Here is a 42489-nt window from a genome sequence, read left to right on the forward strand (position 1 = left end):
GCGCTCACCCGCAACCTCGCCGGCAAACCCGGCCAGACCCTCACCTGGGACAACGAAGGCCACCTCGCCACCGTCACCGACAGCGCGGGCGTCAGTAGCTACATCTACGACGCCGACGGCACCCGCCTCGTGTCGAAGGACCCCGCCGGGGCAACGGTGTACCTGTCCGGCTATGAATTGCGCAAGGTCAGCAGCACTGTCACCTGCACCCGCAACTACGGCGTCGCCAGCCGCACCCCAACCGGACTGACCTGGCTCGCGGCGGACCATCACGGTAGCGGACAACTCGCCGTAGACGCGGTCACCCAGACCGTCACCCGGCGTAAAACCGACCCGTTCGGCAACCCCCGGGGCGCCGACCCGACCTGGCCCAACACCAAGGGTTTCGTCGGCGGCACCCGCGACACCACCGGACTCACCCACCTCGGCGCCCGTGAGTACGATGCAACCATCGGCCGCTTCATCTCCGACGACCCGATTACCGACACCCAAGATCTCCAGCAGATGAATGGCTACTTCTACGCCAACAACAACCCCATCACCTTCACCGACAGTGAAGGTCTGCAGACGTGTCGAGGCGAGGAAGACTGCAAGGGTGACCCGTGCGAGGGTAACCCTGCCTGCCACAGTGATCCGGACAAGCATCCGCCGAAGAAGAAGCCATCTGTTACACCACAGTGTGTCAAGAGTTGTGAAGAGCGCGACGCGTGTGCGCTCGTCGAAACCTGCGTCTGGGAGTACTACATTCCCTATATTGTGCAGGTCTCGGCTGAAGTGGGAATGGACCCTAGGGACCTCATGGCCATCTTCATGCAGGAGGCAACCGACCCGGCGGGTGGCTATGCTGTCTGGAAGCTCCAGCGCCTATGGGCGGCCATCAAGGGTGGTGAGGACGGGGGCTCCTACGGACCTGCCAACATTAAGGAGAATGTGTTCAACGAAATTGTAGCCGCCAACCCGGAAGCCTTTAAAGGCGCTGAATTCAGTGATCTGTACTCGGATCCGAAGCTGGGCATCAAGGTGTTGGCCTACCGCTTGTCGGCCATGCGGAATTGGATCGCCGAGAATGAGGTTCGACAGTCGGAATTCCATATCCTCGCTGTCACGCATTTCCGGGGTGAGCCGGAGGCCAGGGCGTTCGCTACCCAGCCGGAGAAGTCCGGTGATTGGGCATTGCACCTGTCAAGATTGGATGATCGCTGGAACGACGCCGATCGTTTCATCTGCCACAGTGGGCTTTGGAAATGTTAACGCGTAGGGTTGCCATCGCTGGATTCGCACTTACGGTGGTGGCGGCAGTATGTGTCAGTCTCGTGTGGCTGCGATTCCACGAGACGGTTCCGGACATTGTTCGCGATGCGGAGCAGGTATCGGTGGGCGGTTACGAGCGGATTTCAACCCGTTTGGACAACGATTCCTCGTTTCGTACGTATTGGCTCGGTCCGGAAAGCGTCGATGTGACATCGAACATTCACGCACCGTCGCTCATCCTGGGGCCTCCGACGGTGACTGGCCTGCCTGGATTTACAGCGCTTGCGGAAGGAAAGTCGACTGTGGACGGCAAGACGTATGCCGTCTACATCGAGGAGTTGGACCTGGCGTACTGGAATTCAGGTGGTCGCACGGTACCGATCGGCAAGCCGTTCGGGCTCGACTCAAGTCAGAGTGCCGATGTAAACAGCAGGCAACTCCGATTCGTCAGTGTCATCATGCTGGCTTGATCAAGCCGCGCATCAGTCCTGGCAGTGTCACACCGCCTGGCTGGCGAGCCTGTGCATCGCACCGGAACAGCCAGGGTGGCGCACAGGCAGCCCGACATCGAGACGGTAACCGGGTCCGCACGCTGTATCGCGCGCAGGCCACGCCGCCCGCGGCGACCAGTCCCACAGGGTCACCGAGCAATGAGGGTGTCGAGTTCCGCTGCCCTGTCCGTGTTGCCGAGCGATGTGTAGAGATCGCGCGCTTCCGTCCAGGCCTGCCGGCTCGCCGTCGGGTCGGTCTCCCGCGTCGCCGTCCCCAACCGTTCCAGCGCGCCGGCCAGGTACGACGGCCAGCCGCGGGTGCGCCACAGCTGCACCGACTCCGCGAGGTGGGCGGTCGCCTCGGCGGTGTGCCCCTCCCGCAGGGCGATGTCGCCGAGGACGCCCAGGGCGTCGGCGATGTGGTGCGGCAGGTTGTACTCCCGGCCCAGCGCCAGCGACGCCTCCGCCGCCTCTCGGCCGCCCGGTTCGGCACGGGCGTGGTGCAGCTGGGCCAGGACCAGCATCGTCAGCGCCTCGGCGTAGTGGTCCCGGTAGCGGCGGGAGATCGCCAGCGAGTCGTCGACGGCGTGCCGGCTGGCGTCGAGCTCGCCGGCCTCGAGGTGGGCCACCCCGATGAACTGCAGCACGGTCGCCTCGTAGCGGGGGTTGCCCAGCTTCCTCGCCTGGATTAGCGCGCTGCGCAGGTGGCCCAGCGCCAGGTCGACCCGGCGTTGCTCGCGCCAGGCCAGCGCCAGCGCCACGTTCGCCCGGGCCTGACCGCCCACGTGTCCGGTGGCGTCGGCCAGCCGTAGGGCGTCGTTGCCGGTGTCGACTGCCTCGGCGTACGCGCCGCGGGCGGTCAACCCCCAGGAGGCGATGACCGCGGCGTCGGCGATCCCCCGCTGGTCGCCGGCCTTCTGGAACAGCGTCCGCAGGCGCAGCCCGGCGTCGTAGAGCAGGGCCATCGCCTGGTCGTCGTCGTTGTGGCTGGTGTTCCACGCCATCACGTCGATCAGGCCACGCAGCATGACCGCCTCACCGAGCAGGTTGCCGTGCCGCTGGCAGACCTCCATGACCCGCTCGTTGGTCGCGCCCCACTCGGTGTACATGCCGCGCAGGTCGAAGTACTTCTCCAGGCTGCCGGCCAGGTCGAAGGCGAGCTCGTGCCGGTCGAGGTCGCAGGCCTGCCGCACCGCCGACAGCAATGCCGCCCGCTCGGCGTCGAACCAGGCGAGCGCCGCGTCGCCGCCGTCGCCGGGCGGGTAGATCGCCTCGAGGTCGACCACCGGGCGGAACGCAGCGCCGTTGATCGTCGCGTAGCAGGGCCCGGGGACCCGGCTCGCGGCGTCCGCGGCGACCGCGAGCCAGCCGCCGAGCCCCCGGTCCAGTGCCCTCTCCCGGTCGGCGTCGCTGTCCTCGGCCTCGGCCCGCTGCCGTGCGAACAGCCGGACCAGGTCGTGGAAGCGGTACTGGTCGTGGCCCCGCTGATCGACCCCGGCGATGCTGAGCAGTTGCGCGTCGACCAGCGCGTCGAGGTGCGGCAGGACCCCGTCGGTGTCCGACTCCAGCAGGCAGGCGGCGAACCAGGCCGGAAACCTGGCCAGGTCGAACAGCCCGAGCAGCCGGAACAGCCGGCACGTCATCGGGTCGAGCCCCTCGTAGCTGAACGCGAGCGAGGCCCGGACCTCCAGGTCACCCAGCGACAGGTGATCGAGCCGGCGCCGTTCGTCGCGCAGCATCCCGGTCAGGTGCGCCAGCCGCCAGGACGGCCGGGCCGCCAGCCGGGCGCCGGCGACCCGCACGGCGAGCGGCAGCTGACCGCACAGCCGGACCAGCTCCGCGGCCTCGTCCGGCTCGTCTGCGACACGCTGCCGGCCGGCCAGGTTCGCCAGCAGCCGGAGCGCGTCCTCGGGCTCGAAGACATCCAGGTCGACCCACTGCGCGCCCTCGACGCCGGTCAACCTGGTGCGGCTGGTCAGCAGGACCGCGCAGGGTGGTGCACCGGGCAGCAGCGGCCGGACCTGCTCGGCCGACGCGGCGTTGTCCAGCACGACGAGCATCCGCAGGCCGGCGAGCCGGTTGCGGTACAGCGCGGCCCGCTCCCCGACGTCGTCCGGGATGGCGCGGCTGTCGACCCCGAGGAACCGCAGGAACCGGCTGAGCGCGTCGCCCGAGGCGACCGGGTCCGGCTCGGCACCGCGGAGGTTGACGTAGAGCTGCCCGTCGGGGAACGCGCCGGCCAACCGGTGGGCGACGTGCAGCGCGAGTGCGGTCTTGCCGATCCCGCCCATGCCGGAGATCGCGGCGACCGGCAGCGCGGTCCGCCGCTGGCCCGATCGGGACACGGTGGCCTCGATCCGGTTCGACTCAGCGGCGCGGCCGGAGAAGTCGGCGATGTCCGGCGGCAGCAACGACGGGGTGCCGGACCCGTCCTGCTGCGCGATCGTGACCGTGGCCCGCGGGGTGCCGGCCGTCTCGTCGCGCAGCACGCGCAGGTAGGCGTCCTGCATCTCGCGGGCCGGTTCGACGCCGAGCTCGTCGACCAGCCGGCGCCGAAACTCGGCGAAGGTGCGCAGCGCGGTGGCCCGGTCGCCGGAGCCCGCCTGGGCCAGCAGCAGGCGGGCGTGCAACGCCTCGTGATAGGGCTCGTCGCCGGCGATGCTGCGCAGGTGCCGGACGACCGTCGGGTACCGCTGCGCGGCGGCTGTTTCGCCGGCCGTCGCATTGACCAGGTCGGCGAAGCGCAGGGCGACGGCGATCCGCTGCTGGTTGAGCGCCTGCGCGTCGGGATGGTCACGCAGGCGGGTGCCGGCGTCGACGAGCACCGCTCCGCGCCACCCGCTCAGTGCCTCGTCGAGCAGGTCCAGCTGCTCGGCGCTGCGCGCTTGCGCCCGCGCGATCAGGGCCTCGAACCGGACCTGGTCACACTGCTCGGCGTCCAGGCGGAGCAGGTAGGCGTCGCGGACGCGTTCGATGGGACCACCCGGCTGCCGCAGCGGGCGGTCCGGGTCGAGCACGGTCCGCAGGTGCGCGACCGCCATGTGGATCTGGGTGGCGAAGGTCTTCGGCGGCGACGGACCCCAGAGCACGTCGACGATCTCGTCCCGGCCCACCGGCTGACCGACCCGCAGGGTGAGCAGCGCGAGCAGCCCCCGCTGCGCGGCGACCGGCAGTGGCACCCGACCGGCGCCACGGGTCACGACCAGCGGGCCGAGCAGGTTGACGCGGACGGTGTCGACGCCGGAGTGCGCGGGGTGCACGGTCTGGATCCGGACGCGGTCGGCCGCGGTGAGGTGCAACGCGTCGGCCAGCCGGCGCAACGACTCCGGTTGCGGTTGGCGGACCCGGCCGCGCTCGATGTCGCGGATCGCCCGGGCGCTGACCCCGCTGCGTCGGGCCAGCTCGTCCTGGGTCAGCCCGGCCCGGACGCGGAACTGCTGCAGGAGCGCGCCGAACCGGTCACCGCTGTCGGATGGGTCCACCACGTGATTCCCGTCTGCGTTCTGCCGAGCCGATTCTGCCGGTTCCGGGCCCGGTGGTCAACGATGCGCGAGGCCAGGTAACGGGCCGGCCGGCATAGTCGCGGCTTAGTCGCTGATTCGATGTGATCAATAGGCTCATCTCACGGGATCGGGTACGTCACCAGCCGATGCCGCTGTCCACTTTGGACGCGCTCGTACGTTTCACCAATCACGGAGGGAGCACCACCATGCGTACGTCCGTCTCCGCCCGTTCGCGGCGGAACCTTGCGAGGGCCACTGGAGCCCTTGCCACCGCCGCGGTTCTCGTCCTGGCCATGGGCGGCAATGCCTGGGCCAGCCCCAAGTCGGATGCCTTCAACCGCCTGCTGGCCCTCAACCCCGGGCTGAGCGCGACTGAGCTCAAGCGCAGCATGATCGATGCCGCGGCCGCCACCGGCCTGACCTACGACCAGGCCGTGACGACCGCTCTGGGTGAGGCCGAGAGCCACCTGTCGGTCTCCTCCGCCAACGGGGTCATCGCCAGCAGCGGCGGCGGTTCGTGCACCACCGTCAACATCCAGCCGGCCACGTGGAAGGGGGACATCTACTACACCGCGTCCTCCACCTACGGAATCTCCCACGGACACGTCGGCATCTACTCCGAGAAGGACTACCTCACCGAGGCCCGCGGCTCGGGCCAGAACAGCGGCGAGTGGTACTACTACGGCCGGAAATACTGCAAGAACATCGAGATCATGACGACGCCGTACAGCACCGCCACCCAGACCAGCGCGGCCGACTACGCGTCCGCGTACCTGGTCAACAAGCCCTACAACAGCAACTTCGCGTGGAACAAGGGTGGCAACATCGACACTCTCAACTGCTCGGAGCTGGTGTACAAGGCGTACAAGCGCTCGGTGAACATCGACCTCGACGGCGACGGCGGCCTGGGCGTGTACCCGAACGACATCAAGAACGACTCTGAGACGACCATCTACCGGACCATCAGCGCATAACAGCAGTCGCCCGTGCTGGTGCAGCGGGGGCGGGCGAAAGTCACGCGGAGGACTTGGGCATCGCGTTCGGTCCAAGCCCTCCGCGCTCGACGGGAAGCGAAATCCGCGGGGGAGAAGAAATGGTGAAGCGAACGGGACGCGGGGTTGTCACCGCAACGGCGGTGGCACTGGCTCTGGCCCTGGCGGGCTGCACCAACGCGGCCGACACGTCCGCCGCGCAGCAACTGTACGACCGGGCGGCGGTGTCCGAGAGCGATGTCCGGCTCGACAACGCGGTCATGGCGTTCTTCGTGGGACCCCAGAACAGCGAGATGTACACGGTGGTCGGCGAAGTGCACCGGCCGGGGTACCTGGTGCTCGTCAACGCGGACGGCTCCTTCAGGACCGTGAAGACCAAGCGCATGGACATGATGAACCCGACCTGGTCCTCACATGGCCTGTACTTCACGGACGAGAGTGACGACTATCAGCTGACGGCAACAGGGCTGACGAAGACCGCCAACACCAAAATCAACGCGCAGAACCAGATGTTCGCGTTGCCGGACGGCGGTGCCGTCGGGGTGTACAACGCCGGGTTCGTCGACGGCGGCGGCTACAAGAACCAGGTCAGTGTCACCAGGGCCGGCACGGCCCGGCTGTACGACGTGCAAGGCAACTACTTCACCGGTGCCATCTGCGGCAGTGAGATCTTCGGGCTCACCAACCGGCCGGGCACCCATGACCGCGAGGCCGCGCAGCTGCCGAACATGACCTCCTCGACGGACCAGAGCTCGCGACCGCAGATGCTGGCGCGCCTGTACCCGGCCGACGGTGGCGAGAAGGTCGTCGCCTGGCGGCCCCACTTCGGTGGAGGTACCCCCGCCGGGCGGGTGCCGTGCCACGAGCACGTGATCACCTTTCTGTCGTGGGACCGCGACAGCAAAGGCGGCGAACAGCCCAACGTCGTCTCGTGGGACACCAGAACCGGGGAGTATCAGACCCATCCGCTGACCTTCGCCGACGGCACCCGCCTGACCTTCGAAAACTTCGGGGGCATCGTGCAGGACGTCCAGGCAGGCAACCTGCAGTGGATCTACGGCGACGGCCGGGTCTTCTCCACCGACCCCCGCACGGGCAAGACCACCACCGAGTTCGACACCAACCTCGGCGCCGGTGCCCGGGTCCCCTCGCAAACCACCTTCGTGTTCTCCGGCGCCCAGCTGCACGCCCTCAGCACGATTCCCGGCGGCGAAGGCGAGATGGTCTACACGGTCCTGAGCCGCACCGACGGGAAGGTGCTGAGCAGGGTTCCGGTCCACATTCCCAACACCTCCGTCAACGTCTCCTACCTCAACCTGTCACACATGGCCGTGCGTCCCGCGCCGTGACCGGCGGAGCACCGCCGTCGACGTGCAGGGCGACGGCCGGATGTCGATCGATGGCTTCGGGCGCTGGGTGGAAGACTGGGCTGATGCAGCCGACGACCGGGCTCTTCGACGAGATCCACGCCCTCATCGACGGGTTGCAGCCCTTTGATGACGTTGAGGCTCGCCACCGTGCGGAGTGCCTTGCCTGGCTGGGCGGGACCGACGACGTGTTCCGCCGTGCGAAGCCGCGGACCCCTTCACCGCACCTGGTCAGCTACTTTCTCCTGCGCGACGACCAGGATGGAAGTGTCCTGCTGGTCGACCACATCAAGGCCGGTCTGTGGCTACCCACCGGTGGTCACGTCGAGCCCGGCGAGCACCCGGCACAGACCGTACGGCGCGAAATACTGGAGGAACTTGGCGTCCCGGCCGTGTTCCTCCCCGAACTTGGTGAACGTCCCCTCTTCCTGACCGTCACGGACACTGTCGGCACGTTGGAGCAACGACACACCGATGTGAGCCTGTGGTTCGTCCTGACCGGCAGCCGCGATCAGGTGTTCATTCCCGACCCGGACGAGTTCCGTGGGATCCGATGGTGGACTCCTCAGGAAGTCAGCGACGGCGATCCGAAGACGTTCGATCCCCACATGGGGCGCATGATCGCCAAGCTCGCCACACTGTGATCTGGGTGTGCAACGATCTTGACCGTGGGCATTGTCGACGATGCGGGGCAGGCCGCTGCGTGGGTGGCGGTGGCGTTGACGGGATCCGGGTACCGGGCTGACTTCTCGCCCGGCTCGCTGTGGCAGCTTGAGCGGTTCTTCGAGGTTGAGGCGCCGGACGGTCGGCCTCGCCCGACCCGCCAAACCGCGCCGCCGCTGGTTCCGCTGACGGCAACGCGCCCGATCGGCGGCCACGAGAGTATGGCTGGCTTATTTCGAGCGGGGTTGTCGGATTCGGGCCGTGCTGTTCGTAGGTTGAGTGAGAGGCCGCCCACGAGGGGGCTGTCACGGAGCACAGGAGTTACCGACGATGCCACACCCGCAGGCCAAGATCCACCGCATGTTCGAGCTCGTCGAGCCGATCGCCACCGTCACGTTCTCCGAGGTGCCGAACGAGGCGTTCCTGGCCCTCGGCATGCGCAACTACTGGGACGGATACTTCGCGGGCCGGGCCGCGCCGCTGGGGCTGGCACCGGCCGAGGTGGTGCACGCGGTCTTCTACAACTTCGCCGACGGTGAGGTGGCGCGCCACATCCCGTGGGTCTGGGGGAAGATCACCCCGCAGGAGGCGATCGCCGCGCGCGAGCGGAGCAGCGCCACCGCGCTGCGGCAGATGATCGGGGAGCTCGCCGACTCCCCGGGCCTGGTGCGGGTCGGCGACCTCGCCACCCGAGCGGCGCTCAGCGCCCCGACCGAGGGCCGGGTGCTGTACGCCGGGCTTCGGGCGCTCGCCGTGCCGCAGGAGCCGGTGGCCCGGCTCTGGCACGCGGCGACGCTGCTGCGGGAGCACCGCGGGGACGGCCACAACGCCGCCCTCGTCGCCCACGGCATCGGCGGCATCGAGGCCCACGCCCTGTTCGCCGTCTCCCTCGGCATGAGGGCGGAGGAGTTCGGCCGGATCCACCACCTGCCCAAGGCACGGCTGGCCGCGGTCGTCGATGGGCTACGCGACCGCGGCCTGGTGGACGCCGCCGGCGGGATCACCGACGTCGGCCGAGCGATCAGGGAGCGGATCGAGACGCTCACCGACGAGCTGGCGGCGCCGGCGTACGACCTGCTCAGCGCGGACGAGCTCGACGAGCTGACCGCGGGACTCGAACCGTTCGCCGCTGCGGTAGCGGCCGTCGACGCCTGAGCGGGTGCATGAGCGCGTGCCCCGCGGCCGATCCGGATGCGCGGCTGGCACCTTGATCGTGCGATCACGTATGGTGTCGCGCCATGACGACCGAGGACATGCCGGGCGCTGCGATCGAGCGGGCGGTGGAGGAGGCGTACGCGGCGTTCGAGTCTGAGCGCTACGACCGCGCCGGTGAGCTGCTGGCGGCTGTCGCTGCCGTGGTGGCGCCCGAGTTCGCCAAGCCGTTCTGGTTTGATGCCGCGTTGTGCGCCCTTGACGGCTGGGCCCGGGACCGCCCGGACGCACGCTCCTGGACGGATCTGCATCCAGCCTGACGCCGAGTGTCTGTGGCGGGCGGACCGTAGGGTGGCGCGATGGGAATGTACCCGGAGTACAAGGAGATACCTGCGGCCCTGCTCGCCCGGCTGCTCGAACACCCCGATGACGAGGAGTGGGTCGACGGGCTCCTGTTCGAGACCGGCGGTTCGGACTCGACCACCGCGCCGGGCTGGAGCGCGGCGGCGAGTCGCTCAACCCTGACCGACGAGGAGCTTCGCGCGCGCTTCACCTGGCCCCACCTGACCTTCTCGGCCGCGCAGCGGCGCCGGCTCGGCGTCCTCGACCTCGGCAAGTATCCGGATCCGGACTGGTTCAGCCACTTCCTGTTCGCGGCCGATACCCCGGAACGGATCGATCTGACCGGCGTGCTCAGCGACGACTGGGACGAGAGGACCGCCGCCTGGGCGACGATCGTGGAGGTGCCGGTCGACGTCGCGCACCACAGCGCCTACCGCGAAGGGGACATCGAGTACGGCTTCCACACGAACGTGCCCTGCTACGGCATCGGCGAGTTCCGCACGGCCGAGGTTCTGGCCTCCGTGTGGGACAAGATCGAACGCGTCCTCGCCGCCTACCCCGAGCTCGCCGACCGCATCATCGAGCAATTCGAAGTGCAGATCAGGTACTACTACGGCTGCGTTGCCCGGGGGAGCGTCGACCTGAGCGCGTGCTGGTAGCGCCATAACGCTGGCGCGGCAGGCGTCCTAACCGAAGTACTTGCTGTAGAAGTTGTGGGTGGGCCAGCTGCTCACCTTGCCGGCGGCGGTCCACAGCATCGAGTCGATGTCGCCGTAGCTCAGGCCCGACGCGTCGTCGCGCTGGTTGAACAACGCCGCCCAGCTCATGCCGTTGTATGTGCGCACCAGCAGCGAGTGCGTGCCGGGCATGCTGCCGACGTGCCAGGTGTTCCGGCCGGTGCCACCGGTCGTGACCGGCCGGACCTGCCAGCCGAGCCCGTAGTACCAGCCGCTGTCATTGACGCCTATGCCGTCGCCGGGCGCCGCCCAGACGCGGCCCAGGGTCGTGCTGTTGAACACCGTGCCGGGCGCGTCGAACGCCGACGCCCACCGCACCAGGTCGACCGCGGAGGCGATCCAGCGGCCGTTGCCTTCCTGCAGGCGCATGCTGAACGTGCCGTACGGCGCCGGCACGGTCGCACCGGACATGTTCAGCACGGTCGTGCCGGTGTACTGCGAGCGGTACGAGACCTCGTCCGGGAACGGCGCGATGCTCCCGCCCAGCTTCATGCGCGTGATGCCGAGCGGCGCCAGCAGCTGCTGATTGACGTAGTCGCCGTACGTCTGGCCACTGACCGCCTCGACCACCTTGGCCGCCAGCAGGTAGCCGTAGTTGCTGTACGCCACCCGGGTCGCCGGGGTGAAGTCGAGCGGGCGGCCGGCCATGTACCGGATGACGTCGTCGGCGGTCAGCTCCATCGGGACGCCGAGCGCGGCGGAGATCTTCTGGTCGCTCCACAGTGGATCGAGACTGGCCGCACGGTCCCATCCGCCGGTGTGCTGCAACAGCCGCCACAGGGTGGTCTTCTGCAGCCGCACGTCGACGGACTGGCCGGTCGGCGGGATGAAATCGAGCAGCGCCGTGACCGGGGTGCCGAGCGTGACCTTGCCGTCCTGGGCGAGTTTGGCGACCGCGGCGGCGGTGACGGACTTCGACAGGCTCGCGACCCGGAACGTCGACGTCGGCTGGACCGGCACCGGCGTCAGCCGGTCACAGCTGTAACCGCGCGCCAGGACCAGCCGGCCCTTGTAGGTGACGGCGAGCTGCCCGCCGGCGATGTACCTGGCCTTCATGAACGTGAGCATGGCGTCGTCGAAGGACGCCAGGGCAGACACGGACGTGCCGGTCGTGGTCCAGGTGGCCGGCAGCGACGGAGGCGGCGGCGGGTAGGGCGCGGCCCGGCCCGCCTCGCCGAGCAGAACACCGCCGGTCAGCGAGCCCAACCCAGTGGCGCCGACAAGCTTGCCCACCGTTCGCCGGCTTACCTGAGCGTCACGCATGCGTCCTCCAGACCCCATCATGATCAACTGGGACAGTGTACGCATCGGGTCATGGGCGTCAATACCGCCGAATTCTCAAGAAAGCCGCAAACTTCCGGCCACCCGGTCAATGCCCGGAGAGCGCTCGGGGCCACCTGCATCGGCTCGCTTCCACTATCGGTATTCAGAGCTGGTTCACATATGGGAACTCTATAGTTTTTGGTTCGAGTATATAGACGCAGTTCTCTCATTTGTGTTAAGAAGTGTTTCACGTTCAATCCTTCCGGTGGTGGTATCCGCCATGCCGAACCCCAAAGGATGTCTCATGAAGGTGCCTCGCTGGTCCTCCCCGCTTCCCCTCTCCGCACATGCCGATCGATGGCGGGGGCGAGTGTTCACCCCGCTGCGTGCGGCGTTCGTCGCGTTGGCCATGCTCGCCGGATCGGCCGCGTTCGCTGCCACCGGCACCGGCGCTCTAGCGGCTCCGGGCGATGACGGCCGGCTCACCGTGCTGCTGTTCTACAAGACCAACTTCCACGCCTCCAACGTGCAGGCCCGGCAGGCCGTGCGTGACCTGGCCACCCAGCTCGGCACGCAGTACAACCAGCCGGTCGACATCCAGGAGACCGACGACCCCGCGGCCTTCACCACCGCGAACCTCGCCACCAAGGACACCGTCGTCTTCGCGCAGACCGGTGGCGTGCTGTTCGACGCGGCCCAGCGCAGCGCGCTCGAGGCGTACATCCGCGGTGGCGGCGGCTACATGGGCATGCACTACGCCGGATGGTCGGTCGGCACGAGCGAGCACGACGTCAACCCGTTCTACTACCGCCTCGTCGGCGCCGTCTCCGAGGGACACCCGGAGAACCCGGGCGTCCGGCCCGGCCGCGTGTTCGTGTCGAACGCCAGCCACCCGCTGGTCCAGGGCGTGACCGCCTCGATCACCCGCAGCGACGAATGGTACGACTGGGTGGTCAACCCCGCACCCAACGTCCGCACCCTGATCGAGGCCGACGAGTCGTCCTACGGCGGCGGCGCCAACGGCTCCCCGCACCCGGTCACCTGGTGCCAGAAGATCGACTCCGGCCGGTCCTGGTACACCTCGATGGGGCACGAGGGCACGGCCTACGCCGAGCCGTACATGCTGGCCCAGATGAAGAACGGCCTCGCCTACGCGGCCGGTCTGCTGAGCGCCGACTGCTCACCGCCCGCACCGCCGGCCGGCGTCCCGGTCCGCTACGAGTTCGAGGAAGGCACGGGTACCACCGCCGCCAACACCGGCAGCGTCGGTGGCGTGGGTGCGGCCGTCCTGACCGGCACCACCGGCTGGTCCACCAACGGCATCCTCGGCAAGGCGATCAACCTGCCCGGCGGCAGCACCGCCAACGCGGTCGACCTGCCGGACAACCTGCTGCAGAACGCGGCGAACTTCACCACCGGGTTCTGGGTGCGCCCCGATGTCAAGAACAACTGGACCAGCATGTTCCACATCGGCGACGGGCTCGGCTCCGCCGGGAGCTACTTCCACATCCAGATGCAGACCCAGGCAAACGGCAACACCGGGCTCGCCGCCACCTTCAAGGCGAAGACCGGCCCCGAGGAGCGGGTCTACGCCACGCCGGTCCGGGACGTGGTCGCCGGCCAGTGGAACCACGTGGCCTTCACCCGGCAGGGCTCGACCGGCACGCTGTACCTCAACGGCGTGGCGATCGCGAGCCGCAACGACCTGACCGTCACCATGACCGGCATCGGCCCGACAGCCAACAACTGGCTGGGCCGCAACGGCTACGGCGACGCCGCGTTCGACGGTCTGATCGACGATGTGCGGGTGTACCCGTCCACGCTGAGCGGTGCGGAGGTGACGGCGATGTACAACGAAGGCAGCGCCGTCCGCTACACCTTCAACGAGAACACCGGCACCACCGCCGCGAACTCGGGCACGAAGACGTCCATCGGTGCGGCCACGCTGCAGGGCACGACGTCCTGGAACGCGGCCGGCAAGTCCGGTGCGGCAGTCAACCTGCCGGGTGGCGCCGCCAACTCGGGCAACCAGGTCAAGCTGCCCGACAACATCCAGGCCGGACTGACCAACCAGTTCGCGGTGTCCTTCTGGGCCCGTCCGGACACCCTTCCGAACTGGGTGCCGCTGCTGCAGATCGGCAGCAGCACGGACACGTTCTTCCTGCTCCAGTCGGGCACGAACAGCGGAACCACCGGCTTCGGGGCCACCTTCAAGGCGGCGGGAAACTCAGCACAGGAGCGCCTCACGCTCGGCTCCGGCCGGGACCTGCCGCTCAACCAGTGGACCCACGTGGTGTTCACGATGAACGGCTCGACCGGCAAGATCTACTTCAATGGCGTGCTCCAGGGCACCCGGACCAACTTCCCCATCGGTATCGGCAATGTGGGCGTGGGCGGCACCACCACGGCCAACTTCATCGGCGGGACGAGCTGGGGCGACCCCCGGTTCGACGGTCTGATCGACGACTTCCGTCTGTACGGCTACGAGCTCACCGCCGACCACGTGGCGCAGCTGTACTCGGGTCGCCGGTGACCGCGCTGTTCTAGTGGCAGCATCCACGCCCGTGTGTACATGACGACGTGGGCCCCGGGATCTCTCCCGGGGCCCACGTTCGTGCTGACGCTGCAGGTAGGCCTGGGTCGCGCGATTGGAAGCCGGCGTTGGCCGGTCGTGGTTACTGCTGGATTCCCAGCGCGGCCGCGAGCCGCGGGCCGATCGCCGCCGCTGCGCCGTGCCCGGGCAACCAGCTGCAGGCGAGGCCAACGGCCGCGACCCGTCCGGTGCTCAGCAGCAGCCGCAGCGCGTCGGCGACCTGCTCGGCGGACGGGCCGCCTGGTGTCGGGAAGCGCAGGCCCGGCAGGTCGGCCGGCCTGATGACGTCCATGTCGAGGTGGACGTACAGCGGCCGGTCCGGCAGTTCCGCGGTGGTGAGGTCCGCGACTCCGCACCGGCGGATCCGCGCCCCGTCCAGGTAGGCGGCCTCGGGCGGGTCCAGATCCCGCGCGCCGGCCAGCACCATCTGATGCTCTGGGACAGCGTGCAGGCCGAGCCGGTCGGCGATCAGTTCAGGCCGGTAGCCCGTCAGCATCCGCAGCGACATGCCGGCCAGATAGCCGGACGTCGTCGTCTCCGGCGTCTGCACGTCGCCGTGGGCGTCGAACCACACGATGCCCGGATCCGTGCCCGCGCGCTGAAGCCCAGCCACAATCCCCAGCGCGGTGAGACAGTCGCCCGTCACGACCACCAGCGGGGTGTCGCCGCCGCCCGCGGGGGCCGCCGCCGCCACCGCGCCGGCGACCGCCGAGTACAGCGGGGCGAGCCGCGCCCACAGGTCACCGGCGGCCAGCTCCGCGGTCACGATCTCGCCGGGCCGCAGCGCGAAGTCCAGGTCCGGCAGGTGTTCGTCGAGGTGATACGGAACGCCGATGACTGACACGCCCACACCATAACGAGGACAACCCCGGCCAGGGTGCCCGTCCGCCGACTCAGCGGGCTGGCACTGCCTCGCACGGTGGCTGCCACTCCCGCCTGATCAGCCCGTACACCCACGAGTCCGAGACCTCGCCGTTCACGACGCAGTCTTCACGCAACGTCCCTTCACGCACGAATCCGAGCTTCTCCAGGACGCGGGCAGACGCAGCGTTGCGCGTATCGGTCTCGGCCTGGACCCGATTCAGGTCCAACGTGTCGAATGCCCACCGCAGCAGAGCGTGCGCGGCCTCGGTCGCGTAACCGTGGCCCCATGCCGCATCGTCGAGGCAGTAGCCCATCGACGCGCTGCGGTAGTCCGGGTTCCACCGGGTCAGGCTGCACCAGCCGATGAACGCCCCGTCGGAAACACGGTCCATGGCCAGCCGCGTCCCGGTGCCGTCCTCTGTCATCCGCCGGCAGGCCGCGATGAACCGCTCGGCGCGCACCCGCTCGCTCCAGGGCGGCGCGTCCCAGTAACGCAGCACGTAGGCGCTGCTGTGCAGCGCGAAGAGGGCGTTCGCGTCGGCGTCGTTGAACGGACGCAGTCGCAGGCGAACGGTCTGCAGCGTGGGAGCAGGTAGGGACATGGGTCCATGTTGCCTCCCATGACGTGGTGACCGCGCACCCGCACACGCACTTCTCGGCAACGTTGGAGACGGCGGCATGAGTGGCGCCGTGCCCAGGCGTAAGACGGCCGGCCGGGACCTTTCGGTCCCGTCCGGCCGTCCGGCGTCGATCAGCCGCGGTAGCAGATCCCGCTGATCGGCCTCGACGTGAGGGTGACGACCTGCAGGGCGCCGGTGTCGCGGGCGATCAGCTCGATGGTCACCGGACCGCTCTCGAACGGGTCGCCCTTGCTCGCGGTGAGGTGCACCAGGAGTACCCCGGCCGGGTGGAAGCCCAGAAGAACACGGTTGTCCATCGGGCCGTACTCGACGCCGCCGTTGAGGGGGCGCTGGGCGCCGGGAATCCGGTCGGGGAGTGGGTACCGTTGCGTGAGCCGGCCGGTGTCCAGGTCGAACCCGGCGAGGACGACGTTGCGGTCATGCCCGGCCGGGGCCGACGCGGGGGTGTCGTCCGGCCCGGCCGAGTCGTGGACCGGGATGAACACGGTGTGATCGTCGATGTCCAGGCGTGGAATGCCGCGCCCCGCTGCCATGGTCTCGGTGGGCGCCAAGCCCAGGGCGGCCACGGTGATCTCGCGGACGACCGCGCCGGTCGTGCCGTCCGCCAGACGCAGCCCGGAGAACGGCACCTCCTCCGAGGAGCACAGCACCAGCTGGCCCGAGTTGCGGACCGCGCACACCCGGCCGGCCCGCGCCGGGTCGAGCGGCACCGTGCTGCGGGCCCCGGTGGTGAGGTCGACCAGGTACGTCACACCTGACCTCCGCGACGTCTGGACCACCAGCCGCCGGCTGTCCGGGGACCAGCTGGCGCTGAAGGTCGTGTCGCCCTCGAACTCCTGCCGCCCGGTGCCGGTCAGGTCCCGCAGCACCCATGGCCCCTGGGAGCTCCGCAGGACCAGCAGCCACCGCCCGTCCGGCGAGATGCCCTGCACGCTCAAGGCGTTCACGCGGTACTGCCGGCCGTCCGCGGTCAGCAGCACCACGTCGTCGCCGGACACGAAGGCCAGCTCGGCCGAGCCGACGCCGCGGTCCTCGGGCAGCGCCGGCGGGGACTTCTCCGGGACGAGACGCTGCGGCAGGCCTGCCGCGGACGCTGAGGGCTCCTGACCGCCGCCGTCACCACCGAACGGCCTGGTGACGCCGACCAGCCCGGCGACCACGAGCAGGGCCGCCGCGACCGGGACCAGGCGGGCCATCGCGCGGCGGCGCCTGATCACCCGTACCGCCTGGTCGGTCACGTCGTAGACACGTGCGTCCTGCGCCGCGTCGTCCAGCATGTCTTTGAGCATCGTCATGCCGGGACCTCCGCGTCCTCGATGAGTTCCGCCAGCTCGGGAGCCACGACACGGAGCCGGCCGAGGGCATGATGGGTCTGGCTCTTGACCGAGCCCACGGTGCAGCCGAGCGCGTCGGCGGTGTCGGCCTCGGAAAGGTCCTCGAAGTAGCGCAGCACGATCACCGCGCGCTGCCCCGGTGCCAGCCTCGCGAGCGCGTCGCGCAGCACGATCCGGCGCACCGCGTCCACGGACTCGTTCCGTCCGGCCTGCCGCTCCGGCGGGTCGGCGGCCAGCACCTCCCGATGCCGCCGGCTGCGCCAGGACGATACGTGCTCGTGGTACAGCGCCCGCCGCACGTAGGCGTCCGGATTGCCGCCGCGGATCACCCGACGCCAGTGCCGGGCCACCTTGATGAGCGTCACCTGCACCAGGTCCTCGGCCGCGTGATGCTCGCCCGTCAACAGGAACGCGATACGCGACAGCCGCCCGATCCGTGCGGACACGAACTCACGAAAACTTTCCTCATCGTCCACCGGCCCCCCAAAATCTCTGTGTCGCCTCGGTACACGACAGCAACAGGGTCCGAGGTTGGCTTCGACGACAGGTGTTTCCGTCTGCCGTCCAGCGCGAACAGGTCGTCGCGGATGACGGCGTCCGCGCCGATCCCGATCGCGAGCCGCGGCGCACCATCTGCGTGACCCGATTCGACCACGTCGGCTGGTTGCGGACCGCTACCGGGCAGCTCGGACGTCCTTCAGCACAGCGTCGCCGCCGGGATCGCTGGACCAGAACGCCTCGCGCAGGTTTGACAACGCCATCAGGTGGGGGACGCAGTCGGCAAGCGCGTCATGGTCCGCGCCCGACAACCACCAGTCGCATTGGTGCAACCCTGACCACAACATGAGCCGCACGTTTGGCCCTTCGAAGCGGTACTGCGTGTGTCCGGGCCATCCCGCGGTCGCGGCAACCTCGCCGAATCCGGCCCGCAACACCGCGAGTACGTCGGCATCGAGCACGTCGGCCTGGGCCTGGACCAGCGGCTGCCCGGCCAGGCACGACTGATCCCATCGCCGAGCGCTGACGAACGCGTCGACACTCGGCGCGTACACCTGTGTCCCCATCCGGTCCGGCGTGGGATCGCCCAGGTTACCGCCCACAAGCACCGGCGGGGATGGATCGCCGAGCGGTACACCCCAGCTGACCACTCCCTGGTTCTCGCGTGCGATGACGAGCACCGGTGCCGGCCACCCAGGAAAGAGCCGCTGCCCGTCACGGGGATCGTCCACGACGACCTGAGCGGGAAACACGACCTGGTCGCCGTAGACCGCCGCGACTTCATCGGCGATGCCCGCGGTGAGCGTTTCGGCGAGCGTTGCGGGAACCGTTGCCGGCCGAACCATCAGGCCCTCCAGCTGCTCGTGGCCAACGGGCGCAGCATGACACAACAACAGCCAGCGGCGATGCGGGACCACCGATCGCGCCACTCGCCGGCGACCACCACGACAGCGGAGGCGCTCCAGCGGCACGCCGGCTCGTGCGCGTAGTGTCCGTGCCGCTGGTGAGCGGGCCGCGATCATCGCGTTCACCGATCTCGTGGCCGCTACGGCCCGAAACGGCCCCATGCGACGAGGGCGGCCAGGGCGATGTAGGTCAGGTTCACGATGATGACGGTCCGTTCGTGACGGCGGAGGTGAACGATGATCGCTCCGACCATCAGGACGATGATGCCGACCGCGGCCAGCGGCACGAGTATCGGCGCTACGCCGCTCGCGGCGGGCAGCACGAGGCCCGCCGCAGCGACGACTTCCAGCGCACCGATGGCCTTGACCACGCCCCCGCCGACATCCTGGACCCATCCACCGCCGGGGGCGGCGGCGAGCTTCTGCTTCGGCTGGGTCAGCTTGATGAGACCGCCGGCCAGGAAGGCGGCGGCCAGCAGTCCGGCGACGATCCACAGGGTCACATGCATTGCGGCTCCTTGTACGGCTGAGGAAGTGGTGTGCGACGGCCGGGCTGATGTCAGACGTGGTAGATGACGGCCACTGTGAATGTGGCGACATCTACGGCAAAGAACAGCGACCAGTTGGCCAGGTCGCGGGAACCCACGCGCAGGTGGGCGACGAGCGCGCCGACGAAATAGAGCACCAGGCCCCCGGCGGCGAACAGGCCGAGCACCGGCCAGACGAATCCGGCGAGGAGCCCGGCCGTACCCGCTGCGAGCAAGCCGCCCAGCACCGGTCCCCACCACTGCGGCAACCCTTTCATCCGCAGCTGGGCCTTCGGAAAGGGGTGGCCGATCAGATAGACGACGGCGGCGGAGCCGGAGAACAGTGCGGCGAGGATGGTGAGCGCGACGTACGCGACGAACATCGGTGGCCTTTCGGGGCGGCAGGTGAGGCCTGGCCAGGCTGGCCATGGCGCTCCCGAAGCCTCGGCCACCGGACCGAGTTGATCAACAGCGATGTCGGCAACGACCGTTCACGTTGACTTACCGATAGGTGTCGGCGACAACGTGCGCGAAGTCGCGGATCAGGCTGGTTTCCGTCGCCGTACGCCAGACCAGCGCCCACCGCGACAATGGAGCATCGGCAATCGGGACGTAGACGATTTCTGGCCACTGGTAGTAGTCGGCCGCCTCCGCCTGCGTCAATGCCACCGAGGCGCCGCTCGCGACCGCGGTGAGCACCTCCTGGAAGGTGCTGACCAGCGGCCCCCGAGGGATGGGGCGTCCGCTGGGGGTGAAGAACGGAACGAGGCTGTCTTCCATGTACCGCGGTATCGGCCCCCGCGGCCCAACCACGGCGTGTTCGGCGAGGTCTTCGAGGCTGATCGACGTCCGAGTGGCGAGCGGGTGTCCGCGGGCCATCATGGCGCGAACCGGGACGCTGCGTATCACTGGGCCGACGGTGAGGTCCGGCTCGTGGACCGGCAGCCACAGCACCCCGACGTCGACCTCTCCCGCGCGCAGCAAGCCAAACGGGTCGGGCGGGTGGATCTCCGTGAACCGCAGTTCGACACCCGGGTGCCGCACGTGGAAGGCTTCGGTGGCGGCGCTGAGCGTCTGCGCGATCGCTCCCATCGTGCCCAACGTGAGTCTGCGCCGAGTGCCCTGCGCCAGGGCGGTCACCGCCGCGATACCCTCAGCCAGCTGCTCGTACGCGGGCCGCAGACGGTCGCGCAGTTCGACACCGATCGGCGACAGCTGGACCGTGCGGCTCGTGCGATCGAACAGGGCGGCACCAATGCGCCGCTCCTGGGCTTTGATGGACTGACTCACGCGAGCTCGCGAGATGTGCAACCGCTCGGCGGTACGACCGAAATGCAGTTCTTCTGCGAGCGTCAAGAAGATCTCAATGTCGCGTAGCTCCACCCCGCCTCCCGCCCGTTCGACCTGCTGTCAGACGGGCAGTTTATCGTCGGCGCCCAGGTCGGCTCTCCAGCGGGGCGCGGCCGCTCATCGACAGATCCGCTTACCGGAACAGGACTTCTGTATCCGCGAGTGAGTGCAGGTTGGGTTTCTCCTCGGTCCAAGCCTCGCCAAACCGCGAGTACGCCGGCATCGAGCACGAGCACCGGTGCCGGCCACCCAGGAAAGAGCCGCTGCCCGTCACGGGGATCGTCCACGACGACCTGAGCGGGAAACACGACCTGGTCGCCGTAGACCGCCGCGACTTCATCGGCGATGCCCGCGGTGAGCGTTTCGGCGAGCGTTGCGGGAACCGTTGCCGGCCGAACCATCAGGCCCTCCAGCTGCTCGTGGCCAACGGGCGCAGCATGACACAACAACAGCCAGCGGCGATGCGGGACCACCGATCGCGCCACTCGCCGGCGACCACCACGACAGCGGAGGCGCTCCAATGGCACGCCGGCTCGTAGCGTGGGAGGGTGACATTCGGAACCCACGCCCGGAAGGCCGGCGATCCCGTAGCGGAATCGGCTGATGGCCCGGCCCGCGTTCCTGCGGTCTCCGGTGTCAGGTGTGGGGAGAGACCGGCAGGTAATGGGCCAGGTAGGTCAGCGCCTCTGGGGTGAGTTCAGCGGCCGGCTGCCGCTCGCGGATCGCCCGGATGAGCGTCCCTTCGATCAGGAACCGGTAGGCGAAGCTCTCCACGCTCGGCGCGCACCAGTACAGCTCGGCAGATCCCACCGGGCCATCGGCGACGCGCAGACGTCACAACGCATGCCGGGATTCTGCCACGGGGGTGTGTCAGGAATTCGGGATCAGCGAGCACCCTCCGCGGCGACTTGCCAACCACGGTGAAGAACACCTTCAGGTCATACGCGACCGCCGCGACCGTGTTCGGTCGGGACCGCACCGCCAGAAACTCCAGATACGCGTCCAGCAACGCCACCCCGAACCGGACAACAAGATCGCCGGCCGCGTCCCGCGACCGAAACAGCCGCAGAGCACCCCACGACATACAGGAACCCCTCTCTGCCCGACCTACCAGCGTCAACACACTGAAGGTGAACCAGGATTACCTGCATATCAAGCAGAAGCGGACGCCGTCTACAGTCCTGTGATCTGGTCGTCGCCGCCGACGGAGGGTGGGGCATGGGCTATTGGGGCACGCTCATCGCGGTTCGCGGCAGTCGGACGCCGACGGCGCTGCAGGATCTCGACGCGGCTGTCCGCACGCATGAAGGCGCTGCTCGCGGTGACGGTTGGCGGGTCTACGACGTGCCTGACAACGTGCTCGGACGAGGGCTTGATGTTCTGCTGGACCTGGTCGCCGCTTCGTCGAGCCCGGTGATCGCCGCGTACATCGCCGACAGCGACTACGGTCAAGTGGTCGCGGCAAGTCCGTCCGGTGACCGGTGGGGCGTCTGGCTTGATCGAGGCACCGCGCATGCGTTTGAACGCGAACACCACGTGATGAACGGGATGCCTCACGCGGCTGCGCGGCGCCGGGCCGACGAAACGATCGCCGCGTTCGGCTGTCCGCCCGCCGAGGCCGTGCGGCATGCGATCGGCTGGGCGGCTGAAGCGGGGTACACGGTCCAGGCCGGGGCAATCGGACAGATCCTGCGCACGGCACGCCGGCCGGGGCTCGCGGCACGACTGAGCCTTCCAGGGACGCGATATGTCTTCGCCGAGGACGCGTACTTCGGTCTTCTCGACAGCTTGGGTCTGCCTCGTGCGAGCGTCAGCAACCCTGCGCGACATTTGGATGAGGCGTGAGCCCGCCGTCCACCAGCCTGCACACTCGCGCACCTCGCGGCTACACGAGCGGAAGCCAAGATCGACCAACCGGATGACGCCGCTGCAGCGGATCGCGGCTCGATCTGGACGCCATGATCACGGCGACGTTCGCTCGCGGATCGATGCGCGCACGTCACTTTGCTCGCGTCGGTGACCGAGCGCAGACCGTCCCGGTGCGGGTCAAGCGGTGGCGGCGCCCATGCCCCGGCTAACCTCAGCAACCCGGATAGAACGCTGAGGCGACCGAGACGGCGGCGAGAACGACCCACCCACCACCGAGCGCCGCCCAGTACGCGTCGGCCGGCCGCGTGATCGCGGACAACCCAGCGGCGAGGCCGCCGAGCACGACGTGCGCGGCCAGATAGGTCAGCACCATCGCGAACAGCACCGTACCCCGCCCGCCGGTGTCAAGGTCGACATCGCACCCTCGCCCGCCGCCTGCCATTCGCACCGCCGCGAAGGTAGCGCCGTCCACCAGCCCGTTCCCGATCGCAGCGATGAAGAGACCTAGGCACACCAGCAGAACCCTGGATCGCATGGCGGTGAACCTACAGCACCTGACGCCGGCCGGATTGCGGCTATGAGCGGAAAAGCGATCAAGGTCGTCGACGGTTGTGCGGACGCCCTACCTGGCGTCGCGGGCAGGCGTTGAGGGCTCCTATGCTTCGGGACGTGACGAAGATCGTGACGCTGGGAGCGATCACCTGCCCGTCGGGTGAGTTGGTCCTTATGGACGGCGGGTACCTGGGTTTGTGGTCCGGCGACCGTGCGCCCGAGCAACAGCGTCCCGACGACATTCCGCCGGGGGTCGACTTCGAGATCGTCGGGGCCGACGCGGAGACGGCCGCGCGATCGTTCGATCGGCAGGTCGGCCGCACCCTGTACGACATTCCGGAGCGCAGCGCCGCGGATTTCACCGCACTGTTCGATGAGCACTGTCGCGAGCATCGCTACTCGGCTGCGTTACGGCGCTTCGAGGGCCAGGTCCCGCACCGCGAACGGGTACGGCGGGCTGTCGCTGGTGGCGAGCCGAGCTTTCTGGTCAGTGGCGTGCCGGTGATCGTGATCGGTGGGGTGCCGACCGACCGGCCGGTGCGGGTCACCGCATCGCCTGAGGAGGACTGGGGTTGGCGACACATCCGCCTCGAGGTCAGCGCCGGCCCAGCGGCGCAGCGGCGCGAACTTGGTCGAATCGGTGTCGACAACGCCCGGCTCGTCTTCGCCGATGCTGATGCGTTGAACGCATGGGTGCACGAGGACGCGATGGACGGCATGGCGGATGTCGTCTTCTGGGGCCGGGACGAGGAAGCGGTGGCAGCCGAGTTCGGCGCGAGCCGGGTCGGCGCTGACGGCTTCGGCTGGCTCGACGTTCCGATCCGCGAGGCGTACAGCAGGGCAGTCGCCCTGGACGCGCATCGCAACAGCTCAGCGGGTCGACGCTTCGCCTTCGACTTCCGGCCGCACTCCCACCACTGGCAGGTGATGGCGGGCGTGCGTGCGGCCGAGCACGAAGCCGCCACCATCCAGGTCGGCGGCGCGGACATCATGTTCGCGATGACCTCTGCCGGCGACGGCTTCTTCCCGGCCCATGCCGAGATCGGCAGCGACGGCGAACTCGTGGCGATCCAGATCACGATCAGAACCGAATAATGATCAGGGCCGGATGAACTTGGTATCCGCGAGTGCGTGCAGGTTGGGTTTCTACTCGGTCCAAGCCTCGCCGAACAGCGTCCACAGCCGGGGGTACCAGCGGGCGATACCCGTGAGCCTAGATCCGTTCAACACCCAGAATTCGACACCCGCCAGTCCCAGCAGGATGGCGATCGGAGAGCGGCGAATCAGGATGTTGTCGGACCGGAGGGGATTCGAACCCCCGGTGGGGCATGGCACGCCAGCGGCCCCACGCACCTTCGAGCCGCCCGTACGTGCCCGGCCTTCGACTCTGAGCGCTGCAATAACCCGGCTCTGCCACCGGTCCAGACGCAGTATGGTTCGATCTCGCCGCCCACGCAGACAGGTTTCTCGACGGCGTCGAGCGCTGTCGGCGGCGGATCCGGACGGTCGATCTTTGCCGCCGCGTGCTCCGTCGAGTCCGTCGGACGGAGCACGCGGTTGGGCGTTACGTCACCATCAGAGCCAATGGGCACTGCGGCGATGCTGCCGGATGGTGGGGATCGTCCTCGGCTCAGCCGGGCCGGTCACCCGTAGAACCGTCCTCGGTCGCCGCCAGCCGAATTTCAACGGCCCGCACCATACATCCCACGAGCACCACCCGGCCTGGAAATTGTCGTAACGAGGCCTCGGCATGGCCGGCCGCTCACGCCATCGGCACGTTGCTACAGCCGGTGACGGACCGCAGGTGGACGTCCGCGCCGTGACAGCGGCCGAAGAGGATGGCCTCCAGCGCGGTATGCGTGGCCGGACGCGGCCCAGCGCCGACGGTGAGCAGAGTTCCGGTCGGCCGTAGGCCGCGATTATTCCGCCTTGTCGTGCAACACGGGTGGCGCCCAGCTTCGTGTTAGGGGCGAGCAGGGAGGCGAGTTGACATTCGAGGAGTACGTGGCGGCGCGGTTGCCGGCGCTGCTGCGGCAGGCGACGGTGCTGGCCGGCGATCCGCACGTGGCTGAGGATGTCGTCCAGGACGTCCTCATCAAGGCGCAGCCGAAGTGGGCGCGGATCTGCGAGTTGGACGCACCGGACGCGTACCTGCGCAAGATGATCGTGAATGAGCTGCTGTCCGCCCGGCGGCGGGTAGCTGCCGCCCTCCGCCGGGAACGGGCCCAATGGCCGGCACCGGCCCGGAATGACGTCGACGTGATCGTGCTGCGTGAGGCGATCCTGCAGGTGATCCGTACCCTCCCGGTCCGTCAGCGCCTCGTGATCGCGCTGCGCTTCTACGAGGACATGTCCGACGCCGACATTGCCGCGTTACTGGACTGCACCGAGGGGACGGTGCGGAGTCAAGCGTCGCGTGCGCTGGCCAAACTGCGTGAGATGGCGGCGACGCAACCAGTACTGGAGGACAAATGATCGACGCCGATGCCATCCGTAGCGCCTTCGCCGCCCTCGCCGACGAGGCCCCGCCACCGGAGCGGATCCACGCTTCGCTGGCCGTTCGTGCGCGCCGGCACCGCCAGCGCCGGCTGGTCCTGCGGCTCGCCGGCGCCGGCACGGTCGCGGCCGCCACCGGCGTCGCGGCGGCTGGAGTGTGGCGCTTCACCCGGCCGCCGGAGTCGAGGTTCCCGGTGCTGCACGCCGGTCCCGGCGGCGGCTGGCTGGAGGTTCCCCTGCGCTTCCGTCCGACATGGCTGCCCCGTGGGTACGGCGAAGGGCAACGTGGCGTCGTCGTGGAGGGGACGCAGGCGCCCGTGGTCTCGCGGGGCTGGCAGACAGGCGACATGAGCCAGGGGATCTCGTTGATGGTCGGCTGGCATTCATCGCTCGATCCCGATCGGCCGAACGGTCCACTGACAACGATCGACGTCAATGGGGTGCCGGGCGAGCTCGTCCAGGTCGGCGATCAGGCTCTCGGCACGTTCCTCACCTGGCAGCCGCCTGGCCAGCCGCAGCTGTTGATCAGCGTACACACCGATGATGGCGCGGACGCCCAACAGCACCTGGCCGTCCGGGTCGCGCGCTCAGTGCGGCCGGATCCGGGGGTCACCTCGGTCGGCCCGCGCTTCGGCTGGCTGCCGCTTGACCTTGCTGCCGCGCCCTGGCGGCTGGCACACGGATTTGCCGGCACCGACTGGGTCCAGGATGTGAGGGTGAGCGGCACCGGCGGACGGCAGCTCATCATCAGCATGGGGACCAGCGCTGAGATGCGCCTGGCGAACACGTTCACCAGCGAACCGGTCCGCATCCGCGACTGGAGCGGCTGGCAGGTGCCGGCGATGAGACAGCTCTTCCTGACCCTGCCCGACGGCGTCGAGGTGTCCGCCCAACTCGTCGATGGACCCGGCGACGAACAGGTCATGCCCACCCTGATCCGGATCATCGAGGAGTTTGAGTTCGGACCATGGCCGGACATGAGCTGGATCGGTGGACGTTGAGGTTCAGGCCCGACCACCCGGCGGGCACGTGGCCCTACCGGAAACACGTCCTCGTCACGACATAGGCCGAGGCACGCACATCGGCTCCTTATCTACTGATGGTACGACCGCAGCCCGGCCCAGGCTGGGTCGAGGTGACCGGCGGGGTGGCTCTCACAGATGGGCGAGGACTGATCTGGCGACAGACTCGGCAAGGTCGTGAGCCGTAGTTATGTGCCCGAGGCCGAGTACGCGGCGAGGATGTAGTTCGGTTTCTCAAGGCGTGCGGTGTCGTGTGTGCGGGATGCGGGGCGGCCCTACGGTGATGATGCCGACGGGTCAGCCACCCCCGGCGGCGTGGACGAAGGCGCGGACCAGTGTGGTCTCTGCGGCGCTGCGCCACACCGGGGCGTACCGCAGGACCGGGCCGTCGGTGATGGGCACGAATGCGAGGTCGTGACGCTGCCGGGAGGCGGCCGCGTAGGACCCGACGGGGGACACGACGCTGCCGGCGCCGATCGCCGTGAGGGCCTCCTCGAGGGTGGCCGCGGTGGTGCCGCGCCGGATGGGCCGCCCGGACGGGGTCACGGCCGGGGTGTGCGAGTGCCACACATAGTCCGGGACGGGGCCCTCCAGGTCCACCACCGGATGATCGCCGAGGTCCTCCATCTCGACCCGGTCCCGGCCGGCCAGCGGATGAGCGGCGGAGACGGCCAGCACCAGCCGCTCGGTGTACAGCTGCGGCCCGACGGTGAGGTCGGGCTCGCGGACGGGCAGCCAGAGCAGGCCGATGTCGACCCGGCCCGCGCGCAGCCCACCGAACGGGTCGGAGGGGAGGATCTCACGCATGCGCAGCTCGCACTGCGGATGCCGCTGCCGGAACAGGTCGAGGACGGCGGCGATCTCCCGGTGGTGGGTGTCGTAGGTGCCGATGGTCAGGGTGCCGACCTGTCCGCGGGCGGCGGCGGTGGCCTCGTCGATGCCGGCCATGATCTCGCGGTAGCCCGCGCCGAGCCGGTCGTGCAGCCGCTCGCCGAGCGGGGTGAGCCGGACGGTGCGGCTGGTCCGCTCGAACAGGGCACCGCCGATCCGGCGCTCCTGCTGTTTGATCGACTGGCTGACCCGCGCCGGGGACACGCGGAGGCGTTCGGCCGTACGCCCGAAATGCAGCTCCTCGGCCAGAGTCAGGAAGATCTCGATGTCGCGCAGCTCCACCAGGCCGCCTCCCCTCCGGTCACCCGCGCGTCCGGATCGTGCCCCTGAACTGCGTGATCGGGGAAGTTTACGGCGTCGATGCCGAACGATAACCGGTGGCTTAAGCGGCGGTTCGATCTTTTGCGTTGTTCCGCGCCGGTGGCGGGGCGATGGTGCGTCCATGAGCGAAACCTTGATCGAGCATCCGATGCATGACGTGGCGAAGTTGCCCACCGGGTTCGGGCGGCTGTGGACCGCGCAGACGGTGTCCTCGCTCGGTGACGGGGTGACGCATGCCGCGCTGCCGCTGCTGGCATTGACCCTGACCCGGGATCCGATGGCCCTCGCGGTCGTCACGGCGGCCGGGACGCTGCCCTGGCTGCTGTTCGGAGTGCTCGGCGGCGCGCTGGTGGACCGGTGGGACCGCCGGCGCACGATGTGGGTCGCGGACACGATGCGTGCGGTGCTGCTCGCGGTGCCGGTGGCCGCGGCGGCGCTCGACGTCCTGAGCATTCCACTGCTCGCGGCCGTCGCGTTCCTGCTCGCCCTCGGCGGGCTCTTCTTCGACACGGCCGCGACGGCCTACCTGCCGGATCTGCTCCGCCGCGACCCCGCACTCCTGGAACGCGCCAACGCCCGCCTGCGTAGCACCCAGACCGCCGCGTCCGGCTTCGCCGGGCCACCTGCGGGCAGCGCGCTGCTCACGCTCGGACGGGCGGTTCCGCTGCTCGCCGACATGGTGTCGTTCGTGCTTTCCGCACTGCTCGTGCGGTCGCTGCCCGCGGTGCCGCGGCCGGCAGCGGTCGCCCGCGAGTCACTGCTGCGCCAAGCGCGGGCCGGAGCCTCGTACGTCTTGCGGGACCGGCTGCTGCTCGGGCTCGCGCTGCGTCCGGCGGTCGGCAACGTCGCCTTCCTTGCCGTGGAGACCGTCCTCGCCCTCTTCACCCATGAGCGCCTCGGCATGGGCGCTTTCGGCTTCGGGCTGCTCCTCACCGCGGAGGCCGCCGGAGGTCTGCTCGGCGCGGGCGTCGCCTCGTTCCTCGGCCGGCGGCTCGGCACCGGCACCGCACTGACCTGCACGGCCGCGGTCGAGGGTCTGGCCATCCTGGGACTGGCCGCCGCCCCGAACCCGTACGTGGCCGGGCTCGCACTCGCCGTCTGCGGGGCGGGGATGGGCGCCACGATGGTGCTCGCGCCCTCCCTCCGGCAGGCGATCGTCCCGGCACACCTGATGGGCCGGGTCGCCTCCACCTCCCGCATGCTCGCCATGTGCGCCGCCCCGTTCGGCGCGTTCCTCGGCGGCTGGCTGGCCACCGCCTACGACCTGCGCACCCCGCTCTACGCCGCCGCCGGCCTGCTCCTGGCCATGACCGCCGTCACGGCCACCATGACCAGCAACCGCCGGGTCGAGACGGCACTGCGCAACGCCGCCACGTCTCCCTGAGGATCCAGCAGCTCGCCTCAGCGATCGGCTCGGCCGCGGTCACGTCGATCTTCTTCCAGGCCGCGACCTCCGGACTGGCCCATGCGATGACGGTCAGCCTTGTGTCATCCTGGCCGTCGCCCTGATGCCCCGCACGGCACCGGCAGAGCCCGACCAGTGAACCGCCGGTCGAGCCGCCGGTTGAGCCGCCGGTCGAACCCAGCGACAGCTGGCCGCCGGCGGCTATGACCACGGCGCGGTAGGGACTTCGGCTATGTCGGGTGTCGCGGGGTTGCCGTGGTACACCCGGCACCGCGGCGGCTGTTCGCAGCCGTGGACCAGGTCGTGCAAGGCGCGTTCCTGACCCATGCAGGTGTCCTCGACGTAGTCGAGTCCGGCCTCGCCGGCGATCTGCCGGGCTTCGCGACTGACCAGGCCGAGTTGCAGCCAGACCGCGCCCGCACCGACCGCCGCGGCCATGCGGACGATCTCCGGTGCCTCGTCGGCGGGTCGGAAGACCTCCACGACGTCGACGTGTTCGGCAACGTCGGTCAGGCGGGCGTAGGCGTGCTCGCCGAGGATGGTGTCGGCGTGCGGGTTGACCGGCACGATGCGCCAGCCCTGTTCCTGCAGCATTCCCGGCACCCAGTGGGCCGGCTTCTGCGGATCCCGGGAGGCGCCGACCACGGCGATGGTGTGCGCCTCGGTGAGGATCTGGCGCGGAGTACGCATCTGGATGACCTCCCTTGCTGCGCCTGGGTGCGCGTTCGGGTGTGCGAGGTTCAGCGGACTGCCGGTGGCGGCGTCAGCGCCGGCTCGTCCCAGAGCGGGTCGGCGAGGACCTCGACGACCTCCCGTGCCAGGCGGCGGGGGGCTCGTGCGGGTGCGGCGCCGTCGGCTGGAATGCCGATCCGGACGCCGATGGCGGGGTATCCGACGCCGCCGAGCGTGCGGCGCACGGCCTGGCGGGCGGTTTCGTGTTCGACGAGGTCGCTCATCGTGGAGGTGGCCAGATGCTCGACGGTGGCGGTGAGCAGCACGGCGGACAGGGCCACCCCGCCGGTCAGCCAGTCGCCGGGGCCGTCGCCGTCGGTGACGACGATGCCGTAGCGGGCGTACTGGTCTTCGACGTCGGTGTCGCTGTGCAGCCCGCTGGGGTAGCCGATGGCCCTGAAATCGCGCAGCGGAATCTTGCGCGGGCCGGCGTCGCTGAGGGTGTCGGTGGGCACGCCGTCGCGCGCTTCGCCGGGGCGGCGGATCCAGGCGGCGAGCTCCGCGCGGTAGGCGGGGTCGGTGAACTCGGCGTCGGCGGCGAGTGCGGCGGCCGCCGCGATGTCTGCCAGGTCCCGGGACCAGGTGACCTGCAGGTGCGCGCCGCAGCGCTCTGCGGCGCCGCGCAACGGGTCGAGCGCCTCGTCCGGCACGGGCCGGGCGGCGAACGACCGCCGGTCGGAGTGGCGTTTCATGATCGCGTCGGCGAGCGGCACGGCCGCGGGCGACGGTGGCGCCGGCCCGTCGTAGTGCACCACCGCCATCAGGTCCGGGTCGTGATTGGACGGCAGCGACTCGACGGTGAAGTCGGCGCCTTCGGCGGCGAGGGTCACGCAGGCGTGGTGGAGGGCGGTGCCGCAGCTGAGCGTGAGCAACCGGCCGTCCGGGTCGATCGTCGACAGCCCGCGGTCGCGGTCGGCGAAGAGCAGCGCCGTGTCGTGTTCGATCCGCCAGCGCCACGGCTGGGTGTTGAGCACCGAGGGCGCATGGACGGCGGCCACTGCGGCACGGGCGAGGAGCCGGCACACCGCCGCGACGGTGAACCCCTGAGTGGGATCGTTGCGCTGCGGGTGCTGCTGCGTTCGCATGATGACTCCCCTCGAGACAGGTGCTGGGCAGTTTGTCGGTACCTGCCCCGCACAGCGCGAACCAACCACCGCCGGAGCGCGGGCTGTGATCCAGCGTGCGGGACCAAAGACCCTGAACGACCACCGCCCGTGCGTGGACAGTTGAGGGGAGAGGCCCGACCCGCGAGATCAATGAGCGTTGCCAGGCCGGACGACCTGAGGAGGCATGATGCGCGCCAAAGACATCATGAGCGCCCCGGCATACACGGTGCGCGCTGACGCACCGGTCGCGGTGGTGGTGGAACTGCTCGAACGGCAGTCGATCACCGCCGTCCCGGTCGTCAACGAGCGCGGCGTCCTCGTCGGCATGGTCACCGAAGGAGACCTGCTGCGACGCGAGGCCGGCGGTGCCACAGTGGGCGACCTCGGCGTGCGCGAGGCCCGTGAGGTGATGTCGGCCCGGCCGGTGATGGCATGGCCGGACGCTGACGTCGCCGACCTGGCCGCGGCCATGGTCAAGCACGATACGCACACCGTGCCGGTCGTCGTCGAGGAACGGGTCGTCGGTGTGGTCAGCCGCGGCGACGTGCTGCGGACGTTGCTGCCCACCGACGACGCCGCACAGCGCGAGGCGCAGCACCGGCTCGACGCCTACGCCGACGGGCAGCACCGCTGGCAGGTGCACGTCCACGACACGGTCGCGAGCATCGACGGCCAGTTCGACGAGGACACCGAACGCGCGGTCGCCGAGGCACTGGTGCGCACCACCGCCGGTGTCACCGCGGTGCGTGTGACGGCACGGTCCGGCTGACCGCAGCCGACGGACCTGGTTGCCATGCGGTCCCCGGACGGCGGCCGCGTGCCGGTGCCGGTTGTGGCGCCCGCCGCTTCGCTACCGGACCACGGCCCCGCTTCGCTACCGGACCACGGCCCCGCTTCGCTACCGGACCACGGCCACGGGGCAGGCGGCGTGGCGGATGGCCGCCTGGCTCACCGACCCCAGCAGCAGGCCGGCGAAGCCGCCGCGGCCGCGGGAGCCGACAACGAGGAGCTCCGCACCCGCGGACAGCTCCGTCAGGACCGCGGCGGGCCGACCACGGACCAGCGTGTGCCGCACGTCGAGGTCCGGATACTTCCCGGACCACCCGGCCATCGACTCCGACAGCGCCCGCTGCTCGTCTTCCCGCAGATCGTCGAGGTCGTAGACCAGTGGCAGCATGTCACCCGGTCCGGTGGACACCGGCCACTGGTAGACGTGCGCCGCGGTCAGGCCAACGCTACGGTGCGACGCCTCCTCGAACGCGAACCGCAGGGCCGCTTCAGCATCATGGGATCCGTCGACACCGACCACGACCCGACCCGCTTCCGTGCCGGCCGGCCTGTCCTCGCGGCGGACGATGACGACCGGGCATGCCGCGTGGGCGGCGAGCGCGGCACCGACGGAGCCGAGCAGCAGGCTGGTGAAGCCACCGTGGCCGCGGTGGCCGACGACGACCGTAGCGGCGTGCCGGGAGGCCTCGACGAGCGCCTCCGCCGGCTCCCGCAACTGCAGCTCCGTGCGCACCTCGAGCCCCGACGCGACGGCTCGGGCGTGGCCCGCGGCGACGGTGAGCGTCCGCTCGGCCGCTGCGCGCACGCCCTCCTCGAACGGCGACGGCACCGGGGCCGGCACCGGCGCATACACGGCCGGCCAGACGAAGGCGTGCACGATCTGCAGCCGGCACCGACGCCACACCGCGTCGGCGGCCGCCCACCCCACAGCATCGAGGCTCGCCGGCGAGCCGTCCACACCCACCACGACGATCGGTTCGCTGTTCACCGCGGATCCCCTCTGCCGGCCGGATTCCGTGACCCAGCGAGCTACCCGGTGCTGATGCGGGTACGCCTTGCCGGAGGATTGCCGGTCCGGGGGATCCCGGGTCGGGCCGTTCGTGAGCGTGCACCGAGGTGAGGCATGAAACAGACGCTGCGGTTCGGTCGCATCGCCGGGATCCCGGTCGGTGTGCACTGGTCGGTGCTGGTGGTCATGTTCCTGCTGGCGGACCGCCTCGCGGTCGTTGTCCTGCCGGCCAGCGTGCCGGACCTTCCGTGGACCGTCGCGTGGCTGCTGGGGGTCGGCAGCGCCGCGCTGTTCCTACTGTCGCTGTTCGCCCACGAACTCGCCCATGCCCTGGTTGCCCGGCACTTCGGCATCCAGGTCGAGCGGTTGACGCTGTGGCTGCTCGGCGGCGTGGCGGAGTTCCGCGACGAGCCACCCGATGCCCGGTCCGATCTCCTGGTGGCCGCTGCCGGCCCGCTGACGAGCCTGGTGGCCGGCGTCGGGTCCGGGTCCGCCGCGCTGCTGCTGTCCCTGCTGGGCGGACCGCCCGCCGTTGTCGCGGCAGCGGGCTGGCTGGCGATGATCAATGTCGTCCTCGCCGTGTTCAACCTGCTGCCGGGCGCTCCGCTCGACGGCGGGCGGATGTTGCGCGCCGCGCTGTGGTGGTGGCGCGGTGACCGCGTCCGCGCCGCACTGACCGCCACCCGGATCGGTCACGCGCTGGGTGTGACCATGCTCCTCGTCGGGTTGGCCGAGTTGCTGGTCTTCCGCGCGTTGAGCGGTGTCTGGTTGGGGATCCTCGGCTGGTTCGTGCTCGCTGCGGCGAGCGCGGAGGGCGCGGGGGTGCGCACCCGCGCGACCCTGGACGGCCTGCCGGTCCGAGCCGTGATGCAGGCCGACCCGGTGTGCGGCGCACCCGACCAGAGCATCGAAAGCTTCGCCCTCACCGCCGCCGGTTCCCGCCAGCGGGTGTTCCCGCTCTGCGACGATGCGGGGCGACCCACCGGTATGGTGCAGCTCGCCACCCTCGCCCAGGTCCCCGTGCCGGACCGCTCCTCGACGACGCTCCGGCAGATCGCCCGACCCGCCACACTTGTCGACGCGGCGCAGACCGTCGCGAGCGTCGCGCTGCCCGCGCCGGACGACCGAGCGGCCGTCGTCGACGGCGGCAGACTCGTCGGCGTGCTGTCCGCCGATGACGTCGCCCGCGCGATCGAACTGGCGCGGTTGCGTGCGCCGGGGGTGAGCCGCACCGGGTGATATTCCCGCGCCAACGGGTGATCCCGGGCAATCGACGGAGGTGATTCGGCGGCGCGGACCGGGTTACCTTCCGTCGACCTGAACTGCCGGGACGCGCACGGTGGTGGAATGCACGCAGGAAGCGGACATCGAGCGACGTCGCGCCTCGCGAGCGTGCCTCCGACGGTGGTGTCAGACACCGCCGCGTAGGGCCGGACCACACAACGGACGAACGGGAACCATCCCGATCCCGGTCCGCGATGGCTGCTGTGCAGGAACGGAAGCGATCCTTGAGCAGTTCACCACCCGGAGCTCCGGTCCGCCCGGCCCGGTCGAGCGGCAGCGCGGCCCGGCCATGATCTACGTCATCGGCTCAGGTCCGGCCGGTATTGCCGCAGCGGTCGCACTGACCCGGCAAGGACTGCACGTCACCGTCCTCGATGTGGGACTCACCCTGGAACCCACCAGGGCGTCGGCTGTCGGGCGGATGGCCGGACAGCGACCGGTGCAGTGGGCCGACGCGGATCTGGCGAGCGTTCAGGAGAACATGAACGCCAGCACCCGCGGTGTGCCGCTGAAGGTCAGCTTCGGTTCTGACTTCCCATACCGGGACGCTGAGCGGCACCTGCCGCGCCGCGCGACGGACGTCGGCGTGGTTCCGTCGTTCGGTCAGGGTGGATTCGGCAACGTCTGGGGCGCCGCCGCCCTGCCGTACCTGCCGGACGAGCTGGACGAATGGCCGATCGGACCCGGCGAGCTGGGACCACAGTTCGCCCAGGTGATGTCGTTCGTCGGCCTGTCCGGCGCGGCCGACGACCTCGCGGAGCGGTTCCCGACGTACACCGACCGGTTGGAGTCGCTGCCGACGAGCCGGCAGGCGGAGGCGTTGCTGCGTGATCTGCGCCAGAACCAGCAGGCGCTGCGTGCGGAGGGGTTCGTGTTCGGCCGGGCACGTCTTGCGGTGGCCCGCCGCAACGCCGGTGGTCATCCGTGCGAGCGGTGCGGCTTGTGCATGTCCGGCTGTCCGTACGGGTTGATCTACAACCCGGCCACCACGCTGCGGGAGCTCGTCGCTCAGGGGAAGGTGACCTACGTCCCCGGTGTGCTGGTCACCAGGTTCGCGGAGCGTGACGGCGAAGTGCACATCGAAGGCCGCGACCGGGTCACGGGCGAGGAGGTCCACCACGTCGCCTCGCGGCTGTACGTCGCCGGCGGTGCGCTGTGTTCCACCAAGCTGTATCTGGAGTCGATCGGCGCCTACGGCCGCGAGGTTGTCATGCGCGACAGCCAGTACTTCCTGCTGCCGATGCTGCGCTACTCGGGTGTCCAGGGCGTGTTCGACGAAGGGCTGCACACGCTGTCGCAGGTGTTCCTGGAGGTGTTCGATCCGCAGCTCTCGGCCAACAGCATCCATCTGCAGATCTACACCTACAACGAGCTCTACCGGCGGGCCATCGCCGCGGCCCTCGGCACCGCATATCCGGCCTTCCGCGCCGTCTCGTCGGCGCTGCTGCAGCGGATGCTGGTGATTCAGGGATACCTGCACTCGGACCTCTCCGGTGAGATAGGCCTGACGCTGCGCCGGGACGGGGCCCTGGACCTGCACGGCCGGCGCGGACCGCAGACCCTTCCGGTGCTCAAGAAGCTCATCGCGAAGCTGTACCGCCACCGCTCGTTGTTCCGGGCGGTGCCGTTGGGCCCGACGATGAAGCTCGGCGAGCCGGGTCGCGGCTTCCACTGCGGTGGCACGCTGCCGATGCGCCGCAAGCCCGGCGACTTCGAGACCGACCCGCTGGGGCGCCCCGCCGGATTCGAACGGGTGCACCTGGTCGACTCCACCGTCTTCCCCACCATCCCCGCCAGCACGATCACGCTGACGGTCATGGCGAACGCCTATCGGATCGGTGCCCACGAGGACGCCGGCTCCTGACCACGGTCGCCACCGACACCTGGCATCTGGTGCGACCTGGCTGTCCCGCGCCGCGACGGATGGTGACTGAGGGGGTGACGGCGGCTGGTGAACGGGCCGCAACGGGACGATTCGGGCCGAGCCGCGGGGGAATGACACACGCGGGGGAAGGACACACGGGTGCGTAGCGTAGCCAGCTCGTCGTTCTGATCACTTGCGGTCAGGTTTGATCCTTTTGTCGCGCAGACTCATATCGGCCCCGCTCGTCATCGCTGCCCTGCTGGTGGCCGCTGTCGTCGGACTGGCCAGTTCGGGGCTGCTGAGCCCGTGGTGGTCGCTGTTCGTCGACGACGCCGGGCAGTTCCTCGCGGCGCTCGCCGCCACCCTCGCCTGCTGGTGCACCGCCCCTCGGCATACCGGCACGCAGCGATGGTGGCGGCTGTGGATGGGCGCCGCGACGTGCGGCTGGATGGTCGGGCAGTTTCTCTGGTCGTGGTATCAGCTGTTCCGCGACGTCGGGCTGCCGTCCCCCTCGCTCGCGGACGCCGCGTATCTGACCATGCCGGTGTTCGCGCTCGCGGCGATCGTCGTCCTGGCCGCCGAGCGGCCGGCACACGGCGTGCGCCGGCGCCGTCCGGAGCAGCTGGTGGTGGTCCTTGACGGGCTCATTGTCGTGGGTTCGCTGTTCGTGCTCAGCTGGGCCACCGCGCTCGGGGCGGTGGTGCGGGCCGGTGCGGCCACCCCGCTCGCCTACACCGTCGCGATCGCCTACCCGGTCACCGATCTGCTGCTGACGGTCATCGTCGTGCTGCTCATCGTCGCGACCGCGTCGGCGGCGAACCGGTTGCTGCTGATCACCCTCGGAGCCGGGCTGTTCTGCCTGTCGTTCTCGGACAGCCTCTTCGCGTACATGGTGTCCGCGGGCGCGCACGGGATACCGCCGCTGGCCAATGCCGGGTTCGTCGCCGGGTACGCGCTCATCGCGGTCGCCGCGCTCACGGCGACCGGCGAGGCGCCGCGCTGGACCGTGCATCCGGGCGTCCGCTGGGGCCACCTGTTGCTGCCGTACGTGCCGGTCGCTGGCACAGGGGTGCTGTTGATTCTGCAATTGATCCGGGGCATCCCGATGGACAGCGTCGAGATCGTCGTCGAGGCCGTGGTCATCTCACTGCTGATCCTCCGCCAGGCGGTGACGCTCGTCCAGAGCGCCGACCTGGTCGCGTCGAGGGCGCGGCTCGTGCTCGCCACCGACCTGACCCGCCGGCAGCTCGAACGCGACCTGCACGATGGCGTCCAGCAGCGACTCATCTCGCTGGGCCTGGACATCCGCCTGGCCGAGGCGAGCGTGCCGCCGGAGCTGACGGAGCTCCGGCAGCAGCTGTCCGACGTCGTGGCGGGATTGAGCGGCACGGTCGACGAGGTGCGGGAGCTCTCGCGCGGCGTACACCCGGCGATCCTCACCGAAGGCGGCCTGCGGCCGGCATTGCGCGCACTGGCCCGCCGCTCAGCCATCGGTGTCGCGCTCGACGTGCAGGTGGACGGCCGCCAACCGGAACCGATCGAGGTCGCCGCCTACTACGTGGTGGCCGAGGCGCTGACGAACGCCGCCAAGTACGCCCAGGCCACGCTCGTGCATGTCTGCGTGCAGACGCGGGATGGCTACCTGCACCTGACGGTGCGCGACGACGGCGTCGGCGGCGCGGACCCGAAGCGCGGCACCGGCCTCACCGGACTGACCGACCGGGTCGAGGCGATGGGCGGCACGCTGACCTTCGAGAGCCCGCCCGGTGAGGGCACCCGCCTGCAGGCCGACTTCCCGCTCGGCCGCGCGTGAGACCCAGCCGTCGTCTGCAGTTGTCGTTTTCAGTTGTCGTTTTCAGTCGTCGTCGTTGGAGAATGCCCTGGCCAGCAGCGCGGCCACGCCGACGCCGACGACGGCGATGCCGACCTGGACGCCCAGGACCAGCCAGTCGTAGGTGTGGCCGGCGACGGTGACGGACTTGTCGCTGTGCAGGTCCCACCGGTCCGCGGCCCACGTGCCGGCCACGGCGGCGCCCATGCCGATCAGGATCGTGAGGATCAGCCCGATTGGTTGCCGGCCGGGCAGAAGGATCCGGGCGACGATGCCGATGACCGCACCGAACACGATGGCTGGAAGGTAGTCCTGCACGCCCACGGTGAACGTCCTTTCGACAGTCGGCTCCGGTTGCATTGTGCGCGATGTACGCAAGCGCCGGAACACGTGTTTTGAGGAAGCGGACGCGCGCCGCTCAGGGCCGGTGGCCCGGGTTGCCACCTGCCCGGTCGCAATCGTGCATCTCGATACCGAGCGGAAAATGTTCGGTTTCTGCGGTTGTACGCTTGGTCTGAACCGACAGGTGAAATCAATCGCTGTGATGTCACCTTCGTCCAGCAGGTGCCCCGTCCGCTGCCCGTTGGCGATGGTGCGCTGAACGGAGATCAGTGTGAAGGCGCACAATCGGAGTTTCGGGCGCAGTCCGTCGCGGTCGGCACTCTTCAGCGCCGGTCTGACCCGTCGGGTCATGGTGCTGTGCCTGGTGTGCGCGGTGGCCTTGAGCACGGCCCTGGTGACGATGCTGGTGGCGGTGGCACGGCTGGACCGGGAGGTCCGCTCCGCGCGCAGCTCGCAGGCCGCACTCATCAGTGCCGGACACCTCCAGGCATCCGTGCTGTCGATGGAAAGCGCCGAACGCGGCTTTGTCATCACCCACGACCCGCGGTTCATGGCAACCTGGCAACAGGCCCGCGCGGCGATCCCACTGCAGTCCGTGCAACTGCAGATGCTCGTCTCCGAGGACGCCCAGCAGCACGCACGCGTCCAGCATCTCAACGACCAGATCACGACCTACGTGGCCGACATGTCGAAATCGACGGTGGCCGGCGCCGCCGGTCACATCCTGGTGCCCGATGCCACCCAACTGCTCAACAGCCAGCAGCGCCTCGACGCGATCCACACGGAGTTCGCCCAGTTCACCACGAGAGAGATGAGCGAAGCGGCCAGGCAGGCCGCCAGCGCCGACGAGGACACCGCCTGGGCGTGGGGCGTGGCAGGCCTCACACTCGCCGGGTCCCTGCTGGTCATGGCGGTGTACGCGGCGCTGATGAACCGTGGGATCGCCCGGCCGGTCGTGGCGGCCGCCGGGATGGCTGACGAACTCGCCGCCGGGGCCCTGTCCACCCGGATGCCTGAGAGCGGACCGCACGAGATCGGCGTGCTCCAGCGTTCGTTCAACGCCATGGCCAGATCGCTGGAGGCGTACCGCGACGACCTGCAGCGGCTTGTGGCCGAGCAGAGCGCCCTGCGACGGATCGCGACGCTGGTGGCCCGCGCCTCACCACCGGACACGGTGTTCGGCGCGGTCACCGAGGAGGTCGGGCAACTCCTGCGCGCTGACGTCGCCATGCTGCTGCGGTACGAGCCGGACAAGGAAGCAGTCATCGTCGCGGGGTGGAGCGAACACGGCGTGCCCTTCGTGGCCGGCACCCGCACGGCCCTGCCACCGGACGGCGCCGCCATGCACGTCTACGCCAGCCAGCGGCCCTGGTGGACCCGCGTCGGCGAGGGCACGACGGTGCCCGACCCGTTCCTGACCCGCTACGGGATCACGGTCTCCATCGGCGCGCCCATCGTCATGCAGGGCAACCTGTGGGGGGCGCTGATCGTCATGGCGGCAAGCGAGGAACAGCTGCGTCCCGACGATGCCGCCCGCACCGCCGACTTCACCGACCTCGTCGGCGTGGCCATCGCGAACCTGCAGGCCCGCGCCGACCTGACTGCCGCCAGTGTCCGGATCGTCGAAGCCAGCGACCAGGCCCGCCGCAAGCTCGAACGCGACCTGCACGACGGCACCCAGCAACGGCTCCTGGCCCTCCTGCTGGACCTGCGCCGAATCCACGCACTGGCCTCGGCGCCGCCACCGGAGCCGGCTGACGAACTGGCCGACGAACTGGCCGACGAACGAGCCTCGGCGCAGCCTCCGGTGCTCACCGAGGAGCTCGCCGAGATCACCGACGAGCTGGCCGACGCCATCAACGATCTGCGGGAGTTCTCGCACGGCGTCCACCCGGTGATCCTGACCGAGCGCGGCCTCGAATCCGCCCTCAAGACCCTGACCCGCCGCTCACCGGTGCCGACCGAACTGCACATCCACCTGCCGTCCCGACTCCCACCGAACATCGAGACGAGCGCATACCACGTCGTCGCCGAGGCGATCACCAACACCGCCAAACACGCACACGCCACGCGCGTACGCATCGACGCCACCGCCGACGAACAGACCCTCCAGCTACGCATCGAGGACGACGGCGTCGGCGGCGCCGACCCGAGCGGCAGCTCCGGCCTTCGCGGCCTCGGCGACCGGGTCACCGCCCTGGGCGGCAGCAGCCGGCTCGCCAGCCCACCCGGACACGGCACCACCCTGTGGTTCACCATCCCCCTCAACCACACTCCCGCCCCCGAAAGCGTCGACGCCACCGGACGATAGCCGGACGAAGCCTTCTACCGCTTCAACGCCCGGTAACGCTTGAGAAGGGCAGTGATCTTCTCGTAGTTCGCGTCGCCGTTCAGTTCGGCCAGCAGGTCGTCCGGACACAACTCGTAGAGATCGCCCCACCACCGGCGACCCCTGTTGTCCCAGACGCGATACCCACCCGGTACCCCACGGGCGACGTACCGCTTCCTGCTCACAGCCCCTCCCCGGCACACCCGCTGGGCGGCAGTCTACGAGCGCGATGCGGGCACCGCGACCGGTATTGGAGCGACGGCGCGGTCGTGCTCGGCCACCGCCGCTGGCCACTGCCCCTGGGCAGACACGGGAGCGATGTCGCGCCAGACTAGGGACTGATCAGGGTCAGGGTGAGCGTGCTGACGTAGGTGCCTGTCGGTGAGGTATCCGGGATCCAAAGGGTCAGGTCGGCGCGGAGGTGCTGGGTGCCCAGGCCGCTGCCGGGCGAGGTCGAGCCGAGGACGGAGCCGCTTTCCAGCCCGATGAGGCTGTTCCCCTGTTGCATTCGCGGGTTGACCTGTGGGCCGGGAGTCACGGACCCTTCGGCGTCGCTGCCAGTGGTCTGGAGTTGCGGCGCCCAGCCGAGCTCGACCGCGGACACGGTGGTTGTCCCGTTGACGAAGGCGCTGGCCTGGCCGGTCAGCGTCCAGTCGGGTTGGTCGGGGCGGGTGTCCACGACGGCGACCCCGTCGAGCGAGCCGGTGAACACCCAGGCGTGCCGGTGCTGGGTCGGGTCGGTGGCCTGGACCGGGTGGCCGGCCGCCGTCGTGGGGTCGACCTGGGTCAATCGTGCGGCCGGACGTGGTCCGACCCGGTGACCCGCCACCTCACCCGACACACGTCACCGTGACGGCCCGGTGGTGCGTCGCTGGACCCGCGGATCCCGGCGCGCTCGGCGGTGTAGGGTTCGATGGCGCCGGGTCCCCGTATCCCAACCGGCAGAGGAACGGAGCTCAAACCTCCGACAGTGTGGGTTCGAATCCCACCGGGGGCACCAATCCGACGCCTTCTGTCGTGTGTCGGCTGTGCGTGCCGTAACTTCGACACGACACATCCGACACTTCACTGACCCGAGGCGGCGCCATGGCCAGATACACCATCACCATCGAAGCGGACGACGACAGCGGCGCCCGCACCACCATCCACCTGGACACGTCGTCCGGGGCGCCGCGCGTGCTGGAGTACACCGTCTCGGCCGGCTCCTCCCGCAGCATCGCGGCCCTGGCCGCGCCGCAGGTCGACTTCGACGCGCTCGTCGCCGCGTTCGCCGCGGAGCGCACCACGTCGCCCGCGCCGGCGGCTGCTGCGGCTCCGGCCGCCGGCCCCGCTCCGGCCGCCGCCGAGGCGGCGCCCGAGAGCCCGCAGGCCGGTCGTCGTGCGGCGAAGCGGACCGCGCGGCCGAAGCGCACCGCCGCCACGCCGGCCGCAGCGTCCGGCGAGCGGGTGTACCGCCGCATGCCCGACGCCGCGGAACTCGTCGGCGCCTATCACGAGGCGGAGAGCGTGGTGCGGCTCGCCCAGCAGTACGACGTGCCGCGCCACACCATGAACGGCTGGCTGACCCGCCTGCGCCGCCAGGGGCTCCTCGACGGCCGCTGACGGCCGGGCTCCCCCAAAGAGGGTGCCCCGGCCGATACTGCGGAGGGTGGCCGCCCGCCCGACCGGCACGGTCGGATGCCGTATGCGCTTCACCAGTCTGTTCGCGGGCCTGTGCGCCGCCGCGTTGCTGAGCGGCTGCGGCGGCTCAGGCACCCCGTCGTCCCAGGCCACCGCCACTTCGTCCGGGGCCGGAGCCGGCGGCGCGGCCCAGCCGGTCGGCGTCGGCGCCGACCCGGCCGCCGTGTTCCTCCAGGTCGCCGAGTGTTTCCGTGCGCATGGCCACCCCGACTACCCGGATCCGGTGCAGAACTCCGACGGCAGCTGGGGCTTTCCCGTCACGGGCCGCGGTGTCCCGGTGCCCGCCGAGTGCGCGGACGTCGTGCGCCGCTCCGCCGAGCTGTCCACCGCCGGCAGCGCCGGGCCGTCGCCGGCCGCCGACCTGTCGGCGTTCGCGCGGTGCATGCGGGCCAACGGCGTTCCCGACTGGCCGGATCCCAACGCCGACGGCACATTCACCGTGCCCGACCGGCTGGCCGACCCGCGCGACGAGCGGCTGTGGCGGCCCGCCGCCG

Annotated in this window: 40 protein-coding genes, 2 tRNA genes and 1 pseudogene; 23 read left to right on the forward strand and 20 right to left on the reverse strand. The window is 69.8% G+C overall.

Annotated elements, in window-relative coordinates; translation table 11 throughout:
• A partial coding sequence (locus Dsi01nite_RS52325) for an RHS repeat domain-containing protein (RefSeq protein ID WP_203854005.1) occupies positions 1-1251 on the forward strand: 1251 nt, incomplete at its 5' end.
• A gap of 62 nt (positions 1252-1313) precedes the next feature.
• Positions 1314-1721 (forward strand): hypothetical protein, encoded by a 408-nt coding sequence (locus Dsi01nite_RS52330; protein WP_203854006.1) that lies wholly within the window; start codon positions 1314-1316, stop codon positions 1719-1721.
• Between the two features lie 170 nt (positions 1722-1891).
• Here Dsi01nite_RS52330 and Dsi01nite_RS52335 read toward each other — a convergent pair whose 3' ends face one another.
• Entirely contained in the window at positions 1892-5224 is a 3333-nt protein-coding gene (locus Dsi01nite_RS52335) for a BTAD domain-containing putative transcriptional regulator (RefSeq protein WP_203854007.1), read from the reverse strand.
• A gap of 314 nt (positions 5225-5538) precedes the next feature.
• Between Dsi01nite_RS52335 and Dsi01nite_RS52340 the strand changes: the two genes are divergently transcribed.
• The 6 genes from Dsi01nite_RS52340 to Dsi01nite_RS52365 all read left to right on the forward strand — a co-directional run bounded on the left by Dsi01nite_RS52340 (position 5539) and on the right by Dsi01nite_RS52365 (position 10420).
• Entirely contained in the window at positions 5539-6219 is a 681-nt protein-coding gene (locus Dsi01nite_RS52340) for a YiiX/YebB-like N1pC/P60 family cysteine hydrolase (RefSeq protein ID WP_203854008.1), read from the forward strand.
• Between the two features lie 161 nt (positions 6220-6380).
• The gene (locus tag Dsi01nite_RS52345) at positions 6381-7586 is read left to right on the forward strand and encodes a YycP family beta-propeller protein (RefSeq protein ID WP_203854009.1); all 1206 of its coding nucleotides are present in this window, start codon (positions 6381-6383) and stop codon (positions 7584-7586) included.
• An 83-nt stretch (positions 7587-7669) separates the two neighbouring features.
• Positions 7670-8248, forward strand: a complete 579-nt coding sequence (locus Dsi01nite_RS52350; RefSeq protein WP_203854010.1) for an NUDIX hydrolase — start codon at positions 7670-7672, stop codon at positions 8246-8248.
• 349 nt (positions 8249-8597) lie between these two features.
• Positions 8598-9422, forward strand: coding sequence for an SCO6745 family protein (locus Dsi01nite_RS52355; protein WP_203854011.1), 825 nt, complete (start codon positions 8598-8600; stop codon positions 9420-9422).
• Between the two features lie 83 nt (positions 9423-9505).
• Positions 9506-9739, forward strand: a complete 234-nt coding sequence (locus tag Dsi01nite_RS52360; RefSeq protein WP_203854012.1) for a hypothetical protein — start codon at positions 9506-9508, stop codon at positions 9737-9739.
• A 39-nt stretch (positions 9740-9778) separates the two neighbouring features.
• Positions 9779-10420, forward strand: a complete 642-nt coding sequence (locus Dsi01nite_RS52365; protein WP_203854013.1) for a hypothetical protein — start codon at positions 9779-9781, stop codon at positions 10418-10420.
• A gap of 27 nt (positions 10421-10447) precedes the next feature.
• On the opposite strand, the gene Dsi01nite_RS52370 is transcribed toward Dsi01nite_RS52365, so the two are convergent.
• Positions 10448-11731, reverse strand: a complete 1284-nt coding sequence (locus Dsi01nite_RS52370) for a serine hydrolase domain-containing protein (protein WP_203854014.1) — start codon at positions 11729-11731, stop codon at positions 10448-10450.
• 400 nt (positions 11732-12131) lie between these two features.
• On the opposite strand from Dsi01nite_RS52370, the gene Dsi01nite_RS52375 reads away from it, so the two are divergent.
• Complete coding sequence (locus Dsi01nite_RS52375; RefSeq protein WP_203854015.1) at positions 12132-14294, forward strand: LamG-like jellyroll fold domain-containing protein; 2163 nt, start codon at positions 12132-12134, stop codon at positions 14292-14294.
• A 142-nt stretch (positions 14295-14436) separates the two neighbouring features.
• Here Dsi01nite_RS52375 and Dsi01nite_RS52380 read toward each other — a convergent pair whose 3' ends face one another.
• From Dsi01nite_RS52380 to Dsi01nite_RS52415, 8 genes are all read right to left on the reverse strand, one after another.
• Entirely contained in the window at positions 14437-15198 is a 762-nt protein-coding gene (locus tag Dsi01nite_RS52380) for an arginase family protein (RefSeq protein WP_203854016.1), read from the reverse strand.
• 49 nt (positions 15199-15247) lie between these two features.
• Positions 15248-15820 (reverse strand): GNAT family N-acetyltransferase, encoded by a 573-nt coding sequence (locus Dsi01nite_RS52385; protein ID WP_203854017.1) that lies wholly within the window; start codon positions 15818-15820, stop codon positions 15248-15250.
• A 149-nt stretch (positions 15821-15969) separates the two neighbouring features.
• Positions 15970-17154 carry a hypothetical protein gene (locus tag Dsi01nite_RS52390; RefSeq protein WP_203854018.1) on the reverse strand — a complete coding sequence of 395 codons (1185 nt, stop codon included), beginning with the start codon at positions 17152-17154 and terminating at the stop codon, positions 15970-15972.
• Positions 17151-17639 carry a SigE family RNA polymerase sigma factor gene (locus Dsi01nite_RS52395; RefSeq protein ID WP_239137088.1) on the reverse strand — a complete coding sequence of 163 codons (489 nt, stop codon included), beginning with the start codon at positions 17637-17639 and terminating at the stop codon, positions 17151-17153. The genes Dsi01nite_RS52390 and Dsi01nite_RS52395 overlap by 4 nt, the downstream gene beginning before the upstream one ends.
• A gap of 228 nt (positions 17640-17867) precedes the next feature.
• A complete protein-coding gene (locus tag Dsi01nite_RS52400; protein ID WP_203854020.1) occupies positions 17868-18608 on the reverse strand; it encodes a hypothetical protein in 741 nt (246 codons plus the stop codon).
• Positions 18609-18736: 128 nt separating this feature from the next.
• Positions 18737-19105 (reverse strand): DoxX family protein, encoded by a 369-nt coding sequence (locus Dsi01nite_RS52405; protein ID WP_203854021.1) that lies wholly within the window; start codon positions 19103-19105, stop codon positions 18737-18739.
• A gap of 50 nt (positions 19106-19155) precedes the next feature.
• Positions 19156-19506, reverse strand: a complete 351-nt coding sequence (locus Dsi01nite_RS52410; protein WP_203854022.1) for a DoxX family protein — start codon at positions 19504-19506, stop codon at positions 19156-19158.
• A 118-nt stretch (positions 19507-19624) separates the two neighbouring features.
• Positions 19625-20506: a LysR family transcriptional regulator gene (locus Dsi01nite_RS52415; protein WP_203854023.1), complete on the reverse strand. Its 882-nt coding sequence runs from the start codon at positions 20504-20506 to the stop codon at positions 19625-19627.
• Between the two features lie 140 nt (positions 20507-20646).
• Here Dsi01nite_RS52415 and Dsi01nite_RS52420 point away from each other — a divergent pair, with 140 nt between their 5' ends.
• Positions 20647-21012 (forward strand): hypothetical protein, encoded by a 366-nt coding sequence (locus Dsi01nite_RS52420; protein WP_203854024.1) that lies wholly within the window; start codon positions 20647-20649, stop codon positions 21010-21012.
• A 97-nt stretch (positions 21013-21109) separates the two neighbouring features.
• Here the strand turns inward: Dsi01nite_RS52420 and Dsi01nite_RS52425 are convergent, their stop codons facing one another.
• Positions 21110-21283: a hypothetical protein gene (locus tag Dsi01nite_RS52425; protein WP_203854025.1), complete on the reverse strand. Its 174-nt coding sequence runs from the start codon at positions 21281-21283 to the stop codon at positions 21110-21112.
• A gap of 408 nt (positions 21284-21691) precedes the next feature.
• On the opposite strand from Dsi01nite_RS52425, the gene Dsi01nite_RS52430 reads away from it, so the two are divergent.
• On the forward strand, positions 21692-22318 hold the full coding sequence (locus tag Dsi01nite_RS52430; protein WP_203854026.1) for a hypothetical protein: 627 nt from the start codon (positions 21692-21694) through the stop codon (positions 22316-22318).
• 235 nt (positions 22319-22553) lie between these two features.
• Here the strand turns inward: Dsi01nite_RS52430 and Dsi01nite_RS52435 are convergent, their stop codons facing one another.
• Positions 22554-22790, reverse strand: coding sequence for a hypothetical protein (locus Dsi01nite_RS52435; protein WP_203854027.1), 237 nt, complete (start codon positions 22788-22790; stop codon positions 22554-22556).
• Between the two features lie 221 nt (positions 22791-23011).
• Here Dsi01nite_RS52435 and Dsi01nite_RS52440 point away from each other — a divergent pair, with 221 nt between their 5' ends.
• Entirely contained in the window at positions 23012-23989 is a 978-nt protein-coding gene (locus Dsi01nite_RS52440; protein ID WP_203854028.1) for a hypothetical protein, read from the forward strand.
• Positions 23990-24189: 200 nt separating this feature from the next.
• Here the strand turns inward: Dsi01nite_RS52440 and Dsi01nite_RS52445 are convergent.
• Positions 24190-24317: transfer RNA gene (locus Dsi01nite_RS52445), tRNA-OTHER, on the reverse strand.
• A 563-nt stretch (positions 24318-24880) separates the two neighbouring features.
• Between Dsi01nite_RS52445 and Dsi01nite_RS52450 the strand changes: the two genes are divergently transcribed.
• Complete coding sequence (locus Dsi01nite_RS52450) at positions 24881-25369, forward strand: SigE family RNA polymerase sigma factor (RefSeq protein ID WP_203854029.1); 489 nt, start codon at positions 24881-24883, stop codon at positions 25367-25369.
• Complete coding sequence (locus Dsi01nite_RS52455; RefSeq protein WP_203854030.1) at positions 25366-26391, forward strand: hypothetical protein; 1026 nt, start codon at positions 25366-25368, stop codon at positions 26389-26391. The genes Dsi01nite_RS52450 and Dsi01nite_RS52455 overlap by 4 nt, the downstream gene beginning before the upstream one ends.
• A gap of 318 nt (positions 26392-26709) precedes the next feature.
• Here the strand turns inward: Dsi01nite_RS52455 and Dsi01nite_RS52460 are convergent, their stop codons facing one another.
• On the reverse strand, positions 26710-27585 hold the full coding sequence (locus Dsi01nite_RS52460) for a LysR family transcriptional regulator (protein WP_203854031.1): 876 nt from the start codon (positions 27583-27585) through the stop codon (positions 26710-26712).
• A 160-nt stretch (positions 27586-27745) separates the two neighbouring features.
• Between Dsi01nite_RS52460 and Dsi01nite_RS52465 the strand changes: the two genes are divergently transcribed.
• Positions 27746-29008, forward strand: a complete 1263-nt coding sequence (locus Dsi01nite_RS52465; RefSeq protein WP_239137090.1) for an MFS transporter — start codon at positions 27746-27748, stop codon at positions 29006-29008.
• A gap of 330 nt (positions 29009-29338) precedes the next feature.
• Here the strand turns inward: Dsi01nite_RS52465 and Dsi01nite_RS52470 are convergent.
• A pseudogene (locus Dsi01nite_RS52470) lies at positions 29339-29719 on the reverse strand (CoA-binding protein); the annotation flags it as partial.
• 50 nt (positions 29720-29769) lie between these two features.
• The gene (locus Dsi01nite_RS52475) at positions 29770-30846 is read right to left on the reverse strand and encodes an Acg family FMN-binding oxidoreductase (protein WP_203854033.1); all 1077 of its coding nucleotides are present in this window, start codon (positions 30844-30846) and stop codon (positions 29770-29772) included.
• 205 nt (positions 30847-31051) lie between these two features.
• Between Dsi01nite_RS52475 and Dsi01nite_RS52480 the strand changes: the two genes are divergently transcribed.
• The gene (locus Dsi01nite_RS52480) at positions 31052-31636 is read left to right on the forward strand and encodes a CBS domain-containing protein (RefSeq protein ID WP_203854034.1); all 585 of its coding nucleotides are present in this window, start codon (positions 31052-31054) and stop codon (positions 31634-31636) included.
• A gap of 129 nt (positions 31637-31765) precedes the next feature.
• Here the strand turns inward: Dsi01nite_RS52480 and Dsi01nite_RS52485 are convergent, their stop codons facing one another.
• Positions 31766-32644, reverse strand: a complete 879-nt coding sequence (locus Dsi01nite_RS52485) for a universal stress protein (RefSeq protein ID WP_203854035.1) — start codon at positions 32642-32644, stop codon at positions 31766-31768.
• Positions 32645-32779: 135 nt separating this feature from the next.
• On the opposite strand from Dsi01nite_RS52485, the gene Dsi01nite_RS52490 reads away from it, so the two are divergent.
• The 3 genes from Dsi01nite_RS52490 to Dsi01nite_RS52500 all read left to right on the forward strand — a co-directional run bounded on the left by Dsi01nite_RS52490 (position 32780) and on the right by Dsi01nite_RS52500 (position 37626).
• Positions 32780-33904 carry a site-2 protease family protein gene (locus tag Dsi01nite_RS52490; protein WP_203854036.1) on the forward strand — a complete coding sequence of 375 codons (1125 nt, stop codon included), beginning with the start codon at positions 32780-32782 and terminating at the stop codon, positions 33902-33904.
• 334 nt (positions 33905-34238) lie between these two features.
• Positions 34239-35813, forward strand: coding sequence for an NAD(P)-binding protein (locus Dsi01nite_RS52495; protein ID WP_203854037.1), 1575 nt, complete (start codon positions 34239-34241; stop codon positions 35811-35813).
• Positions 35814-36027: 214 nt separating this feature from the next.
• Positions 36028-37626: a sensor histidine kinase gene (locus tag Dsi01nite_RS52500; protein WP_203854038.1), complete on the forward strand. Its 1599-nt coding sequence runs from the start codon at positions 36028-36030 to the stop codon at positions 37624-37626.
• Positions 37627-37668: 42 nt separating this feature from the next.
• Here the strand turns inward: Dsi01nite_RS52500 and Dsi01nite_RS58050 are convergent, their stop codons facing one another.
• Positions 37669-38373, reverse strand: coding sequence for a GlsB/YeaQ/YmgE family stress response membrane protein (locus Dsi01nite_RS58050; protein WP_239137092.1), 705 nt, complete (start codon positions 38371-38373; stop codon positions 37669-37671).
• Here Dsi01nite_RS58050 and Dsi01nite_RS52510 point away from each other — a divergent pair.
• Complete coding sequence (locus Dsi01nite_RS52510; protein WP_203854039.1) at positions 38360-40297, forward strand: CHASE3 domain-containing protein; 1938 nt, start codon at positions 38360-38362, stop codon at positions 40295-40297. The genes Dsi01nite_RS58050 and Dsi01nite_RS52510 overlap by 14 nt on opposite strands.
• 14 nt (positions 40298-40311) lie before the next feature.
• On the opposite strand, the gene Dsi01nite_RS52515 is transcribed toward Dsi01nite_RS52510, so the two are convergent.
• Both Dsi01nite_RS52515 and Dsi01nite_RS52520 read right to left on the reverse strand, forming a co-directional pair.
• The gene (locus Dsi01nite_RS52515) at positions 40312-40500 is read right to left on the reverse strand and encodes a hypothetical protein (protein WP_203854040.1); all 189 of its coding nucleotides are present in this window, start codon (positions 40498-40500) and stop codon (positions 40312-40314) included.
• Positions 40501-40646: 146 nt separating this feature from the next.
• Positions 40647-41105, reverse strand: coding sequence for a hypothetical protein (locus Dsi01nite_RS52520; RefSeq protein WP_203854041.1), 459 nt, complete (start codon positions 41103-41105; stop codon positions 40647-40649).
• A 133-nt stretch (positions 41106-41238) separates the two neighbouring features.
• Here Dsi01nite_RS52520 and Dsi01nite_RS52525 point away from each other — a divergent pair.
• From Dsi01nite_RS52525 to Dsi01nite_RS52535, 3 genes are all read left to right on the forward strand, one after another.
• Positions 41239-41315 (forward strand) — tRNA-Leu (locus Dsi01nite_RS52525).
• An 86-nt stretch (positions 41316-41401) separates the two neighbouring features.
• On the forward strand, positions 41402-41917 hold the full coding sequence (locus Dsi01nite_RS52530; protein ID WP_203854042.1) for a hypothetical protein: 516 nt from the start codon (positions 41402-41404) through the stop codon (positions 41915-41917).
• An 82-nt stretch (positions 41918-41999) separates the two neighbouring features.
• A partial coding sequence (locus Dsi01nite_RS52535) for a hypothetical protein (RefSeq protein ID WP_203854043.1) occupies positions 42000-42489 on the forward strand: 490 nt, incomplete at its 3' end.

Source organism: Dactylosporangium siamense (genome assembly GCF_016862795.1).
GTDB classification, from domain to species: Bacteria; Actinomycetota; Actinomycetes; order Mycobacteriales; family Micromonosporaceae; genus Dactylosporangium; species Dactylosporangium siamense.

Excerpts from the sequence above, each read along its gene's own strand:
- Dsi01nite_RS52390 (WP_203854018.1), bottom strand. The coding sequence starts at position 17,154 with ATGACGATGCTCAAAGACATGCTGGACGACGCGGCGCAGGACGCACGT.
- Dsi01nite_RS52480 (WP_203854034.1), top strand. The coding sequence starts at position 31,052 with ATGATGCGCGCCAAAGACATCATGAGCGCCCCGGCATACACGGTGCGC.
- Dsi01nite_RS52385 (WP_203854017.1), bottom strand. The coding sequence starts at position 15,820 with ATGTCCCTACCTGCTCCCACGCTGCAGACCGTTCGCCTGCGACTGCGT.
- Dsi01nite_RS52340 (WP_203854008.1), top strand. The coding sequence starts at position 5,539 with ATGGGCGGCAATGCCTGGGCCAGCCCCAAGTCGGATGCCTTCAACCGC.
- Dsi01nite_RS52430 (WP_203854026.1), top strand. The coding sequence starts at position 21,692 with ATGGGCTATTGGGGCACGCTCATCGCGGTTCGCGGCAGTCGGACGCCG.
- Dsi01nite_RS52410 (WP_203854022.1), bottom strand. The coding sequence starts at position 19,506 with ATGTTCGTCGCGTACGTCGCGCTCACCATCCTCGCCGCACTGTTCTCC.
- Dsi01nite_RS52365 (WP_203854013.1), top strand. The coding sequence starts at position 9,779 with ATGGGAATGTACCCGGAGTACAAGGAGATACCTGCGGCCCTGCTCGCC.
- Dsi01nite_RS52405 (WP_203854021.1), bottom strand. The coding sequence starts at position 19,105 with ATGCATGTGACCCTGTGGATCGTCGCCGGACTGCTGGCCGCCGCCTTC.
- Dsi01nite_RS52355 (WP_203854011.1), top strand. The coding sequence starts at position 8,598 with ATGCCACACCCGCAGGCCAAGATCCACCGCATGTTCGAGCTCGTCGAG.
- Dsi01nite_RS52495 (WP_203854037.1), top strand. The coding sequence starts at position 34,239 with ATGATCTACGTCATCGGCTCAGGTCCGGCCGGTATTGCCGCAGCGGTC.
- Dsi01nite_RS52360 (WP_203854012.1), top strand. The coding sequence starts at position 9,506 with ATGACGACCGAGGACATGCCGGGCGCTGCGATCGAGCGGGCGGTGGAG.
- Dsi01nite_RS52475 (WP_203854033.1), bottom strand. The coding sequence starts at position 30,846 with ATGCGAACGCAGCAGCACCCGCAGCGCAACGATCCCACTCAGGGGTTC.
- Dsi01nite_RS52465 (WP_239137090.1), top strand. The coding sequence starts at position 27,746 with ATGAGCGAAACCTTGATCGAGCATCCGATGCATGACGTGGCGAAGTTG.
- Dsi01nite_RS52350 (WP_203854010.1), top strand. The coding sequence starts at position 7,670 with ATGCAGCCGACGACCGGGCTCTTCGACGAGATCCACGCCCTCATCGAC.
- Dsi01nite_RS52490 (WP_203854036.1), top strand. The coding sequence starts at position 32,780 with ATGAAACAGACGCTGCGGTTCGGTCGCATCGCCGGGATCCCGGTCGGT.
- Dsi01nite_RS52455 (WP_203854030.1), top strand. The coding sequence starts at position 25,366 with ATGATCGACGCCGATGCCATCCGTAGCGCCTTCGCCGCCCTCGCCGAC.
- Dsi01nite_RS52530 (WP_203854042.1), top strand. The coding sequence starts at position 41,402 with ATGGCCAGATACACCATCACCATCGAAGCGGACGACGACAGCGGCGCC.